Raw genomic sequence first — 57,451 nt, 5'->3', positions numbered from 1 at the left:
GTCGTTGCCGTCGAGGACCCACAGCTCGAACGCGTCGTGGCCGCGCGCCCGGAGCGCGTCGAGGGCGGCGGCCATCAGGAGCCGGGCGACGCCGGTGCCGTGCGCGGGCGGGACGACGTGGATCGCGCACAGCAGGCCGCGGCCGTCCCCGCCGGGGCCGACGTAACAGAAGCCGACCGGGGCGCCGTCGCGTTCGGCGAGCAGCAGCTGATGGGTACCGGCCTCGCGGGGCAGGCGCTCGGCCCAGTAGGCGCGCATCGCGTCGGGGTCCATCGCGGCGAGCGCCTCGGGGGACAGGATGCGGGCGTAGCCGGCCCGGCGCGCGGCGGAGTGCACCGCGCCGACGGCGGGCACGTCGTCGGGCCCACCGGGCCGAATGATCACCGACATCCGTCGAGCCTACGACGGCCCGGGCGGGGGACCGGGCCGGGTTCGCGCGCCGGGGCCGGCTGGTGGTGTGCCCGGGGCTCGGGCGGCTCGCGGGGGTACCCGAAAAGAAGTGGGGCGAATCAGGTCGTTCTGGCAGGGTGGCTCGCATGATCGAGAACTTGCGGGCCACGGTGCAGAGCCGGATCGACGTCCTCGTCGCCTCGGGCCGGGAGGTCGGCGTGCAGGTCGCGGCGTACCTGCACGGGGAGTTGATCGTCGACGCCTGCGCGGGGACCGCCGACCTGTCCACCGGCCGGCCCGTCACCCCCGACACCCCGTTCTTCAGCTACTCCACGGGCAAGGGGCTCGCCGCGACGGCCGTGCACGTCCTCGCCGAGCACGGCCACCTCGACTACGACCTGCGGATCGCCGACGTGTGGCCGGAGTACGCCCGGCACGGCAAGGGGGCCACCACGCTGCGGCACGCGCTCGCCCACACGGCCGGCGTCCCGGCGCTGCCCGCCGACACCACCCCGGAGGACTTCGCCGACTGGGAGCGGATGTGCGCGGTGCTGGCCGACAGCGTGCCCGAATGGCCGCCCGGCGAGGGGTACGGCTACCACGCCTGGACGTTCGGCTGGCTCGTCGGCGAGGTGGTGCGCCGCGCGACGGGGCGGACGCTCGCCGAGGTGCTCGCCGAGGACGTGGCCGCGCCGCTGGGGGTGGCGGGGGAGCTGTTCTTCGGCGTACCCGACCAGGATCTCGACCGGCTCGCCATCCTGGAGGAACGCGACTGGGCGGCGACCCTGGACCACCTGAGCGCGCACGTCCCGCGCTTCGACCGGCTCGTGCCACCCGGAGTGCGGATGGACGCGGCCCTCGGCAACCGGCGCGATCTGCTGCGCGCCGACCTGCCCGCGACCGGCACGGTGACCGCCCGCGCGGTCGCCCGGATGTACGCCGCCCTGCTCGGCGAGGTCGACGGCGTCCGCCTGATCTCCCCGGACCGGCTGCGCGCGGCGCTGACGGTGACCCACCACGGGCCGGACTGGGCGTTCGGCCAGGAGTCCCCGATGGGCCTCGGCTACGCCCTGCTGGAGGACGGCACCGTGTTCGGCACGAGCGGCCTCGGCGGCAGCCTGGCCTACGCGGTTCCCGGCTCGGGGCTGACCGTGGCGGCGACGAAGAACATGCTGGCCTACGGCGACGGCGACCCCATGGAGGAGCTGCGGGTGCTCATCCAGGAGGCCGTCGGGTGAGGAGCCGCGCGGTCCGGCCGGGCCGCCGGACCGCGCGAAGATCACAACCCTTCGTCGGGTACGAGGAACCCGTCGCTCCCGTCCAGTACCACCTGCACCGGCAGGAACCCCCACCCCCAGCCGACCGCCCGCTCCGACAGCGCCCCGCCCCGGACCTGCGGCTCGAACAGCCCCCCGCCGCCGGCCGGCTCGAACAGCGACCTGCCCGGCTCCGGCGCCCCGCCCGGGGCCGCGGGCTCGAACGGGGTCTCACCCCGGGGCTCGAAGTCGCCCGGGCCGTGCCCGGCCAGCGCCTCGACCAGCTCGCCGCGCACGGTGTCCACGAACCCGGGATCGGGCCCGTCGTACCGGTCGAGTCGTTCCACGATCCGGGCCAGCGAGCCGAGCATCCGCAGCTCCTCCAGCCGGGCCAGCACCTCGGCGGGCGCGGTCACCGCACCCCCAGGTGGGCGAGCGCGGCCTCGCTGGCGGCCAGCCGGTCGCCGTCCAGGTTGGCCGGCCGGTCGAGGGCGACGGCACCCAGCGGCCGGTCGTGGGTGGCGTCGATGGTCTCGACGTGCGCCACGCCGTCCACGTCGTAGGACATCACCACCCGGATCGGGGCCTCGTCGGGCAGCCCGGGCGGCAGGGCGAGCACGCTGCGGTGCAGGACGGCGACGTGCTCCGGGTCGGAGTCCTCGCCCTCGGTCACGGAGGCGTGCAGTCTGCTCTGCCGGGGCTGCACCGTCACGAAGGTCTCCTCGTACCGGCACGGGACCGGGCTGTTCCGGGGGATGATGACGAAGTTGGTGAGCTGGCCGGTGTCCGCGTCCAGGGCGATCGTGCCCAGCGCCTGCGAGGTGACGTCGGTGACCGTCACGGTCGGCCGGGGCGCCGTCAACGAACCGGCGATCACGGCCGCCCCCAACGCCACCGCCTCGTCGGGGTGCACGCCGGGCTCCGGTACCCGGTGGGTCAGCCGGCCGATCAGCTCGCGGACCATGGGCATCCGGGTGCAGCCGCCGACCAGGAGCACCCGGTCGACGTCGCGCCAGGACAGCTGGGCCTCGTCCATGACGGACTCCAGGAGCAGTTCCGTCCGGTACAGCAGGCCGGCCGACAGGTCCTCGAACTCGCTCCGGGACACCTGGAACGAGTACGTCCGCTCCCGCACGGTCAGCCGGACCGAGGCGGTGTCCGCAGTGGACAGCCGGATCTTCGCGGTCTCGCAGCGCTCGCGGAGTTCGGCGGACAGCACCGGGTCGCGGGTGACGTCGGGGCCGCCCTGCTCGATGATCCGGGTCGCCAGGTACCCGATCAGCAGGTTGTCGAAGTCGCACCCGCCGAGGTGCCGGTCCCCGTCGGTGGCGATCACCTCGTAGTCGCCGTCGACCACGCGCAGCACGGTGGCGTCGAACGTGCCGCCGCCCAGGTCGTAGACGAAGAACACGCCGTCCTGGCCGGAGTGCGTCCCGTAGCCGACGGCCGCGGCGGTGGGCTCGTTGACCAGGCGGTGCACGGTGAGTCCGGCGAGCCGGCCGGCGTCGCGGGTGGCCGTGCGCCGGGCGTCGTCGAAGTACGCGGGGACCGTGATCACCACGTCGCGCACCGGCCGGCCGAGCGCGGCGGCGGCGTCCTCGGCGAGCCGGCGGAGCAGGAGCGCGGAGACCTCCTCGGCCCGGTACCCCCGGCCGACCGCGTCGACGTGCACCGCCGCCGCCTCGCCCATCCGGCGCTTGACGAACTGCACGCAGTCGCCGGGCCGGCTCGCGGCGGACCGGCGGGCCAGGGTGCCGACCAGCACCCCGGTGGGACTCTCGAACAGCACGACCGACGGGGTCAGCCGCTCGCCGTCCCGGTTGACCAGGAGCTCGGGCCGGCCGTCGGCGTCGAGCGCGGCGACCGCGGAGTACGTGGTGCCGAGATCGATCCCGATCACCTCCACCGGGCGCCTCCCCGCAGCCGGGCGAGTTCCCCGGTGGACGTGACGACTTCCTCGGTGAATAACGGCGGAGATACCGGAAAAGACAATGTTTTGTTATCGGTGAGTAAACATCGGAGGCCGTGAGGAAAATTCATTTCAGCTTGTGCCAACCAATTTCCCCGTTTCTCCGAGTGGCGCTTCGCAGTCCGACGTTTTGCCTGGTCAGGGGCGCTCGCAATGCGTGAGGTGCCAATGATCTCGTCATGGTCGATCATGATTGGAGAGTCCAATGCTTTCGGCGCACGGATAACTGTGCCGGATCATATCCACGGACGTCGGGATCGAGGAGTCGGCCGAGTGGATGAGGTCAACCAATTCCCCATGACGAAAACGGAACGACTGGGCGGGTGCGGAGAAAGCCCGACCGTGATAGGTGTCAGCCCACTGTGGACGCGCACACCCCTGGCACGTGGCCCCGCCGAGCTCCGCCCGTCCCGGGCCGGACCTGGCCCCCCGGAGGGCCCGACCGGGAAGGGCCGCTCCACCGGCCGGGACTCGGGTAGTTTCTGAGGGATCGCGGAGGAGGCGTTCAGGTGGCTACTGGTGGCTTGTCGACGAAACGGCTGGCCCGGGTGCGGGCACTGCTCGACCGGCACGTCGACTCCGGCTTCGCCCCGGGCATGCTGGCCGTCCTCGCCCGGCACGGCGACGTGCACGTCGAGGCGGCGGGCACCCTCGCGTTCGAGGGCCCGGGCTCGCGGACGCCGGTCGCCCCCGACACCGTCTTCCGCGTGAAATCGATGTCGAAGCCGATCGTCGCCGCGTGCGCGATGACGCTCGTCGAGGACTGCACCCTCCGCCTGGACGACCCGGTCGACGACCTCCTCCCGGAACTGGCCGGCATGACCGTGCTCGCCGACCCGCACGGTCCGCTGGAGAACACCGTGCCGGCGAACCGCCCGATCACGCTGCGGGACCTGCTCGCCAGCACCCTCGGCACCGGCATGGTCCCCGCCGAGCCGGGAACGGTCCCCATCGCCGACGCGCTGGGCGCCCTCGGCGGGGCGCCGCCGGACGAGTGGCTGCGCCGGCTCGGCGCGCTGCCGCTCGTCCACCAGCCGGGTGAGCGGTGGATGTACGACACCGCCTTCGACGTGACGGGCGTCCTCATCGCCCGGGCCACCGGCGGGTCCCTCGGGGACGCCCTGCGGGAGCGGGTCTGCGGACCGCTGGGGATGAAGGACACCGGCTTCACGGTGGGCGGCGACGGCCCGGGGCGGTTGGCGACGGCGTACGAACGCGACAACGCCGCCACCGGTGAGCCGGTCGTCGAGGACGGCCCCGACGGGCGGTGGACCCGGCCGCACGTGTTCGAGAGCGGTGCCGGGGGGCTCGTCTCGACCGGCGACGACTTCCTCGCCTTCGCGTCGGCGCTGCTGGCCGGCGGCACCCACCACGGCGGGCGGGTCCTCTCTCGGCCGTCGGTGACCCTGATGACCGGCGACCACCTGACCCCCGCCCAGAAGGAGGTCTCCGGGTTCTGGCCGGGGTACTTCGACACCACGGGCTGGGGTTTCGGGCTGTCGGTCCGCACCCGGCGGACGCACCTGGGCCCGTCGGTCGGCAGCTACGGCTGGACCGGCTACTACGGCACGTCCTGGTACAACGATCCCGCCGAGGACCTGACGGTGATCGTCATGATGCAGAGGGCGCACGCGGGCGACCCGCGGCTGCCGATGTGGAACGACCTCTGGACCGCCGTCTACCAGGCGATCGACGACTGACCCGGGACACTCAGCCGGAGCCCTGGGGGGTGATCAGGCCGCTCTCGTAGGCGACCACCACCGCCTGCGCCCGGTCCCGCAGCCCCAGCTTCCCCAGGATCCGCCCCACGTGCGTCTTGATGGTCTGCTCCGCGATCACCAGCTCGGCGGCGATCTCCCCATTGGACAGTCCCCGGGCGATCAGCACGAGCACCTCGGTCTCCCGGGTGGTCAGCGCGCCCAGCGCGGCGGGCGGCGGACCGCTCGGCCGGCGGGCGAACTCCGCGATCAGCCGGCCGGTCACCCTCGGGGCGAGCAGCCCGTCCCCGGCGGCGACGACCCTGACCGCCTGGATCAGCTCGGCGGCCGGCGCGTCCTTGAGGAGGAAGCCGCTGGCGCCGGCGCGCAGGGCCTCGTACACGTAGTCGTCCAGGTCGAACGTCGTCAGGATCAGCACCCGGACCCGGTGCGGCTCCGGGTGCTCGATGCCCCGGCGCTGGTCGGAGGCGGGTGACCTGCCGCTGCCGGGGTTGAGGGCGCCGACGGTGGTGCCCGCGCCCGCCGTGGTCCGCGCGCCGTCGGTCTGGTCCAGGATGATCCGGGTCGCCTCGATGCCGTCCATCACGGGCATCCGGACGTCCATGAGGACCACGTCGGGCAGGGTCCGCTTCGCCACGGCGACCGCCGCCGCGCCGTTCTCGGCGTCCCCGACGACCTCGATGTCGGGCTGCGCGGCGAGGAGCGCCCCGAAACCCTGCCGCACCATGGCCTGGTCGTCGACGATCATGACCCTAATCATCGGTATACGGTAGCCGGGCGCTGACCCGCCAACCGCCGTCGGTGGTGGGGCCGGCGGCCAGGTCGCCGCCGAGCATGCCGACCCGTTCGCGCATCCCGACGAGGCCGTGGCCCGGGCCGGTGTGCGCCGTGGGCCCGTGCGGGGACGCCGCGTTGCGCACGAGGAGCCCGAGCCCGGCCGGTTCCCGGCGCACCTCGACCGTGACCGCCGCCCCCGGTGCGTGCCGGCTGGCGTTGGACAGGGCCTCCTGCACGATCCGGTACCCCGTGAGGCTGACGCCGGCCGGCAGCACCGCCTCCCCGGTGACGGTCGCCTCGACCCGCACCCCGGCGGCCCGCGCGGTCTCCAGCAGGCCGCCCAGCGCGTCGAGGCCGGGCTGCGGGGCGCGCTCGGCGGCGGCGTCCTCGCTGCGCAGCACCCCGAGGAGCCGGCGCATCTCCGTCAGCGCCTCGCGGGCGGCGTCGCCGAGTTCGGCGAGCTCGGTGGTCGCCGACTCGGGCAGGTCCGGGATCCGGTACGGCGCGGTCTGGGCGCGCACCGTGATCATCGACAGGTGGTGTGCGACGACGTCGTGCAGTTCGCGGGCGATCCTGGTCCGCTCCTCCAGGACGGCGCGCCGGGCGTGCTCGACCTCGGTGCGTTTCTCCTCGACCTCGAGCCGGCTCTGGGCCTGGCGGCGGCGGCCGATCTGGTAGCCGAGCAGCAGGAGCACGGCGACGGGCACCATGCACGCGGCGACGTTGTCCCGGTTCACGAACAGGGTGATCGGGACGATCGTTATCAGACCCACCCAGGTCACCACGCCGGCCGGGTTGCGCAGGGCCACCACGAACAGCACGACCAGGCCGATCAGGATCTGGGCGGGGTTCCACGGCCAGGGCTGGTTGTCCAGATACGCCCGGGCCAGGCCGCCGAGGAGCATGCCGGCCACCGTGACCCGCCACGCCCACAGCGGCCAGCGGACCACCAGCGCGAGCGGCAGGCAGCTGAGCACGGCGAGCACCGGGTCGCGGAGCGAGTCGGGGTTCTTCTGGGAGTTCAGGAGCGACCAGGTGGACCAGGCCAGCAGCGCCGCCGCCACGACGAACAGCACCCGCACGTTCCGCCACCTCGGCGTCGGCGGGCCGGTGTCGCGCCCGGTCCACAGCGCGGAGAGCAGCGCGCCGCCGACCCCCCGGAAGAACTCCCTCATGTCTCCGCAGCCTACGGGCCCCGCACGCCCCCGACATCGGACCACGGAGCTACCACCCAGGTACCACCCGCGGCCGGCGGGCCGGGCCACGACAGCCCCCGCCGCCTACGCCAGCCCCCGCACCCGGCAGGTCACGCCACGGCGCGCAGCCGCGGAATGGTCTCGTCCGGCAGCCGGATCAGCCCCTCCCGGATCGCGAGCACCGCCGCCTCGGTCCGCGACCCGCACCCCAACTTGGCGAGGACGTGCTCCACGTGCTTGGCGGCCGTCTTCGGCGCGACCGTGAGCGCCCCGGCGATCTGCGGATTGCTGTACCCGGCGACCATCAGGTTCAGCACGTCCAGCTCCCGGGCGGTCAGCTCGTACGGCAGCCGCGCCGGCGTCTCGACCACGACCGCGCCGCCCGCGACCGGGTACATCCGCACCTGGTGCCAGCCGCCCTCGGGATCCGGCCACCAGAACCGGGGCGGCACGTGCCCGCCGGCCAGGTGCCGCGCGACATCGGCCACCAGCCCGTCGCCCCGGGCCAGCTGCGGTCCGAGGTCGCAGCCCGGCACGGCCACGGCCCGGCCCTCCCGGCTCACCACGGCCGCGCGGTCCCCGGGGCCCAGCAGGGTCAGCGGGTCGGTGGCGGCGCGCATCCCGTCGGCGACCCCGGACAGCATCGTCTGGAGCACGACCAGCGCGGGGACCACGTCGTCGGCGGGGTGCGCGGTGCTGTCCGTGGACAGGTGCAGGCTGCCGGTGTAGCGGCCGGCCCGGGTGTACAGGCACACGGTCACGCCCTCGACGAAACCGTTGGGCAGGAACGTCTCCAGGGCCGAGCGGGTCTCCCGGTACGGCACCTCGCCGGGCACGTCCTGCCAGCGCAGCGGGGTGGTGGTGCTGCCGCGCATCGTCCGGTAGCCGATGTCGTCGTCCACGAACGTGGTGTCCAGGTAGCGCAGCACGTCGTCGGGGTAGCCGTCGTTGGCGAGGGTGCGGTGCTCACCGGTCAGCGGGTCGTACCGGCTGAGGGACGCCGCCGCGAACGGGACGATCCGGTGGATGACGCGCAGCGCCTCGGAGGCGGCCTGCGCCGGGTCGGCCGTACCACCCGCCACGCAGCCGACCTCGACCAGCACGTCCTGCCACACGGGCGCCTCCCCCCTGTGCTGTGCGGCAAGAGTGCCCAGGTCACGGCACTGGTGTCAAGGAGATCGATCGAGCGAAGTTCTTACAAGAAATGGGGAGGTTGACGTATTCACAACCAGCGTTGACATCGTTAGCGTCGATCTCCTACGGCGCTCCCGAGGGGGGTCTGAGGGCGGCGCCGGCGGGGAAGGGGCCACGGGTAGCGCCAGGGGGTGGCGCGCCCGGCCCCGGCCCCGACGCCAGTAAGGGGGCCAGGCATGACGATCGACATGGAATGGACGCTGCGGGCGAGCTGCCGGGGAAGCAACCCGGAGGCCCTGTACGTCGACGGGGCCGCCCAGCACGAGGCCAAACGGATCTGTGAGCACTGCCCGGTCCGGTACCGCTGCCTCGCCGAGGCGCTCGACGCGGGCGACGAGCACGGCGTGTGGGGCGGGATGACCGACCGGGAGCGCCGCGCCCTGCGCAAGCAGCACCCGAGGGTCACCAGCTGGCGCGACCTGTTCGCCGAGGCGCTCGGCCCGAGGGCGCAGGTCTGGGCGCTGGGCGAGAAGCGCACGATCCCGGTCTGACGACGCCCTCCCCGCTCGGGCGCCCCGACGTCGCACCTGCTCGGAGCGACGGGGGCCGCCCGGCGCCCGAACCCGCCCCGTCTGGCGGAACTGACGGGCGTTGCCCCGACTGGACGTGAGGGGCTAGTTTCGTGGGGTGATGTCGAGCGAGGTGGACGAACGCTACGAACACCTCCGGGCACTGCTCACCGGCGACGAGAGAGCCACCGGCCTGCGGTACCGCCACGAGACCCGCTTCCCCCGCCTCCTGAGCTACTGGGCCTACGAGGGCCGCGGCAGCAACGTGTCCTGGTGGTGCGTGTGGTGGGTGCTGCCGAGGCCGGGCCTGCTGCTCCGCCGGGCGGCCCTGGTCGGCTGGACGACGTCCGACCTGGGCGTCGACGAGGACAGTGGCCGGCACCGGGTGGTCTACGACGACTGCGACGACTGGCTCTACACCGGACCGGCGGCGCGCCGGATCTACAAGCACGCCCTAGGCGAGGCCCAGCTCCTCTACGTGGACACCTGGCCCAAACCACTCTGGCCGGACGTCGACGGCAACATCAGCTGACGGGTACGCCCCAGCCGCCCCGGGTCAGGCGCCGCCAGGCACGCGCCCCGAGCCGACCAGCCCGCCGGGCGCACCCGCCCGACGGGACACCCGGGAGCCCGCCGCCGTCCTCGTACCGGACAGCGGCGGCCTCCCGGAAGTGCCGACCGGCACCGGGCCGGGTGTCGCCGTAACCATCGAAGCTCGTCGCTCTTGATCTGCTCTCAGTGCAGGCGCGGGGCCTCGTCACCCCGGGAGCGCTTCAGTTCGAAGAATCCGGGGGTACCGGCGACGAGCAGCACCCCGTCCCACAGCTTCCCGGCGGCCTCGTCCCGGGGCACCGGGGTCACGACCGGCCCGAAGAAGGCGATGGTCTCCCCGTCGGCCCCGGGCACGTGGATGACGGGGGTGCCGACGTCCTGGCCGACGAGGTCCATGCCCGCGTGGTGGCTGGCGCGCAGCTCGGCGTCCAGGGCGTCGGAGTGCGCGGCCTCCGCCAGGTCGGCGGGCAGGCCCACCTCGGCGAGCGCGCCCAGGATGATCTCCTCGGGGGTGCCCCGGTCGGGGGTGTGGATCCGGTTGCCGAGGGCGGTGTAGAGCGGCAGCAGGATCTTGTTGCCGAACCGCTGCTCGGCCGCGATGCACACCCGCACCGGGCCCCAGGCGGTGACCAGGAAGTCGAGGTAGCTCTGCGGCAGGTCGCGGCCGTCGTTCAGCACGGACAGGCTCATGACGTGGAACCGGAAGTCGACGGGACGGACCTTCTCGACCTCCAGCAGCCAGCGGGAGGTGACCCAGGCCCAGGGGCAGGAGGGGTCGAACCACATGTCAGCGGTGAGACGTTCGGTAGTCATTACCGAACTCTAGCCACGACCTGGGCCTGTAACGTTGGTGTTATGCGCCACCAGGCAGGGTAGGGACCATGCGCGTACTGATTGCCGAGGACGAACCGACGCTCGCCGAGCACATCGCCGACGGGCTGCGCGACGCCGGCATGGCCGTCGACGTCGCCCCGGACGGCGCGGACGCGCTCGCCAAGGTCGGCGTGAACGCCTACGACGTCCTGGTCCTCGACCGCGACCTGCCCGTCCTGCACGGCGACGACGTGTGCCGGGCGCTCGCGGGCCGGGCCGACGCGCCCCTGATCATCATGCTCACGGCGTTCGTGGAGCTGGCCGACCGGCTCGACGGGCTGGCGATGGGCGCCGACGACTACCTGGGCAAGCCGTTCGCGTTCGACGAGCTGGTGCTGCGGGTCCGGGCCCTGGGCCGGCGGGGCCGCAGCCAGTCCGCGCTGCTCCGGCGGGACTCCATCGAGATGGACACCCTGCGCCGGACGGTCTGGCGGGACGGCCAGCAGATCCGGCTCACCGCCAAGGAGTTCGCCGTCCTGGAGGCGCTGATGGTCTCCGACGGCGCCGTGGTCAGCACCGAGACCCTGCTCGAACGGGTCTGGGACGAGAACACCGACCCGTTCACCAACACGGTGCGGGTCACGATGAACCGGCTGCGCCGCAAGCTCGGCGACCCGGCGGTCATCGAGACCCTGGTCGGCTCCGGGTACCGGCTGCCGTGAGCAGACGGCTCACGATCCGGGCCCGGCTGACCCTCCTCTACGGCACGGTGTTCCTGCTCGGCGGGCTGCTGCTCATCGCGATCATGGTGTTCTCGGTCCGGTCCGACATCCTGAACCAGCCGACCACGGCGGAACTGCACGACCGGGCCAGCTCCCAGGCCGGCCAGCCGCCGACCACGGACTCCGAGGCCGTGGCCGCCGAGGAGCGGATCCGCCAGAAGCTGCGCGAGGACGCCCTCAAGCGGCTCGCCGCGAACTCGGTGGCCGTCCTCGGCGTGCTCGTCCTGCTGTCCGGCGGGGCCGGCTGGCTGATCGCGGGCCGGACCCTGGGCCGGTTGCGCCAGCTCACCGACGCGGCCCGGCGCGCGGGGGAGAACACGCTGCACGAGCGCCTCGACCTGCCCGGGCCGCACGACGAGATCAAGGAGCTCGGGGACACGTTCGACGCGATGCTCGCCCGGTTGGACGCCTCCTTCGAGGGGCAGCGCCGGTTCGTCGCCAACGCGTCGCACGAGCTGCGTACCCCGCTGGCCGTGACCCGGACCGCCGTGGAGGTCACCCTGGCCAAGCCGGCGGCCTCCGAGAGCCAGCTGCGGGCGATGGGGGAGGACGTGCGCTCGGCCACCCTGCGCGCCGAGCGGCTGATCGACAGCCTGCTGACCCTGGCCCGCAGCGAGCAGGAGGTCCGGGGCGGCGAGGTGGACGACCTGGCGGACCTGGCGGCGGAGGCGGTGGACGCGGTCCGGCGCGAGGCGGGCCTGCACGGCGTGACGGTCACCGCGGACCTGGAGTCCGTACCGGTCCGCGGCGACGTGGCGCTGCTGTCCCGGGCGGTGGAGAACCTGGTGGAGAACGCGGTCCGGCACAACGTCCGGGGCGGTTCGGTGCGGGTCACGACCGGCGCGGGTGTCCTGCGGGTGGTCAACGACGGCGAGGTGATCGGGCCGGAGCTGCTCGGTCAGCTGTTCGAGCCGTTCCACCGGGGCAGCCGCAGCCGGTTGGGGGGTGGCGGGGTCGGCCTCGGCCTGTCGATCGTGCGGTCGGTGGCCCGGGCGCACGGCGGGACCGTGGAGGCGGAGGCGCAGGTCGGGGGCGGCCTGGTGGTCACGCTGGCGCTCCCCGTCGCGGATTGATCACCTGATCGTTACCCGCTGGTACATAAATCGATAAGGATAGTTAACATAACACGTGATTTAAGTAACTTTTATTTTAACCTTGGGTTCCCCTTGAACCGTTGATCTTAATACTCCGAGCTACCGCTACAGCGGTTTACCCACCCCTCCGGAGGATTGACAATGGTCCCCTTCGATCCAAAGCGCGCTGTGAAGGCTGGTGCCGGGCTCGCGCTCGTCGCCGGTCTGCTCGGTCTCCCGGCCGCAGCGACCGCCGCCCCGAACGCCCCCACCCCGCTCGCGTCGGCCTCTGTCGCCGTCGCGGACGCCAAGGCCAGCCTCCGCACGCACGGCGCGGCCCTCCGGGCGAGCGGCTCCGACGCGTTCACCGCCAAGGGCAGCACGGTCGACCCCAACGGCACCCGGCACGTGCGCTTCGACCGCAGCTACAAGGGCCTGGCGGTCCTCGGCGGCGACGTGATCGTGCACAGCGCGGCGAACGGCCAGTTCAAGGAGGCCAGCGTCGGCCTCGAGGCCCCGCTGAACCTGTCGACCAGCCCGGCGGTCACGGCGCAGCGCGCCGCGGCCCTCGCGGTCGGCGGCTACGCGGGCAAGCCGGCCAGCTCGACCCCGCAGCTCGTCGTGGACGCCACCGCCGGCTCCCCGGCGCTGGCCTACCGGGTCGTCGTCGACGGCAAGGCCGCCGACGGCGGCGCCAGCCGGATGAACGTCCTGATCGACGCGCAGTCCGGCCTGATCCGCAACGCGTGGGACGACGTGCAGACGTTCGCCACCCGCAACCGCCCGGCCAAGGCCGGCGCGGCCACGGCGATCGCGGCCGGCCCGGCGACGGGCAACGGCAAGGGCTACCAGGTCGGCAACGTCTCCCTCGGCGTGAACCAGAAGGCCGACGGCAACTACGAGCTGCTCGACCCGAGCCGGGGCAACGGCGAGACCCGCGACGCCAACAACAAGGGCGACGCGCAGGGCAACACCGACCCGACGGTCGCCAACTCGCTGTCCTTCACCAGCGCGAACGGCACGTTCGGCGACAACACGCTGAACAACCGGGCGACGGTGGCCGTGGACGCGCACTACGGCGTCCAGTGGACCTGGGACTACTTCAAGAACGTCCACGGCCGCAACGGCATCAAGGGCGACGGCGTCGGCGCGCGTTCCTACGTGCACTACTACGTCAACTACGACAACGCCGGCTGGTCGGACTCGTGCTTCTGCATGATCTACGGTGACGGGGCCGCCGGCTCCAAGCCGTTCACCGAGCTGGACGTCGCCGGCCACGAGATGGGGCACGGCGTCACCGCCTCCGTCGCGGGCCTGATCTACTCGGGTGAGTCCGGCGGCCTGAACGAGGCCACCTCGGACATCTTCGGCACGCTGGTCGAGTTCTACGCCAACGCCGCCGCGGACACCCCCGACTACCTGATCGGCGAGAAGATCGACATCCGGGGCAACGGCACGCCGCTGCGCTGGATGGACGAGCCGAACAAGGACGGGTCCTCGCACAGCTGCTGGTCGACCAGCACCAAGAACGTCGACGTGCACTACTCGTCCGGCGTCGGCAACAAGTTCTTCTACCAGCTGGCCGTCGGCTCCGGTTCGACCTCGTGGGGCAACAGCCCGACCTGCGCGAGCGCCCCGGCCGTCACCGGCATCGGCAACGACAAGGCCGGCAAGATCTGGTACAAGGCCCTCGACGCGTACATGACGACGTCGGAGACCTACGCCAAGGCCCGGATCTCCACGATCAAGGCCGCGAACGACCTGTACGGCGCCACCGAGTGCAACGCCGTCAAGGCCGCGTGGAAGGCCGTCAACGTCGCGGTCCAGACCGGCGAGCCGGCCTGCGCCTCCACCCCGTCGGGCAGCCCGACCGTCACCAACCCGGGCAACCTGACCGGCAAGGTCGGCGTCGCGTTCTCCCAGCAGGTCAGCGCCACCGACCCGCAGGGTGACGCGGTCACCTTCTCCGCCACCGGCCTGCCGGCCGGCCTCGCGATCAGCACCTCCGGTCTGATCTCGGGCACCCCGACCACGGCGGGTACCGCCAACGTGGTCGTCACGGCGAAGGACCCGGCGAACAACGCGGGTACCGCCTCGTTCACCATCACCGTCAGCCCGGCCTCGGGTGGCTGCACCGCCGCCCAGGTCGTCGCGAACGGTGGCTTCGAGTCCGGTGCCGCCTCGTGGACCGCGTCGTCCGGCGTGATCGACAACGGCACCTCGCAGCCGGCGCGCAGCGGCTCGTACAAGGCGTGGCTGAACGGCTACGGCAAGGCGCACACCGACACCCTGACCCAGTCGGTGACCGTCCCGTCGGGCTGCTCGACGTACACGCTGAGCTTCTACGTGCACATCGACACGGCCGAGTCGGGCTCCACCGCCTACGACAAGCTGACCGTGAAGGCCGGCAGCACCACCCTGGCGACCTACAGCAACGCGAACGCCGCCAGCGGGTACGTCCTGAAGAGCTTCAACCTGTCGGCCTTCGCCGGTCAGACCGTGACGCTCTCCTTCACCGGTGTTGAGGACTCGAGCCTCAAGACCAACTTCGTGATCGACGACGTGAACCTCAACGTCTCCTGATCACACTGGTCGGCACCGGCGCGCTCAGCTCGCGCGCCGGTGCCGACCGCCTTCGCACCCCCCGGTACTTCTGTGAAGGAGCCCCTCATGCGCAGCACCCCCACGAGACGCGCGGCGATCCTCGCCGGCATCGGCACGGTCGTGACCGCGGCGGTGCTCGCAGCCGCCCACCCCACGATGGCCACGACGACGGCGGCCCCGCCGGACATCAGCGTCACCAACGTCAAGGCCCACCTGCAGAAGTTCTCCGACATCGCCGCGGCCAACGGCGGCAACCGCGCGCACGGCACGCCCGGCTACGAGGCGTCGATCGACTACGTCAAGGGCAAGCTGGACGCCGCCGGGTTCACCACGTCGAAGCAGAGCTTCACGCACAACAGCAGGACCGGCTACAACCTGATCGCCGACTTCCCCGGTCGCGGCGACGCGAACCAGGTCGTCATGCTCGGCGCGCACCTCGACTCCGTCACCAGCGGCGCGGGCATCAACGACAACGGCTCCGGCTCGGCGATGATCCTGGAGATCGCGCTGCGCTACGCGGCCGGGACCGACGCGGGCGCGAAGTCGATGCGGTTCGGCTGGTGGGGCGCCGAGGAGCTCAACCTGATCGGCTCCAAGTACTACGTGAACAACCTGCCCGCCGCCGAGCGTACGAAGATCAAGTCGTACCTGAACTTCGACATGACCGGCTCCCCCAACGGCGGCTACTTCGTCTACAGCGAGGACCCGACCCGGGGCGCGGCCATCAAGACGGCCATCGAGTCGGCCTTCACGGGCAAGGGCATCGACCCCGACGACGCGAACCTCAACAGCCGCTCCGACCACGCCGCGTTCATCAGCGCGTCCATCCCGAGCGGCGGCATCGCCTCCCTGAGCCTCGACCCGACCAAGAGCGCGGCCCAGGCCGCCAAGTGGGGCGGCACGGCCGGCGCGGCCTACGACCCGTGCTACCACCAGTCGTGCGACACGATGTCGAACCTCAACGACACGGTCCTCGACAACATCGGCGACGTCGCCGCGGTCGCCGCCTGGAACCTCGCGGGCATCGGCGGCGGCACCCCGACGCCGGGCCCGACCGCGACGGCCACGCCGACCGCGTCGCCGTCCCCGGGCGGGAACACGTACACCAACGCCAACGACGTCGCGATCACCGACAACGCCACGGCCGAGTCGCCGATCACCGTGTCGCGGACCGGGACGGCGGGCACCGTGCAGGTCGCCGTCGACATCAAGCACACCTACCGGGGCGACCTGGTCCTGTCGCTGGTGGCCCCGGACGGCTCGGTGTACCCGCTGGAGGACTTCGCGAACAACGACAGTGCCGCGAACGTGCTCAAGACGTACACGGTGAACGTGTCCGCCGAGGCTGCCAGCGGTACCTGGAAGCTGCGGGTGGTCGACGGCGCGAGCAACGACGTCGGCAAGATCGACTCCTGGGGTCTGACCTTCGCGGGCGGGACGACGGGCCCGTCGCCCACCGCGAGCCCCACGGCCACGACGAGCCCGTCCCCGAACGTGTTCACCAACGCCGCCGACGTGGCGATCGGCGACAACACCACGGTGGAGTCCCCGATCGCGGTGACCCGCGCGGGCAACGCCCCCTCGACCCTCAAGGTCGCCGTGGAGGTCAAGCACACCTACCGGGGTGACCTGGTCGTGTCGCTGGTGGCCCCGGACGGCACGGTGTACCTGCTGGAGGACTTCGCGAACAACGACAGCGCGGCCGACGTCAACAGGACGTACACCGTGAACGCCTCCTCCGAGGTCGCCAACGGCACCTGGAAGCTGCGGGTGGCCGACGTGGCCGGCGGCGACACCGGCAGGATCGACTCCTGGACGCTGACCTTCTAGAGCCTCCCTCCACAGTGGCCCGCCCCAGGACAGGGGGCGGGCCACTGGCATGTCCACCCGAGGGCATCCCGGGCCACCGGCCGGGCCGGCGACGCGCCGACGCACCCGCCGATCCGGGCCACTGGCAAGGCCATCCGCGTGCCGACGCACCCGCCGTTCCGGGCCTCCGGCCGGGCCCGCGACGCGCCGACGCACCCGCCGTTCCGGGCCACCGGCCGGGCCAGCCGCGCGCCGACGCACTGCCATGTTCACCCGGGATTCATTCCCCTGTGGGCCGAACGGACGTTAAAGTCAGCCCGCGTCCCACCCGCCCCGCCTTTTGGGAGTGAGTCATGAGATATCGGATCGCAGGCGCGCTGACCCTCGGACTGACCCTGGCCCTCGCCGCCCCCGCACAGGCGTCCTCGCCCAACGTCGTGCTGGGCGAGGTGTACGGCGGCGGCGGCAACAGCGGCGCCCCCTACGCCAACGACTTCGTCGAGCTGTACAACCGGAGCGCGGCCGCGGTCTCCGTCGCCGGCTGGAGCGTGCAGTACGCGTCGGCCGCCGGCACCACCTGGCTCGTCACCCCGCTGACCGGCAGCATCGCGCCCGGCGGCTCCTACCTGGTCAGGCTCGCGGCGGGCGGCGGTGGCGGGGCGGCACTGCCCACCCCGGACGCGACGGGTACGACGAACCTGTCCGCCACCTCCGGCAAGGTCGCCCTGGTCACCTCGACGGCCGCGCTGGCCTGCGGGTCCAACTGCGACACCGCCACGGGTGTCCGCGACTTCCTCGGCTACGGCACGGCGAACGACTACGAGACCTCCCCTGCCGGGGCGGCCGGCAACACCCAGTCGGAGACCCGGACCAACCCGGCGGCCGACGCTGACGACAACGGCACCGAGTTCGCCCGGCTCGCCCCGACCCCGCAGAACTCCAGCTCGGGCGACACCTGCGGGTACCCGTCGCCCCGGATCCGCGACATCCAGGGCGCGTCGCACGTGTCCCCGAAGAACACCCAGACCGTGTCCGGGGTCCGGGGTGTCGTGACCGCCGTGGGCGCGAAGGGCTTCTGGATCCAGGACCCGTGCCCGGACGCGAACCCGGCCACCTCGGAGGGCGTGTACGTGTTCACCAACACCGCCGGCGCGGCCGTCGTGGGCCAGGACGTGGCGGTGGGCGGCACGGTGACCGAGTACCGGTCCGGCGGCGCGACCAGCACCAACCTGTCCGTGACGGAGATCGCGACCCCGACGGTGAGCGTGGTGGCCTCCGGTAGGCCGGTGCCCGCCCCGACCGTGATCGGCACCGGTGGCCGGGTGCCGCCGGCCACCGTGATCGACGACGACGCGACCGGGGACGTGGAAACCTCCGGCACGTTCGACGCGACCACCGACGGGATCGACTTCTACGAGTCCCTGGAGGGCATGCGCGTGCAGGTCACGGCACCGAAGGCCGTCGGCCCGTCCAACAGCTTCGGCGAGATCCCGGTGATCGGCGACACCGGCACGGTCCGCACGAACCGGGGCGGCATCATGGTCCGCCAGAACGACTTCAACCCGGAGCGGGTGATCCTGGACGACTTCCTGCTCGCCGGCTCGACCCCGACCGGGGTGAACGTCGGCGACACGTTCTCCGGCCCGGCCGTCGGGATCCTCGACTACGCGGCCGGCAACTACAAGCTGGACCTGACCGGCGCGCTGACCAGGGTGTCCGGCGGGCTGGCGAAGGAGACGACGGCGGCGACCCCGGCGGGCCAGCTGTCGGTGGCCACGTTCAACGTGGAGAACCTCGCGCCGTCCGACCCGCAGTCCAAGTTCGACGGCCTGGCCGGGGTGATCGTGAACAACCTGGCCAAGCCCGGGATCCTGGTCGTGGAGGAGGTCCAGGACAACGACGGCGCGACGAACAGCGCGACCGTGGACGCGTCGCAGACCTGGACGAAACTGATCGCCGCGATCACCGCCGCGGGCGGGCCCAGCTACGACTACCGCCAGATCAACCCGACCGACGACCAGGACGGGGGCGCCCCGGGCGGCAACATCCGGGTCGGCTTCCTGTTCCGCACCGACATCGGCCTGACGTTCGTGCCCGGCACGGCGGGCGACGCGACCACCCCGGTCGGCGTCGTCAACGTGGGCGGCACCGACAAGGTCGGCCTGACCCGCAACCCCGGCCGGATCGACCCCGGCAACGCGGCGTGGGCGGCGACCCGCAAGCCCCTGGTAGGCGAGTTCCGGTACGCCGGGGCCCCGCTGTTCGTCATCGCCAACCACTGGAGCTCCAAGGGCGGCGACGACCCGCTGTTCGGCCGCAAGCAGCCCCCGGTCCGGTCCAGCGAGGTGAAGCGCGACCAGCAGGGCGCGTCGGTGGCGGCGTTCGTGTCCCAGGTGCTGGCGATCGACGCCCAGGCCCGGATCGTGGTGGCCGGCGACCTGAACGACTTCGAGTTCTCGGTGGCCGTCGGGAAGCTGGTCACGGCCGGGATGAAGGATCTGCCGGCGACCCTGCCCGACGCCGAGCGCTACTCCTACGTCTACGAGGGCAACTCGCAGTTCCTCGACCACATCCTGGTGTCGCCCTACCTGGCCGCGAAGCCCTACGGGTACGACGTCGTGCACGTGAACTCGGAGTTCGCCGCCCAGACCAGTGACCACGATCCGCAGCTCGTCCGGCTGCCGCTGCCGTAGCGGGGGAGAGCGGTCCGCGCCCGAGTCGCCTCGCGCGCGGACCGCCACCGTCAGGCCCGACCCGGCCGCCACCCCGGGCCCAGCCGGTCGGGCCACGGACCCGCTAGGCCCGGGCCCCCGCCGAGGCCGTCCCCAGCCAGGTGTGCGGATTCCCCGCCCAGCACCAGCCCAGCTTCGGCGCGTTCTCACTGATCCACAGCGCCGGTACCCGCCGGTCCCCGCACCGCGAGCCGCCCAGCATGAAGCACTTGTTCTTCTCCAGGGTGGCCGGGAAGTGCGTGACGACCGCGATCCCCTCCTCGATGGTCAGCGGCGTGCGCCCCCGGCCGGCGAGGGTCTCCATGGCCTCCTGCGGCTTCACGTCGCAGAACTCCTCGCCGCGTTCGACGTCGAAGACCACATAGGCGGCCCGGTCCGGGACACCCACCTCCTTGACGGGTACGAACCGGGAGACCTCCCCCTCCGCGTAGTTGCGGTCCACCACGCCCGGCTTCTTCTTCCCGGCCAGGGTGAGCAGCGGCACCGTCTGGTAGGGGTCCACCGCCACGACCAGCACGAACGGCACCCGGTCGGGCGTCGCCGGCACCATGTCCCCCCGGGCGAGCACGTCGGCGCGCACCGGGGCGACCAGCGCGGTGAACTCCTCGGCGGACAGGCCGGCCAGCGCCGGGTAACCCAGATCGAGAAGGTTCCTGACCTGGCGGTCGAATTCGGTGTTCGGGTCGAGGGTCATCGGCTCAGCCTCCGGTAGCGCCAGACGGACAAGGGAAGGAAGATCGCGACGAGGAGTACCGGCCAGGCCAGCGCGAGGGCCAGCGCGTGCTCCTGGCCGCCCATCCCGGGGTTGCCGAACAGGTCCCGGGTCGCGGTCACGGTCGCCGACAACGGGTTCCACTCCGCGACCGTACCCAGCCAGGCCGGCATCGTCGCCGGATCGGCGAACGTGTTCGTGATCATGGTGAGCGGGAACAGCAGGGTCTGCACGGCCGCCGTCGCCTCCGCGCCCCGGACGACCAGCCCGAGGAAGACCCCCACCCAGACCAGCGAGAACCGCAGCAGGAACAGCAGCCCCACGGCGCCCATGGCGGAGGCGAACCCCTCGTGGGCCCGCCAGCCGACCAGCAGCCCGAAGGCGAGCATGACGGCGAGCAGCACCGCCGAGTACGCCATGTCGGCGAGGCTCCGGCCCAGCACCACGGCCGCGCCGGACAACGGCATGGACCGGAACCGGTCCGTCACGCCCTTCTCCTTGTCCGCGCTGACCGAGACCATCGTCTCGCCGATCCCGAAGGCCATGGTCATCACGAACATGCCGGGCATCAGGAACTCGATGTAGTCCCCGCCGCCGGGCACGGACATCGCCCCGCCGAACAGGAACCCGAACAGCACGGCCAGCATGATCGGGAACAGCAGGCCGAACACGATCGCGAACGGCTGGCGGACCCAGTGCGCGAAGCTCCGGCCCGTGATGGTCCAGGCGTCGCCGAGTACTGCCGTCATCGGCCCTCCTTCGTGAGCTGCGGCTCGGAACTCCCGGCCCGTGGCCGACCGGCGCCTGGTTGACCAGCGCCTGGTTGATCGGCGCCTGATTGTCCGGCCCGGCCCGGTCGGCCGCGTCCCGGCTGGTCGGCCCGGTCCGGTCGGGCATCGTCCGGCAGGTCCTGGGCCCGCCCGCCGGTCAGGTGGAGGAACACCTCGTCCAGGGTCGGGCGGCGCACCGCGATGTCCTCCGCGACGATCCCCGCCTCCGTCAGCCCGGCCATCACCCCGGTCAACGCGGCCATCCGGTCGGTCACCGGCGCGCCGACCAGCCGGCGGTCCGGATCGGTCGTCGTGCGGCCCCCGGTCGCCGCGGCCACCACGACGGCCGCCCGGTCCAGGTCGGCGGCCCGGTGGGTGACCACGTCGATCCGGTCTGAGCCGAGGGTCGCCTTCAACTCCTCGGGGGTGCCGCCGGCGATCACCCGACCGGCGTCGATCACCGAGATCCGGTGCGCGAGCTGGTCGGCCTCCTCCAGGTACTGCGTGGTCAGCAGCACCGTCGTCCCGGAGTCCACCAGGGCGCGCACCGCGTCCCACACCTCGGTCCGGCCGCGCGGGTCGAGCCCCGTCGTCGGCTCGTCGAGGAACAGCACCGGCGGGGCGAGGATCAGGCTGGCGGCCAGGTCGAGCCGCCGACGCATCCCGCCCGAGTAGTCCTTGACGGCCTTGGTGCCGGTGTCCGGGAGCCGGAACCGCTCCAGCAGCTCGTCGGCCCGGCGCGCCGCCGCCCGGCGGTCCAGGTGGAACAGCCGGCCGAACATGACCAGGTTCTGCCGGCCGCTGAGGATCTCGTCCACCGCCGCGTACTGCCCCGACAGGCCGATGTGCCGTCGGACCTGGTCGGGCTGCCGGCGCACGTCGTACCCGGCGACCTCGGCCCGGCCCGCGTCGAACCGGGTCAGGGTGGCCAGGATCCGCACCGCCGTCGTCTTGCCCGCCCCGTTGGGCCCCAGCAGCCCGTGCACCGTGCCCGTCGGCACCGCGAGATCGAACCCGTCCAGCGCCGGACTGGCCCCGTAGCGCTTGGTCAGCCCCTCGGCGACCACTGCGAGTGTCACGCTCGCTCCTCTCGTTCGGAGCCCCATTTTAATGTACGTCGTAAATAGTTTACAACGTAATTGATTGTGATCCCGGTCGCGGGGACCCGACGTGCACAATGACGGGGTGAGCATCGAGTACAGCGGCACCGGCGACCCGACCCGGAGCATGGAGCTGCTCTGGGGCGTCGGCGAGGACCGGCCCCGCCGGGGGCCGAAGCCCAAGCTCACCGTCGCGGGGATCACCGCCGCCGCGATCGCGGTCGCCGACGCGGAGGGCCTCGACGTGCTCACCATGCGCCGGGTCGGCGAACAGCTCGGGGTGACGGCGATGTCGCTGTACAACTACGTGCCCGGCAAGGGCGAACTCCTCGACCTGATGCTCGACGCGGTGTACTCGGAGGTCGGCCCGCCCGGGGTCGGAGGCGACCGGGCCACGGAGGGCGACGGAGGCCGTGCCGGGGAAGGTGACGGAGGCCGGGCCGCGGAGGGCGACGGCGACCCGGAGCCCGTGGGCTGGCGGGCGCGCCTGGAACGGATCGCCCGGGACAACTGGGCCCTCTACCTGCGCCACCCCTGGCTGCTCCGGGTCGCGTCCAGCCGCCCGGTGCTCGGCCCGCACACCATCGCCAAGTACGACCGCGACCTGCGGGCCGTCGACGGGCTCGGGCTCACCGACATCGACATGGACCTGCTCGTCCAGCTCGTCAACGACTACGTGCACGGGGCTGTCCGGGGCGCGGTCGAGGACGCCCAGGCGGTCCGGAGCACGGGCGTCACCGACCTGGAATGGTGGGAGGCGCACGGGCCGCTGCTGGCGCGGGTGTTCGACGTGGAACGGTTCCCGGTGGCGGCGCGGGTGGGTTCGGCGGCCGGCGAGGAGTACCAGGCGGCCCACGCCCCGTCCCGCGCGTTCGAGTTCGGCCTGAAGGTGCTCCTGGACGGCGTCGAGGCGAACCTGCCGTCACCCCACCTGTAGCGACACCGCCACCGCCCGGTGGTCCGACGCCCGGCTCTCCGGCGTCACCACCCCGTGGGCCACCAGCCCGGACGTGATCAGCACGTGGTCGATCTGCTGGGTCGGCACGTCGGCCGGGAACGTCGGCACCGGCCGGCTCGGCGCGAGCGCGTCCGTCAGCCCCACGGCGGCCAGCGGCGCGAACGCCGGCGCGCCCGGCTCGATGTTCAGGTCCCCGGCCAGCACCACGGGCCGGCCCCCGGCGGACAGCTCACGGACCAGCCCGGCCGCCGCCGTGGCCTGGCTGACGGCGGGGGAGTCCCCGGCGGGCTGGAAGTGGGTGGACACCACGGCGAGTTCGCGCCCGCCGGCCACCCGGAGTACGACGCCGAGCGCCTGCGCCCCGGTCGGCCCCTCCTCCGGCAGCGCGACGGACCGCGTGGACACGATGGTGGCCCGGGTCAGCACCGCGTCGCCCCAGACCTGGTCGGCGGCGGGGGCGAACACGTGGCGCATGCCGAGGCGCTTGGCGAGCAGGCCCAGGGTGTCGTGGCCGCCGTTGAGGAACCAGCCCCGGTCGACCTCGCTGAGGAGTACCACATCGGGATTCTGGCTCTGGATCGTCGCCGCGAGGGCGTCCACGGAGAACCGGCCGTCCAGATCGAAACCCATCCTGATGTTGTACGAGACCAGGCGCAGCATCCCCGGCGGTTCCGCCGACGTGACGGCCGGCAGCGCCCAGAACCCGAAGAGCAGCGCCAGCCCGCCGGCCAGCACCGCGTCGAAGTTCAGGGCCCGCAGCCACACCCGCTCGGCCCGCGCCCCGGCTGGCTCCCCGGCCCGCGCCCCGACGGGCGCCCGCGCGCCGAGCAGGGCGGGGACGGCCACGGCCAGCGCGGCGAGGAGCACGGCGACGAGCGTGGCGGAACCGAAGCCGAGGTCGAGGTCGTAGGAGGCGTAGTACCCGAAGAGGAGGATCACGCAGACGAGCAGCCCACCGGCGGCCGCGAAGCCCCGGCGCGCCCCGGATCCGGTGCCGGCGCCGCCCCCGCCAGCGGCGCCGATCGGGTCGTCCTCGGCACGGCCGGCACCACCGACGCCCGGCGCGCGTGCCGCCCGGGCCGCCGCGCCCAGACACAGCCCGAGCCCGACCGCCACCCCGGCCGACCCGGCCACCAGGAGCCACCCACCGGCCTCGTTGGCCACGGCGACGGAACCGAGCAGCAGGAGCGCGGACAGCCCCACCAGGGGCACCCGGAGCCGCTCCCGGGCCGTCCCGGACAGCCGGTTCCCCAGCACGCAGGCCCCGACCAGCACGGCGACCGCCCACACCCCGGCCGCCGCACCCACCCGGGTCGTCGCACCACCGAGGATCCCGAACAGCAGCACCGCGGGCCCGACGGCGAACCAGAAGCGGGCCGGGACGGCGACTCCCGGGAACGTCCTGCGCGGAGTGGTCGCCACCGCGTCCAGACCGGCCACGATCAGGACCAGCCACACCCACCAGCCGGTCCGCCACATCAGGTCCACGCCGCCGAGCACCGCGTGGCCGAGGGCGCTGACCGCGAAACCGCCGAGGACCGCGTTGGTGGCGGCCCGGCCGTCGAGGCCGCCGACCGCGAGGCCGACGAGCCACCACAGGCCGCCGACCAGGGCGGCGGTGGCGAGGTAGAGCTGGGGGCGGCCGCCGTGGGTGGCCTGGAGGAGAATCCGGGCCACGGCGAGGCCGGCCACCGACGCGGTCGCGAACCGTCCGGGGCCGACCCACCGGGCCAGCGGCACGCCGAGCAGCGCGACCGCGAAGCAGGCGAGGGCGAACAGGCCGATCTGCTCGGCCGGGGTGCTGCCGGCGGCGCCGTACACCGTGATCAGGGAGGGTAGCCAGACCCTGAGGACATCGATGAGCAGCGCTAGACCGAGAGCCATGGTGATCACCGTAGCGATCACCATGGCCCTACGGAAGTGGCGTCAGGACACGTTCAGCGCCGTGTCGTCGATGACGAACGACGTCTGGAGCGAGACGTCCTCGGTGCCGGTGAAGTTCAGCACCACGGTCTGGCCGGCGAAGGCGCCGACGTTGAACGACTTGAGGGAGTAGCCCTGCGGGTTGAGGTTGGAGTACGTGGCCAGCACGGTCGAGCCCACCTTCACGGTCAGCTTGTCGTACTGCACCGTCGTGGTCGTCTCCGCCGTGGTGATCTTCAGGTAGAAGCTCAGCACGTAGCTGGAGCAGCCGGCCGGGATGGTGACCGTCTGCGACAGGGTGTCGGTGTGCGTGGTGCCGTAGCCGTCCAGCCACGCGCTGCGGGTGCCGGTGCGCGGGGCCCCGGTGCCGGCCCACGCGCCGATCACGCCGGTGCTGGCCGTCCACGGCGCGCTTGCCGTCTCGAAGCCGGGGTTACCCAGCTTCTGGCCCGGGCTGGAACAGCCGCCCGTGCCGTTGACGGTGAGCGCGTAGGACGTCGTCCGGGTGACGGCCGTGCCGGTGCCGGTGATCGTGATCGTGTACGTCCCCGGTGCCGCCCCCGTCGTCGTGGCGATGGTCGCCGTCGAGGAGAAGCCGGAGCTCCCGGAGGCCGGGCTGAACGACACGGTCACGCCGGCCGGCTGGCCGGAGGCACTCAGGTTCACGGTCTGCGGGGCGCCGGCCGTGGTCGTGGTCGTCACCGTCGCCGTCAGCGAACCGCCGGGGTTGGTGTTGCCCGAGGCCGGGCTGGCCGCGATGGAGAAGTCCTGGCTGGCGTTGCAGGGCGCGTCGTTGCCGGCCACGTTGACCGAGGTCCAGGACGACTGGACCGCCTTGTACTCGGCGCTGCACAGGCCGTAGAGGTCCGTGGCGGCCGTCAGGGTCTGGGCGCGGGACGTGTTCGCCGGGGTGGTCGTGTTGACGTACTTCGTCGTGGTCGTGAAGTACAGGTCGAGCGCCCGGTACCAGATCTTCTCCGCCTTCGCCCGGCCGATGCCGACCGTGCCCGGGTTGGAGCCGCACAACGGGGAGGTGCCGTACGGCGTCGAGCCGGTGCCCTCGGCCAGGTTGAAGTAGAAGTGGTTGCCGACGCCGGAGGAGTAGTGCACGTCCACGCTGTTGGTGCTGGTCGACCAGCAGGTGTGCGAGGAGCCGTCGAGGCCCGGGTTGTACATGTACCGCAGCGGGGTGCCGTTGCCGTTGATGTTGATCTTCTCGCCGACCTGGTAGTCGCCCGGGTCGGAGGAGGTGTTGGCGTAGAACTCGACCATGTTGCCGAAGATGTCGGATGTGGCCTCGTTCAGCCCGCCGGACTCGCCGGAGTACTGCAGCCCCGACAGCGCCTCGGTGACGCCGTGCGACATCTCGTGCCCGGCCACGTCGAGCGAGACCAGCGGGCGCTGGTTGCTCGCCCCGTCGCCGTAGGTCATCTGCGCGCCGTCCCAGAACGCGTTGATGTACGCGTTGCCGTAGTGCACCCGGCTCGGTACGCCGGCCCCGTTGCCGAAGATGCCGTTGCGGCCGTGCACGTTCTTGAAGTAGTCGAACGTGACCGCCGCGCCGAAGTGCGCGTCCACGCCGGCCGAGGCCCGGTCGGACTGGGTGCCGTTGCCCCACGTGTTGTCCGCGTCCGTGAACGTGGTGCACGTGCCGGAGCCCTGGTTCATGTCGCAGGTCCGGCCGTTGCCGTGCGACGGGTCGACCATGCTGTAGGTGCTACCCGACAGCGTGGTGTCGATCGTGACCGCGCCGGAGTAGACGCTGTTGCCCGTCCCCGCGACCAGCGCGCCACCACTCGCGCCGGACCCGGAACCGAAGCTCTTCACCTCGTCGTACCTGTTGAGGACGGCACCGCTGTGCGCGTCGGTGAGGACGTGCAGCACGCTCGGGGTCTGCCCGTTCGTGCCGCTGACGACGGTCTCCCACGCCAGCCTGCCGGTCCCGGAGGTGGCGTCGACGACCAGGGCCGGGTCCCGCACCCCCGCCACCGTTCCGGTGAACTGGCCGCGCGCCTTCGCGGCCGCGGACGCCCTGCCGACGCCGGGGTTCGTGGCGAGGGTGAGCGGGGCGGACAGCCCGTTGGACGCCGTGAAGGCGCCGCCGGGGGCGGTGTGCGTGACGAAGTCGCCGCCGATGACGGGCAGTCCCTGGTAGGTCCGCTGGTAGCGGACGTGTGACGTGCCGTCGGGATCCACGACGGTCCGGGTGGCCCGGTAGGCGTCGCCCGCGCCGCCGGCGAAGGCCGCCCGGTGCGTGGTGAGTGCCTGGTCCTGTCCGGACAGTGTCGGTGAGGCCGTCGCTGTGGTGGACACGCCGGCCAGCAGGCCGACCACCAGAACGGCTATCCCACTTGCGGCGATGGATTTTCTCATCGGTGAGTCTCCCTTGCCGAAGGGCCGCGTTATGCGGTTGTTACATCTCTAGCAGTCGATCTTTTGTCCAGTAAAGAGCTCGATTGTTATCGATGTGTTAGCCGCCGTCACTTAACGGTGGACCGCCGGGTACTCTGCGCGATGTGCGTAAAAGGTTGAATTGGGGCATGGCAATCGTGGCAGTGGCGGCGCTGGCGGGCTGCGCCCAGGCGGACCCGAAGCCGGCCGCGAAGCCCCAACCCGTACCCGCCCCCACCGCGACCAGCGCGTCGCCGACCCCCGCCATGGACGTCCTGCCCGGCATGCCGCCGCCGCTCACCACGGCCGACGTGTACGCCGCCTCCGGGTCCAACAAGCTCGGTCCCGCCGTGGCCGGCGCGCGCGAACTCGTGTACGTGCCGCACAACGGCAGCCACGACGTGTGGGTGATCGACCCCAGGACGTACCAGGTGATCGACAAGTTCGACGCCGGCCGCGAACCCCAGCACGTGGTCCCCGGCTACGACATGAAGACCCTGTACGCGACCGCCGACGAGATCCCCGGCGGCACCCTCACGCCGATCGACCCGAAGACGGGACGGCCGGGCGAGGTGATCCACGTGCAGGACCCGTACAACCTGTACTTCACCCCCGACGGGAAGTACGCGATCGTGGTCGCGGAGGCCTACAAGCGACTCGACTTCTACGAGTACCCGTCGTGGCGGCCGCACAAGAAGCTCTCCGTGCCCGAGTGCGCCGGGGTGAACCACATGGACTTCACCGCCGACGGCAAGAAGGCCCTGGTGACCTGCGAGTTCGCCAACCGGATGATCGTGCTCGACGTGGCCACGATGGAGCAGGTCGCCAGCTTCGCCCTCGACCAGGTGCCCAACGGGATGCCGCAGGACTCCCGGCTGTCCCCGGACGGCAAACGGTTCTACGTCGCCGACATGCACGCCAACGGGGTGTACGTCTTCGACGGCGACGCCACGAAGCAGATCGGCTTCATCCCGACCGGCCAGGGCGCGCACGCCGTCTACTTCTCCCGCGACTCGAAGCGGATGTTCGTCACCAACCGGGGCGAGGGCACGATCGTCGTCATGGACCCGGTGACCGGCGACAAGCTCGGCAAGTGGACGATCCCCGGCGGCGGCAGCCCCGACATGGGCGCGCTGTCCGCCGACGGCACCCAGTTCTGGCTGTCCGGCAGATACCACAACGAGGTGTACGTGTTCGACACCACCAGCGGCGAGCTGGTCAGGCGGATCCCGGTCGGCTCGGGCCCGCACGGCCTCACGTACTGGCCGCAGCCCGGGCGCTACTCACTCGGGCACACCAGCAACATCCGGTGACGGGCCGCCGGCCGGCTTCCCTCCGGCCGGGGGTCCGGCGGTGCGCGCCGGGGCGCCGGACGGCACTTCCCCGCCGTCCGGCCCGGCCGCGTCGTCCGGGTCCGGAGCCGGGTCCGCGATCGGCGGGCCATCCGGGGCCGGCCCGCCCGACCTCCGACGGCGCACCGACAGCCACGACAGCACGAACAACGGCCCCACGACCAGCACCGACACCAGCTGCCACGGCCACCGCCAGTTCCGCTCCGGCCGTTCCTCCACGGCCGCGCCCCCGGACACCCACCCGGTCGTGGTCGTCGACCACACCATGAACGAGTCCCCGATCGGCACCAGCCCGCCCAGGTACCGGTCGCCCACCCGGAACCCGGTCGCCTCCGCCAGCCCGGTCAGCTCGGCGGCCGTCCGCTGGTCCCCGAACAGCACCGCCGTGCCCAGCCCCACCGCGCTCGCCGACGCCGACAGCCCGAACACCAGCGGCCCCGAGTCCACGTCGCCGCCGCCGGAACTCCCGCGCGGGTACTCCCGGATCCCCGGCGCGCCCGGCACCGTCGAGGCGAACCTCTCCCGGAACACCGTCCAGTCCTTCCGGGCCCGGGCCGGGTCCAGCTCCGCCAGGAACCGCAGCGCCACCACCTGCGACGTCGCCCGCGCGCCCTCCAGCGGCCGGCCGCTCACCGGATCGGTGGTGTGCGGCAGCAGCCCGGTCGCCGGGTCGCGGCGCTCGTCGGACGCCGCCAGCCACCGGCCGATGACGTTCGCGTGGTCGCCCTCGCCCACCTCGTCGGCCAGCGCCAGGGACGCCACCGCCACCACGGAGTCCACCGGCCACGCCTGCCCCGGGTAGGACGGCAGGAACGGCGTCGGGCTGGCCAGCAGCACCTCGGCCAGCACCTTCGTCTCGGCGGCCAGCTGCGGGCGCTCCGGCGCGGCCGGGTCCGCGGAGAGCTTCACGATCCCGCCGCGCAGCCAGTTCGACCAGCCGACGTAGAACGCGCCGTAGGCGGGGGACAGGTTCGGGGAGAACGGGGCCCGGCCGGCGTCGGAGTCCACGTGCGCCAGCGCCCACCGGGCCTCGGAAAGAGCCCTCTTCTGGTGTACCGGCGAGCGCAGTCCCACGTTGACCCAGCTCAGCCCGTACAGCTCGTAGGAGAAGAAGTACCCCTCCGGGAAGAGTCCCTGGGCGTCCTCGGCGGCCCCGTCCTCCAGCGTGCCCCGCAGGTACTCCAGCCGGGACACCGCCTCGGCCACCACGTCGGACGTGCGGCGTTCCAACGGGCTCGGCGCGTACAGCCGCATGTTGACCAGCCCGGCGAGCAACGTCACCAGCACGGTGACGGACAGAAGGAGGACCCGGCGCATCGGCCGATCATGCCAGTACCCTGACGTCATGACCAAGGATCGATCCGCGTTGGCACTCGCCGGCCTGCTCGCCGGCATGGGCGCGCTGCACTTCCTGAAGCCGCGGCCGTTCGACCGGATCGTGCCCCGCGCGCTGCCCGGCTCCCCCCGGTTCTGGACCTACGCCAGCGGGGTCGCCGAGCTCGCCGTCGCCGCGAGCGTCGCGCTGCCCGCCACCCGGCGCGCCGGGGGCTACGCCGCGGCGGGGCTGTTCGCGGCCGTGTTCCCGGCCAACGTGCAGATGGCGGTGGACGCCCGGGGCGGGTCCCCGAAGGCGAAGGCGATCGCCTACGGCCGGCTGCCGCTCCAGATCCCGCTGATCGGCTGGGCCCTCAAGGTCGCCCGCCGCGCCTGACCCCGGGCCGCACCGGGCCGCACCGGGCCGCACCGGGCCGCGCCCGCGTCGTGCCGGCCGCCCCTGGCCCGTGTCCGTCAGGGACCATTCCTGTTATACCAGTCATGATCGCCCGTATCGTCACCTTCCTGGCCGCCCTGCTCGTCGTCGGCGCCGCGACCCCCGCCCCCGCCGCCCCGGGCCTGCCCGTGTTCCGCACCTCGGGGGCCTACCAGATCGCCGTCCGCCAGACCGGCGGCTTCGCCGGGGTCGACCGCACCGTCACGCTCAGCCGGTGGACCGCGCACGCCGACGCCCCCCGGGCACTGGACCTGGCCGGCGGCCCCGAGTTCCGCGCGCTCGCGCCCACCTACAGCCGCCCCGACCTGTGCTGCGACCGGTTCAACTACGAGGTGACCGTCTCCTACCTCGACGGCGCGGCCAAGACCGTCACGCTGCTCGCCGAGGCCCCGGCCCCGAAGGTGCTCCGCGACGTGATCGACACGACCCTGCGGATCGGCACCCCGACGGCCCGCCGGGTCGCGATGCGCTAGCCGGTCACCGCGGACCGCGCCGGGGCCGCCCGCGCGCCGGAGAACGCGTCGGGGGACCCGTACCCGTCGGCTATCTGCCCTTGCCCTTCCACTTGAAGTGCACGAACAGCCGGCCGAAGTTGTCGGAGTCCTTCTCCACCCGGTGGTAGAGCGCCTTGATGTCCTTGCGCTCCAGGAACCGCAGCACGGTCTTCTTCAGCGCGCCGGAACCCTTCCCCGGGATGATCTCGACGCTGGTGGCCTTCTTCTCGACGGCCTGGTTGATGATGTCCTGCAACGACCGCTCGATGTCGCGGCCCTTGTTGAAGATGTCGTGCAGATCCAGCTTCAGCTTCACAGTCTTCCCGCCTCGATGATCCGTCGCACGAACTGCTGGGTCCGCTCCTCGGTCGGCGACCCCAGCACCTGCGACGGCGGGCCGGACTCCAGGACGCTGCCCCGGTGCAGGAAGCACACCCGGTCGGCGACCTGCCGGGCGAAGCCCATCTCGTGGGTGGCGATCACCATGGTCATGCCGTCGTTCTTCAGGTCCCTGATCATGGTCAGCACCTCGCCGACCAGCTCCGGGTCCAGCGCCGAGGTGACCTCGTCGAGCAGGAGCAGCCGGGGCGCGTTGACCAGGGCGCGGACGATCGCGACCCGCTGCTGCTGCCCGCCGGACAGCCGGTCGGGGTACTCGCCCGCCCGGTCCGCGAGCCCCACCCGGTCGAGCAGCTCCCGGGCCCTGTCCTCGGCCTCGCGCCGGGGCAGCCTGTGCACCCGGACCGGGGCCAGGGTGATGTTGTCCAGCACGCTCATGTGCGGGAACAGGTTGAACGACTGGAACACGATCCCGATCCGCTGCCGGACCACGTCCGGGTTCACCCGCGGGTCGGTGATGTGCTCGCCGTCCAGCCGGATCGCGCCGTCGTCGATGTCCTCCAGCAGGTTCACGCACCGCAGCAGGGTCGACTTGCCGGAGCCGGAGGCGCCGATGAGTACGACGACCTCGTGCTCGCCGACGTCGAGGGACAGCCCGTCGAGTACCACATTCGGCCCGAAGGTCTTGCGGACGTCCACGCAGCTCAGCACAGGGTTCACGAGGTGCCTCCCGCCGACTGCCGCCGGGCCGCCCGCAGCGTGACCCAGTCGGTCACGGCGATCAGCGGGATGGCCAGCAGCACGAAGATCAGACCCGCCACGATGTACGGCGTGAAGTTGTAACTCGTCGCGACCTCGATCTGGGCCGCGCGCACCGCGTCGATCACCCCGGCGATGGACACCAGTCCCACGTCCTTCTGCAACGCCACCAGGTCGTTGAGCAGCGCGGGCCCCACCCGGCGCACCGCCTGGGGGAGCACGATGTGCCGCATGGTCTGCCAGTAGGTCAGGCCCAGGGAGCGCGCGGCGGCCCGCTGGCTCGGGTGCACCGACTCGATGCCGGCCCGGAACACCTCGGCGATGTACGCCGCGTACGTGATGACGATCGCGAACCCGCCGAGCACCACCACGGGCGGGGTCCACTCGAACCGCAGGCCCGGTACGCCGTAGCAGAGCACGTACAGCACGATGATCAGCGGCATGCCCCGGAACCCGTACGTGTACAGGGTCGCCAACGCCCGGACCGGGAAGAACACCGCGCCGCGCAGGGTCTTCACGACCGCGACCAGCAGGCCGAGGGCGAGTGCGCCGATCGCGCAGAACAGCAGCAGCCACAGGTTCAGCACCAGGCCGTCGAGCACGGCCGGCAGCGCGGACCGGGCGGTGTCCAGGTCGAGGAACGTCTCCTTGACCTTCTGCCACCCGGGGGAACCGGTCACGGCCACGACCAGCCCGGTGCCGAGCACGACCGTGGACGCCGCCGCGATCAGCACCGACCGGACCGCCCGGGACCGCTTGTAGGCGACCCGTTCGAGCTGGAGCCCGCTGGGCTGGTACGTCACGAGAGTTCGCGGGCGCCGTCCGCGCCGGCGAGCCACTGCTTGGCCAGCTCGGCGAGCTTGCCGTTGCTGCGCAGCTGGTCGACGGCCTGGCTCACGCAGCTCGTGAGCTTCGAACCCTTGTCGAGCACCAGGCCGAACTGCTCCTGCTGCACGCCCGGCAGCGGCGGGAGCTGGCCGACGATGAGGGAGTCCTTGATCTCGGCCCCGGTCATGTAGAACGCGGTCGGCAGGTCCACGACCAGGCCGTCGAGGGTGCCGTTGGCCAGCGCGGCCTTCGCGTCGTCGTTGTTGTTGTACACGCCCGGCTTGTCCGTCGGCTTGATCACGTCGGTGATGGCCTTGTAGCTGGTCGTGCCGACCTGCGCGCCGAGCTTGGCGCCCCTGAGGTCCGCGATCGACCTCGCGCCCGCGATCTTGGAGCTCTTCAGGGCGATGACGGTCTGCTTCACGTCGTAGTACCCGGTGGAGAAGTCGACGGCCTTCCTGCGGTCCTCGGTGATCGAGAACTCGTTGATGTCGAAGTCGTACGCCTTCGGGCCGGGCGCGATCGCCGCGTTGAAGGTGACCCGGGTCCACACGACCGCGTCCTTCGGGTACCCGAGCTTGTCCGCCACCGCGTACGCCACGGCCGACTCGAAGCCCTGGCCGTTCTCCGGCTTGTTGTCCACGAACCACGGGCCGTAGACCGGGTTGTCCGTGCCGATCGTCAGCTTGCCCTTCGCGAGGGTGGGCAGCTTGTCCGCCGTACACCCGAACGCGTCCGGCTTGGTGTCGGACTTCTTGTCGGCGGCGGTACCGCAACCGGCGAGGGCGAGCAGGGCGGCGGAGCCCACAGCGAGGGCGAGACGGGCACGAGGCATGGGAATCATCCTAGGCCCGTGCCCGTCCGCCGTTCACTGAATCAGGGTGTTGCTGGTCACGCCGTGTTCCACACAGGAAGCGGACCAGCCCGCGGGCAGGACCTGCACCTTCATCCGGCGCCGGCACTCCGGGCAGAACCGGGGCGGTTCCATCTCCCGGGCCCGCGAGCACGCCTCGTGGCCGCCCTCGGCGGCGGCCAGCCCGCAGTGGTCACACCACTTCAGCACCGCGACTCCTCCCGACCCCGTCACAGGGTCGTGTTCAGGGCCTTGATCGGCATGTTGAGGTCCACGAGCAGGCTCAGGTCCTCGTCGGCGGGGCGGCCGAGCGTCGTCAGGTAGTTGCCGACGATCACGGCGTTGATGCCGCCGAGCAGGCCGTCGCGGGTACCCAGGTCGCCGAGGGTCAGTTCACGCCCGCCGGCGTACCGCAGAATGGTCTTCGGCAGTGCCAGCCGGAACGCGGCGATGGCCCGCAGCGCGTCGGAGGTCTCGACCAGCGGCAGCTCCTCGAGCGGGGTGCCGGGGCGCGGGTTGATGAAGTTCAGCGGGACCTCGTGCGGCTGGAGCTCCGCGAGCTGCACCGCGAACTCGGCCCGCTGCGCCAGGGACTCGCCGAGGCCGAGGATGCCGCCGCAGCAGACCTCCATGCCCGACTCGCGGACCATGCGCAGCGTCTCCCAGCGCTCCTCCCACGAGTGGGTGGTGACGACCTTGGGGAAGTGCGACTTGCAGGTCTCCAGGTTGTGGTTGTACCGGTGCACGCCCATGTCCACCAGGTCGTCGACCTGCTCCTGGTTGAGCATGCCCAGCGACGCGGCGACCTGGATGTCCACGGCCTCCTTGATCGCCTTGACGCCGTCGCGCATCTGCTTCATCAGCTTGGCGTCCGGGCCGCGCACGGCGGCGACGATGCAGAACTCGCTGGCCCCGCTCGCGGCGGTCTGCTGCGCGGCCTTGACCAGCTCGGGGATGTCGAGCCACACGCTGCGCACGGGCGACTGGAACAGCCCCGACTGGGAGCAGAAGTGGCAGTCCTCGGGACAGCCGCCGGTCTTGAGGGACACGATGCCCTCGACCTCGACCTCCGGGCCGCACCAGGCCATCCGCACCTCGTGCGCGAGCTGGAGGGCGTCGGGGAGCTGGTCGTCGGGCAGCTCGAGGACCTCGAGGACACCGGCCTCGTCCAGGCCGACGCCGGTGGGCAGTACTTCGCGGCGGGCCCGCGCGAGGACATCAGACATGGCGTTACCCTACAAGCGATCCTGTGGGGAGCACACAAGTGGGGGCACACGTGTCTGATTGGCTCCGTCGCGATGCCGCAAGCGTCTGGCATCCCTTCACCCAGCACGGAATGTGGCTGGAAGATGAGCCGACCGTAGTCGACAGGGCCGAGGGGCCGTGGTTGTTCGACACGGATGGCAACAAATACCTCGACGGGGTCTCCTCGCTGTGGGTGACGACCTTCGGGCACCGCACCCCCGAGATCGACGCCGCGATCATCGCCCAGCTGGGCAAACTCGACCATTCGACCTTCCTGGGCGCCACGCACACCCCCGGCATCGAACTCGCCGAGAAGCTGCTCGCCCTCACCCCCGGCCTGGACAAGGTCTTCTACGCCGGCGACGGTTCGAGCGCCGTCGAGGCGGGGCTGAAGATCGCCTACCAGTACTCGGTGCAGAGCGGGCAGGCCCGGCCGCTGTTCGTGCACCTGTCGGAGGCGTACCACGGGGACACCCTCGGGGCCGTGTCCGTCGGCGGGATGAAGCTGTTCCACGCCACGTACCGGCCGCTGTTGCTGAAGACGGCCACCGTCGGCTCCCCGGGGCTGCGGGCCCCCGGCCAGACGCCCGTCGAACGTGCTGCCGAGGTCATCAAGGAGCTGGAGGCCGTGATGGCCGCCCAGGGTGACCAGGTGTGCGCCATCGTGCTCGAACCCATGGTCCAGGCCGCCGCCGGGATGCTCACCTACGACGCGTCCTTCCTGCGCGCGGCACGGGAGCTCGCGACGAGGTACGGCGCCCTGCTCATGGTCGACGAGGTCGCCACCGGCGTCGCCCGGACCGGCCCGATGTGGGCGCACCAGCACGCCGGGATCACTCCCGACCTGCTGACGTGCGGAAAGGGCATTACCGCCGGGTACCTGCCGCTGTCGGCCGTCCTCGCCACCGACGAGGTGTACTCGGCCTTCCTCGGCGCCCCCGAGAAGACGTTCTTCCACGGCCACACCTACACGGCCAACCCGCTGGCCTGCGCCGCCGCGAACGCCAACCTGACCCTCGCCGTCGAGCGCGACCTCCCCGGCCAGGTGGCGGTCCTCGGCGCCCGGCTCGCGGACCTGCTCAAGCCCGTCGGCGACCGCGACAGCGTCGTGGAGATCCGCCAGCTCGGCGCGATGATCGGCGTGGAGGTCGCCAACGTGCGGCACCGGACCGGCTTCGAGGTGTGCCGGGCGGCCCGCCGCCGGGGGGTGTGGCTGCGTCCCCTCGGCGACACCGTGATCCTGATGCCGACGCTGACCCTGGGCGAGGCGGAACAGGACCTGATGGTCGGGGCCCTCGCCGAGGCGATCGACGAGGTCGTCCGTTGAGCGCCGCCGGACACGCCTTCCCGCCCCGGCACTCGTCGGCAGGGTCCGCCGTGCCACAGCCCGCGCAGACCGGGTCCGCCGTGCCCCGGCCCGCGTCGACTGGTTCCGCCGTGCCCCGGCCCCGCGTCGCGCCGGAGCACGTGACCCCGCTCGCGGAGATCCCGGTGGCCCTGCGCGGTGCCTCCGCCCGCCCGGCCGACCGGCCCCGGCCCGGCAGGACGCGGACCGCACCCGTCGGCGCGGCCCGGACCACCTCGTCCGCTCCGGACCAGCTGGCCCGGACCGCTCCCACCGCCGCGCGGGTAGCCCCGTCCGCTGGCCCCGCCGCGCCCGGCCACACCCCGCAGGCCCCCGCCGCGCCCGGCCACGCCCCCGCCGCGGCCGACACCGTCCTCGCGGAACGGGAGACCCCCGCGCCCCGCAGCCTCACCCACAGCGGAGCCCGCGGCACCGCCCACCCCGCCCCCACCCTCGCCGGCCGCCGCGTCCGGGCCGACGGCGTCCGCCGCGGCCCGACGGGAGACCCCCGGTGACCTGGGCCCGCCTCGTGCGCAAGGCAGAACTCCGCGCCAAGGCAGGCCTGAGCCGCACCGTCACCGCGCGCGACGCCGCAGCCGTCGACCTGGCCGGCAACGACTACCTCGGCCTGTCCCGGCACCCCGTGGTGATCGCGGCGGCGGCCCGGGCCCTGGCCGAGTACGGCCTGGGCGCGACCGGTTCCCGGCTGGTCCGGGGCGGCACGCCGGAGCACGAGCTGCTGGAGTCCGAACTGGCCGCGTGGACCGGCGCGGAGACGGCGCTCGTCTACTCCTCCGGCTACCTCGCCAACCTGGGCGTGATCAAGGGCCTGGCCCGGCGGGACACCCAGCTCGTCATCGACGCGCACGCGCACGCGTCCCTGATCGACGGCGTCCGGGCCACCGGCCTGACCCCGCTGGTCGCCCCGCACAACGACGTCGCGTACGTCGCCGCGAACCTGCGCCCCGGCGCCCTCGTCATCGTGGAGTCCATCTACTCCGTGGACGGCGACCTGGCCCCCCTCGCCGACCTGCACCGCGCGTGCCGGGACGCGGGCGCGGTCCTGATCGTGGACGACGCGCACGGCCTCGGCGTGATCGGCCCGCGCGGCGCGGGCGGCCCGGCCGACTCCGGGCTGGCCGGCGAACCCGACGTGATCGTCACCGCGACGCTGTCCAAGTCGCTCGGCGCGGCCGGCGGGGTCGTCCTCGCCCCGGCCGCGGTCCGCCGGCACCTGGTCGACACGGGGCGCACGTTCATCTACGACACCGCCCCGCCGCCGGCCGTGATGGCCGGGGCCCGGGCCGCGGTGGGCCTCGCGCGGGGCTTCGACATCGCGCGCGACGAGCTGCGGTCCCGGGCGGCCACCGCGTCGGAGGCGCTGGACCTGCCCGGCGTACCGGCCGGCGGGGTGCTGTCCGTGCCCGCCGCGTCCCCGCAGGCCGCCGTCGACTGGGCCGCCGCGTGCCGGGACAAGGGCGTCGCGGTCGGCTGCTTCCGGCCACCGTCCACCCCGGACGGCACGGCGCGGCTGAGACTGACCATCAACGCGGGCGTACCCCGCCACGACTTCGACCGTGCTCTGGAGGTGGTGACCGCGTGCGCACCCTGATCGTGACCGGCACCGACACCGGCGTCGGCAAGACCGTCGTCACCGCCGCCCTGGCCGCGAGGGCCGCCGCCGAGGGCCAGCGGGTCGTCATGGTCAAGCCGGCGCAGACCGGCCTGGCCCCGGGCGAGGAGTCCGACGCGGAGACCGTGGCCCGCCTGGCCGGGGTGCGCGTCCTGGAACTCGCCCGCTACCCCGACCCGCTCGCCCCGCGCACCGCCGCCCGCACCTCGGGGCTGCCGGAACTGCCGATGAGGACGGTCGTCGAGGCCGTCGCCGCGCTCGACGAGGACCTGGTCCTGATCGAGGGCGCGGGCGGCCTGCTCGTGCAGCTCGGCGAGGACGGCTGGACCGTCGCGGACCTGGCCACGGCCCTGGACTCCCGGCTCGTGGTCGTGGCGCGCGCCGGCCTGGGCACCCTCAACCACACGGCCCTGACCCTGGAGGCCCTCGCCCGCCGGGGCCTGTCCGCCGACGTGGTGATCGGCTCCTGGCCGCGCGAACCCGGGCTGGCCGACCACACCAACCGCGAGGACCTGCCCCCGGTGACGGGCGTCGTCCCCGAGGGCGCCGGTGCCCTGCCCCCGACCGAGTTCCGCTCGGCGGCCCCGACCTGGTTCACCCCCTGACACCCTTCACCGGGGTACCGGGACCCTGCGGCCGGCCCGCTGTCCCGGCCGGCTCCGCGCCGGGCGCCGGTGGACGCGCCATTCCGGGGCTCGGGCGGGCGCCGCAGTTCGGGTGGGTGCGTGTCGCACCGGGCGGCTCGCCCATCGGGGTCGAGACGCGTCGTCCGTGTCGGTTCCCCGTCGGTGGCGGAGTCCCTAGTGGAGGGCCGGGCGGGCGCATAATGCTCTCGTGGCGAGCCTGAAGAGTCTGCCGTCCTGGGTCGTCGCGCTCGGCGCGGGCGCGGCGTCGGTCCCGGTGGTCGGCCCGTGGATCTCCGGCGCGGTCACCCACCGCTATCTGGGCCCGACCGTCGTCGCCGTCGTGGCCCTGGTCATCGGCGGCCTGGGCAAACTCGCCACCGACCTGCTCGGCCACGTCCGCCCCCGGCTCGTCGCCTGGCTGGAGCTGCTCCTCGTCCGCTGGTTCTCCCGCTTCGGCCCCTGGTACCGCCGCGTCGTCCTCACCGACTCCCGCACGATGGGCCGGGAGGGCTTCGGCGGCCTGGTGGCCCGGGGCCTGGACCTCGACGCGGTGTACGTCGACGTCAGCCTCGTCTCCCGCGCCCCGCGCAGCGCCTCCCCGCACCTGGTCCGCGACGGCCGGAACGAGAGCGACCGCCGCCAGGACCTCACCAGCTACCTGGGCGACGCCGACCAGGCCGTCCTCGTGGTCCTCGGCGGCCCGGGCAGCGGCAAGAGCACCCTGCTGCGCCGGATCGCCCGCCAGACCTACCGGAACCCGAAACCGCACGGCCACCGGATCCCGATCTTCCTGGCACTCCGCGAACATGTCGCCGCGATCGTCGCCGACCCGGCGATCCGGCTGTCCACCCTCGTCGGCCGCGCCAAGGCCCCGCTGCTGACCGGCGGTACCGTGCCCGGGCTCCTCGCCCCGGAGCCGCGCCGGACCGACGCGCTGGTCGCCTGGTTCGAGAACCTGCTGGTCGCCGGGCGGTGCGTGGTCCTGCTCGACGGCCTCGACGAGGTGGCCACGGAGGGGGAGCGCTCGGCGATCGTCGCGTGGGCCAACACCCAGATTCTCCGGTACGCCCAGCACGGCAACCACTACGTCCTGTCCTCCCGCCCCGACGGGTACCGGGCGGGCGGACTCGACGACGCCGCCGTCCTGGAGGTCGAACCGTTCACGGCCGCGCAGGTTGACGCGTTCGTGGTGGACGCCTATGACGCGGTCGGTTCGCGGGAGTCCGCCCGCCGGGCCGCCGACCTGTCCCGGCAGCTCGGCGAGGCCTCCCGGCTCCGACCGCTGACCCGCAACCCGCTCCTGCTGACCATGCTGTACTTCGTGCACCGCGACCGGGGCTCGCTGCCGTCGAGCCGCCTGGAGCTGTACCGGCAGATCTGCCGCACCGTCCTGGAGGACCGCCAGAAGGACAAGCGGATCGCGGTGCCCCTCCCCGTCGAGCAGGCGGAACTCCTGCTCAGCGGCCTGGCGCTGGCCATGACCAGGGAGGGCCGGGCGACCACGTGGACCCGGGCCCAGGTGCTCGACGCGCTCGGGCCGCACATGCGGGCGCTCCCGGTCACCGCCGAGGCGTTCCTGGACCTCGCCGGGCTGCACGGCCTGTTCGTGGAGACCAGCCTCGGCCGGTACGCGTTCACGCACCGCACCTTCCAGGAGTACCTCGCGGCCGTGGCGCTGGCCGCGTCGCCCCCGGACACGCTGCCGGTGGAGGACCCCTGGTGGCACGAGACCCTGCTGTTCTACGCCATGCTCACCGGCCCGGACGCCGTGGTCCGCGAGTGCCTGGGGAGCGACACGGTCACCGCCTGGGCACTGGCCTTCGACTGCGCCGAACACGCCACCGACGCCCAGCCCCTCGACCCCGGGCTCGCCCAGCGGCTGGAACGGCTCCTGGTCACGTCGACCGGGTCCGGCACCAGTGCCGAGCAACGCCGGCTGTTCGCCGGGGTGTTGGCCACCCGGCACCTGCGCGACGTGGTGCACACCGCCTGGGACCAGGCGATCTGCGCGCGCGTCGTACCCGCCAAGCTCTATCTGCTGTTCCAGCACGACAACTCGGAGAACCTGCCGCTGGACCCGGCACTGGCGCCCGGCGGACCGGACGCCACGGACACAGCCGTCCTGGGGGTTCTCGGGGGGAACGCGGCCGGGTTCGTGGACTGGATCAACGAGGCCAGTGGTGGGCCGCAATGCCGGCTGCCCACCACGGCCGAGGCCGCTGCCAGTGAGGTTTCCGAACCCGCCACCCGGTACGGGCTCAGTCTGTGGACCGTGGACCCGCCCGCGGCCGCGCCGCGCCTGTGGACCCGGCCACGCCGCCCGCATCCGTGGACCGTCCCCTTCGAGGAGTTCCAGCGGGTGTGCGACGCCGACCTGGGTGACTTGGCGGCCACCGTGGCACAGCTGTTGCTGGCCCGGACGCTGTCGGACTGGCGCGTGCTATCCAGTGTCCGGGGGGATCCGTCGCACCACGAGGATCCAGCGATGGATCCGCCGTTCGTCCAGGCCCGGCTGATCGACTCCGCACTGGACCTCGACATGGTCGTGCGGGTGGTCAGGGCCATCGACGGGGGGCTGATTCCGCCGGAGCTCTCCCCTGATCTCCGGGATGCGGGCCAGACCTGGTTGGAACTCGCCTACCCCGGCCACCAGAACAGTGGGACCGGAACGCGGCTGCTGCTGACGGTATACGAGAACCTGGCTGCGCGGAATCACTCGGACGCCGAGGTTCTCGCCCCCGCTCTCGCGGCATTGACCGGTTTCCTGGATCAGGGGACGACGGAGGGGGAACTGGCCGCGATCCGCGCCGGGGAGATCGACGCGGTGCTCGACCAGTCCCGGGTGGCCCTGTTGGGCCACCGCACGGCGGCCGCGCTGGAGTCCGCCGTGCGGCAGGCGAACGTCACGAGATTCGCCGAGGAGCAGAGGCTCGAAGTGGTCACGCCGGCGTTCACACGCGCCATGTGCCAGCTTGGCAGGCCCCAGAACTGGGCCCGGGCCGTATCGCCCGACAATCTGGCCGAGATCACCCGACAGGCCTGCGCGGAGTTTCCGGTACTCGTGCCCTCTGGCCACCTGCGGTCCTGGGCGGATGCGGCGTGTCAACGGCTCAGGGCGTCGGCTCTGCCGGTGTTCACCTGGAGACAGGCCGCCAGCGGGACGCTCGGCACCCGGATCCGCGTGACGGCACTGTGCCTGGTGGAAGAGGCTGAGAATGCGATTCCTGACGTGCGCCACGAGGCCCGCGCCGCCCTCGTCGGGCGGTTCCGGGACATCGCCGTTGGCGCCACCCTCCTCGAACTGCGCGAACGCGGAACCCTCCACCCCACCGAGGCGATCCTGCTCGCCGTCGACTGATCATGCGGTACACATGGCGGATGGACGCGAGGGTGGAGTTCACGGCCGGGGCGACCCCGGTACAACGGGCGGACCGGTTGGCCGCCGCGATCGGGATGCGCCCCGGCGCCCTGTTCATCAAACGCGACGACCTGACCGGCCTGGTCGGGGGCGGCAACAAGGCCCGCAAGCTGGAGTACCTGTGCGCGGCGGCCCGGGCGGCCGGCCACACCCTGCTGGTCACGGGCGGCGGCGCGCAGAGCAACCACGCGCGGGCGACGGCGGCCGCGGCGGCGTACCTCGGCATGGGGTGCCATCTCGTGCTCGCCGGTTCCCCGCCGGCCCAGCCCAGCGGCAACCTGATCCTCGACCGGCTGCTCGGCGCGACCGTGGAGTGGACCACGGGCCCGCTGGAGGAGGCGATCGCGGCGGCGACGACGGCCCGGGGCGGCTACCTGGTCCCGTTCGGCGGCAGCTCCCCGACGGGCGCCCTCGGGTACGTCCGGGCGGCCGACGAGCTGCGCGCCCAGGTCCCCGACCTGCGGTTGGTCGTCACGGCGACCGGCTCGGCGGGGACCCACGCGGGCCTCGCCGCCGGGCTCGGCGACTGGGGTGCGGTGCACGGCGTGCGGGTGACGGAGTTCGGAGACCTGCGCGAACGGCTGGTCCGGCTCGCGGAGGGCTCGGCGGCGCTGGCCGGCCGACCGGCCCCGACCGGCGCCCCGACCCTGGACGGCTCCCAGCTGGGCGGCGGCTACGGCGCCCCGACCCGCGCGGCGCTCGCGGCCATCGAACTGACGGCCCGGACCACGGGCCTGGTCCTCGACCCGGTGTACACGGGCAAGGCGATGGCCGGGCTGATCAACGGGCTCCGGCACGGCGCACTCGACCCGGCGGCGACCACGGTCTTCCTGCACACCGGCGGCCTCCCGGGCGTCTTCGCCGAGCGCTATGCCCCACTCTGGTAGCCGACGCAGATATTGGGGGTTTTCGGCCTCACCGTCCGGGTGTCGTCACCGGCGGGAGAAAAGGGTGATCCCCGGGGTGCTTCCACGCCTTGCGGCGTGGGCCGGGAGGACAAGCTCCGGCACCCCGGGGATCAGATGACTGTCTCTGTCGCCGCACCGCGTCCGGCCAGCGACCATCGAGAGTCCAGAAGGACAGCGGCTAGGAGACAGCCACCTCATGTGTCCGATGCTTACTCAACTCTGGACCACCTCCTCTCAACGTCTCGATGGCTACGTTATGCCGCCGCCCAGCCGCTTGCCAACTGTTTTTCCCGAGTAATCTCGGCGGCATGAATCCGCAGGTGCCGGCCCCGTGACCGACCTCAGGCTGCGGGTGGGTACGGCCGCCGCCGTGATCGCCGTCGGCGCACTGCTCGCGCTGCCCACGACGGAGTCGCCGAAGCGCCCGACGGGCGGTCCGGAGACCGTGGCCTCCGTGTGGCCGCGGGCGGTGACCGGGACGCTGCCGGCGGTGGGGGCGGACGGGCAGTCGTACACCCCGATGCTGTTTCTGGATCCCGGGTTCTCGGTCGGGAGCCTGGCCGTGGAGGCGGCGGCGCCGTCGTTCGTGCTCCGTTCCCCGGGCGGCTACCGGGAACTGGCCCCCGCCGACCGCACGAAGTCCGTGGACGCGGTGGCGGCCACCCCCGAGGCGCTGTTCTGGCTGCGCAGCGCGTCGGGCGCCGACGGCCGGGTCGGGTACACGGTGTGGACGGCGGCGCGGGCGGGCGGCCCGGCCCGGCAGCTCACCGCCGACACGGGCAGCCCGCTGATCTACGGCACCGGCTACGACCTGCAGGTCGCCGAGGGCCAGGTGCGCTGGGCGGCGGCGGTCGGCGAGGCGGACACGGAGATCCGGTCGGTGCCGGTCGACGGCGGCCCGGTGACGATCCGGGCGGTGCCCGGCAACGTGGTGCTGTCCGCGTGGCCGTGGGTGGTGTCCGCGCCGGGGCGGCCCATGGAGGTGACCAACCTGGTCACCGGCGAGCGGCGCCCGCAGCAGGGCACCCCGGGGCAGCAGCTGACCTGCTCACCGGTGTGGTGCCGGTCGGTGACGACCCGGGCGGACGGCGGCGGGGAGTTCGAGCTGCGCCGGACGGACGGCACGGAAGCGCGCCGGATCGGGGGATCCGACGCGTCTCCGTTGGGTTTCGGTCCGGCCCCGTTGGACCGCTACGAGGTGTACTCGACCCCGGGCGTGTCCAACGCGACCGGCTCGGCTCTCACGGTGTGGTTGTACGACATCGCGCGCCGCAGGGCCGTGCGCGTGGAGTCCACGGCCTACGGAGTGCTGGTCCGTGACGGCGTCCTGTGCTGGTCGACAGGGGACCACGAATCCCTCGTCTGGCACTTCCTCGACCTGCGGTCACTCTGACGCCCGTCCCACAACGAGCTCGCCCACTCCCAGGGCGAGCTCTCGGCTCAACTCGCAGTACTCCTCGCGGCACAGCACGAGAAAGGCCAGCGACAGTACGTCCTCTGTCGACAGACATGCCGGTACGGAGACCAGGACGTCGTCCCGGTCGGCGATCCGCACCAGCACGGGCAATGTCGAACAGCGCACGACCCGCATCGGCTCCCCCTAACGGAGATCGGCGCTCACACCGACTACCGTAAGCCCATAACCGGTTGTTACGTAAGGGTTACCCGGATGAAATCGACGTCAGGAAAGATCGTTGCGACGGCGTTCATCGTCCAGAAGCGACTCCACCAGCGCCTGGACGTGTCTGCGGTCCTGGGGACTCAGTTGTGTGAGTCCCGCCACTAGGACGTCGATCTCGGGGTCGGTCACCGTTTGGTGCCAGGTGCTGAGCCCTGCGGCGTCGGCGGCGGCGGCGCGCACGGTGTCGAGGGGCACCTCGAGGCCGATGGCCAGGCGTTCCAGGGTGGTCGGATTCGGAGGACGGGTGAGTCGGTCAGTGGTCGCGATGTGGTGCACGGTGGAGCGAGGCAGTCCGCCGCGTTGGGCGACATCGCCGTACGACCATCGGCGATCCTCCATCCTTGAGCGGATGAGCTGCTGCAATGCGTTCAACGGGGCCTCGGGATGCCGACTCGATTAGCAGATAACAAAGGTTACTCCTGTAGACCCCTTGCGGGCGGCCGACATGTCGCAGTAGTGTCCAATCTCGTTGGACAGATCGTCCAATAAGATCGGATTGGAGGCGGAACAAGGATGCGACCCCGTTCCGCACCGACCGATCGGGGTCCGGTGCCGACGTTTCTCCCAGTCGCCCGCACCGTGCCCCTGTGGCCCGCCATGGCCCAGGTGGCCAGGCTGTTGCCGTTCTTCACCGCGATCACCGCACCACCGCCGGTCCCGGTGGCACCGATCGCGGAGATGAGCCCGGCGTTGCGTGTCGCCGGGTCGGTCACCGAGCGCGCTTCCACTGAGGGGTAGGGGTGTAGCTCGGTTGCCAAAGGGAAGGGTTGGGCGGGGATTCCGGAGTCCCCGCCCAGCTCGCCGCGTGCCGCACCCGCTCCCTCGGGTGCGGCACGCGCCCTTCTTCGCCACATCCCCGTCCCGGCGGAGCGCTCTCACGGCCACACCCCGGTTCCCGTTCACCGTCTTGTAGTTACGCGACTCTATCTTTCCGCGCGCCGCACCACATCCGTGTGTCGGGCCACATCCGTCTGGTGGGCCAAATCCGACCGTCAGGCCGCGTCCGCGGGCCGGGCCGGATCCGCGCGCCGCACCACGAGCGTGTCCGGCATCCGGAACGACAGGTTCGCCGGGAAGCTCGGCGCCGTGACGACCGTCGACCGCCGCAGCAGCGGCGCGACCTCGTCCAGGACGACGGCGGCCTCCATCCGGGCCAGTTGCGCGCCCACGCACCGGTGCGCGCCCGCCCCGAAGGCCAGGTGCCGGCGCGAGCCCCGCTGGCCGGGGACCATCGCGTGCGGGTCGGCGGCCACCGCCCGGCCGGCCGCGCCCAGCCACAGGAGGACCGACGTGCCGGCGGGTACGTCGACACCGGCCAGCGTGGACGGTACGGCCGCGAGGCGCCGCCAGGTCGGGATCGGCGGGTCGAGCCGCAGGCCCTCCTCGACGACGGCCGCCGTGTCGTACCCGTCGGGCAGGCCCTCCTCGGCGAGCCGGTGCAGCAGCAGGGTCAGGAACTGCGAGGTGGTCTCCTGGCCGGCGACGAGCAGGAAGAACAGCGCGGCGGTGACCTCGTTCTCGGTGAGGCCGGCCCCGCGCAGGTCGCGGGCGAGCCCCGGGCCGGTCCGGGCGATCTCCCGCAGCTCGCGGTGGTACTGGCCGACCTTGTCGGCGAGCAGCAGCTGGCGGTCGAGGGGGAGCGGGGCCCAGAAGAGTTCGAGGGCGGCGGCGGAGAAGTCCTTGACCCGGCGGACGTCGGCCACCGGCAGGTCGATCAGCCGGGCGAGGACCAGCAGCGGGAGGTCGGTGGTGAGCGAGGCGTGCAGGTCGACGGACTCCCCGGCGCGCAGCCGGCGCATCAGCGGGGCGACCCGGCGGCGGACGATGCCGGTCAGCCACGGCCGGAGCGCCTCGACCCGGGCCGGGTGCATCGCGTCGAACACGGCGCCCCGGATCATGGGGTGCGAGTCGGTGCCGTTGTTGGCGAGGGTGGCCGGCAGCTTGAACCGGTACTTCGCCAGGACCCGCATCACGGCCACCGACATCGGGGTGACGGCGTCGAGCGCGTTGTCCGGCCGGTACGTGTCGGGGTCGGCGAGAACCTGTCTCACCTCCGCGGGCCCGGCCACGACGAGGTGACCGTCGCGCCAGAACACCGGCTCGACGGTCTCGTGGACCTGTTCCCAGCTACGCCACATGTGCCCAATCTATTCAATGCCGGGCTGCCGTCTTTCCGACAGGTCTTTGCGATGCTTATGTCTGGTTCGGGAGTTGCCTGGCGACGCTGTGAGTGTGACTGTGGTCGCGGTTAGTTAACGCCCTCCAGGGATGTGACATGCGCCGTTGCCTCGCCCTCCTGCTCGTCCTGAGCGTCGCCGGCTGCACCTCCACCGCCGGCGGCACGCCCCGGGCGACCCCGACGGCGGTCGACCCGCCCGCCTCCGGTGCCAACCCCTCCGACCAGGGGAATCTGCACACGACGAGCCCGGGCGCGAGCCCCCGTCCGAAGCCGGCCACCCCGAAGATCAGCTCCTGGGTGTACCAGTTGCAGAACTACCCGGGCGGCACCCTGGAGGACGTCACCAAGGCCCCCGGTCAGCTCGCCGTGATCGACCTGGCCCGCGACGCGAAGACCGACTACTTCCGCGCCGAGGAGGTCGCCGCGCTGAAGAGGAGCGGGAAGACCGTCCTGGCGTACTTCGAGATCGGCTCCATCGAGAACTTCCGGCCGGAGTACCCGGGAGTCAAGGACCTCGTCCTGAACCGGTGGGACGACTGGCCCGAGGAGTTCTTCGTCCGCTACTGGGAGGCCGCGTGGTGGGACAAGGTCGTCCGCCCGCGCCTCGACCAGGCGGCCCGCGCCGGCTTCGACGGGGTCTACCTGGACACGCCGCTGGCCTACGAGGAGATCGACCTCAAGCTGGTCAAGGGGGAGACCCGCGAGACGCTCGGCCGGAAGATGGCGGACCTGATCGTGCGGATCGCCAAGTACTCCCCCCAGTTGTTGATCTTCCCGCAGAACTCCCCTGAGCTGCGCAAATACTCCGGCTACACCGAGGCCATCGACGGCATCGGCATGGAGGAGCTGTTCTTCCTCGCCACCGACAAGCCGTGCGACGAGGACTTCTGCCCCGAGAACCTGGCGGAGACCCGTGAACTGCGCAAGGCCGGCAAGCTCGTCCTCGCCGTCGACTACGCCACCCGCCCCGAGAACATCCGGAAGGCGTGCGCGAGCTACGCGGCCGAGGGCTTCGCCGGCTACGTGACCACCCGAGCACTCGACACCATCACCAGGAGCTGCGAATGAAACGGATCGGCGTCATCGGCATGGGCTACGTGGGGCTCACCCTCACCGCCGCGCTGGCCCGCAAGGGCTTCACCGTGTTCGGCGTGGACACCCAGCCGGCCGTGCTGGAGTCCCTGGCCGCCGGCAAGCCGCACATCTTCGAGCCGGGCTGCGAGGAGGTCTTCGCCGAGTTCGTCGGGAAGACCATCCACGTGGGCTCCGAGCTGCCGGCAGACGGGGTCGACGCGGCCATCATCTGCGTGTCCACCCCCGTGGACGAGACGACCCACGAGCCGTACCTGCTCAACCTCGCCGCCGCCGCGAAGCACATCGCCGCCGTCTGCGGGCCCGAGACGCTCGTCGTCGTGCGCAGCACCGTGCCGGTCGGCACCAGCCGGCGGGTCGTGCTCCCCGAGCTGTGGGAGGGCGCGAAGGTCGTGATGGCCCCCGAGCGCACCATCCAGGGCCAGGCGCTCCGCGAGCTGGTCGAACTGCCCCAGGTCGTCGGCGGCCTCGACCAGCGGTCCCTCGACGCCGGCCTGGAGCTGTTCGGCGGGCTCGCCAACCAGCTCGTGCCCGTCTCCTCCATGGAGGCCGCCGAGATGGTCAAGCTCACCAACAACTGCCACACCGACGTGATCTACGCGTTCGGCAACGAGGTCGCGCTGCTCGCCGAGCGGTTCGGGCTCGACCCGCTGGAGGTCATCCGGGCCACGAACCTCGACTACCCGCGGCCCGACATCGCCAAGCCCGGGTACGTGGGCGGCGGGTGCCTGTCCAAGGACCCGTACATCCTGATCTCCGCCGCCGAGCGCGAGGGGCACACCCCCTACCTGATCGGCCGGGCCCGGGCCCTCAACGAGGAGCTGCCCGTGCACGTCGCGCACCGGCTGCTCTCGCTGGTGCAGGACCTCAAGTCGGTGCTGGTGCTCGGCTGGGCGTACAAGGGCTGGCCGCCCACCGACGACATGCGGGGCACGCCGATCGCGGCCATGCAGCCGGTGTTCAAGGCCGCCGGTGTCGAGGTGCTCGGCCACGACCCGCTGGTCACCCCCGAGGTCATCACGGCCTACGGCGGCCGGCCCGTGACCCTGCAGGAGGGGTTCGCCGCCGCCGACGCGGTGCTCGTGATCACCGACCACCCGATGTACCGGGCCCTGGACCTGCCGGCCCTGTTCGCCGAGGGCACCCCGAAGCTGGTCTACGACTCGTGGCGGATCCTCGACGAGGCGGTCGTCGAGTCCTTCGGCGTGTCCTACGTCGGGCTGGGTTACGAGGTCGGCGGCACCGCGGGTGTGTCCGGCGCGGCCGCGGCCTCTTCGGCGGTGGCGCGATGAGGATCCTCGTGCTCGGCGGCGCCGGGTTCATCGGCGCGCACCTGACCCGGCGGCTGGTCGCCGACGGCCACGACGTGACCGTGGTGGACGACTTCTCCCGGGGCCGCGACGACCTCGGCTACGAGATCATCCAGGCGGACCTGACCGACCCGGCCGCGTGGCAGCGGATCCCGCACGGCTGGGACCACATCTACCACCTGGCGGCGGTCGTCGGGGTGCGCAACGTGGAGCGGGACCCGGCGCGGGTGCTGCGGATCAACACCCTCGCGCTGTCCCACCTGCTGGACTGGCTGGGCGAGCCCGGCGCGCGGTCGCACGACGCCGCGCCGGCCGTGGACGGCTCGCCGTCGCGCGGCCCGAAACTCTTCTTCGCGTCCACCAGCGAGGCGTACGCCGGTGGGGTCACGGCCGGCGTCGTCGCCGTCCCGACCGATGAGACGGTCCCGCTGCACATCCAGGACGTCACCGCCCCCCGGTTCACCTACGCCATCTCCAAGCTCTGGGGCGAGGCGGCCGTCGCGCACTCGGGGGTGCCGGCCGTGATCGGCCGCTTCCACAACGTCTACGGCCCCCGGATGGGCGCGGACCACGTCGTCCCCGAGCTCGCGCTGCGCTCCCTCAAGGGCGAGGACCCCTTCATCGTGTACGGGTCCGAGCAGCACCGCGCGTTCTGCTACATCGACGACGCGGTCGAGGCCATGGTGCTCCTGATGGCGTCCCCGGAGGCGGTCGGCCAGATCGTGCACATCGGCGACGACACCCAGGAGACCAACATCGGCGACCTGGTCGGCCTGGTGCACGGGATCGCCGGCGTCAAGCCCGAGCTGGAGATCGCGCCCGCGCCGGCCGGTTCGGTGGCCCGCCGCTGCCCGGACCTGACCAAACTGCGCGACCTCACCGGGTACGCGCCGAAGGTGTCCCTGGAGGACGGCGTGCGCCGCACGTTCGACTGGTACCGGGACAACCGGTGAGTACCGGCCTCCCGGGCCCGGCCACGAGCCCGGGAACGTTTCCGGGACCGGGCTTCCCGGACGGTTCCCCGGGGATCGCCCGGGGCCCGGGGGTGCCCGGCTCGGTCGGCCAGGACATCGTCTTCTACTACGGCGACGGCGAACTCGACAAGCTCGCCACGTACCGGTGCGCCGTCCTGCAGCCCGACTTCTACCGCCCGACCGAACTGGCCCGGCTCGCGGCGGACGGGGTCCGGCTGCTCGGCTACCTCAGCGTCACCGAGGACGTCGACCCCGACCCCGCGCCCTGGCACCGGCCGTCCCGCAACCCCGACTGGGGCGGGCACTTCGTGCACGTCGGGCACCCGGGCTGGGTCGCGCACGTCCTCGGCCAGGCGACGGCGGCCCTCGACGCGGGCTTCCACGGGCTGTTCCTCGACTGCCTGAACGTGGAGTTCACCTACCCGGAGGACCTGCCGCACACCCTGGCGCTGATCGGGGCGCTGCGGGCGGCGGCGCCGGACGCGTACCTGCTCGCCAACCGGGGCTTCGAGCTGTTGCCGCAGCTCGGGGAGCTGGTCGACGGGGTGCTGTTCGAGTCGTTCTCCGCCCGGTGGACCGACGGGGGGTACGCGCCCTGGCCGCCGGAGACCCTGGAGGTGCACGCCCAGTACGCCGAGCGCCTGCTGCACCTCGACATCGACCTGTTCGCCCTGGACTACGCGGACACCCCGGCGCTGACGGAGTTCGCGCGGCGGCGGGCCGAACGGTTCGGGATGGTGTGCTCGATCAGCGACAAGGCCCTGAGCAGGGTCTGAACCCGGATCCGGCGCCCCGGCCAGCCATGGTCGCGGGCGCCGTCCGTCCGCGCCCGGCCGTGGTCTCCGGGGTGCGGGCCGTCGTCAGTCGCCCAGGCCGAGGGTGAACTCGTCCGGGGACTCCTTCTTCCTGCTCCGGCGGCCCGGCCGGGCAGGTTCCGGGGCCGACCCGGCACCGGGGGCCGCCGGTGCCGGGTCGCCCACAATCACCGGGACCTCGTGCCGGGGAGCGGTGGCCACCCGGGCCGTGGCGGCGTCGTCGGCCGGCCGGCCGGCGGGAGCACCGCCCGTCGCCGGCGCGGAACCGGCCGCCGGGAGGTCAGCCGTCGGCGACCCGCCCGGCGACGGGTCGGCGGTCGGCGGTTCCGACTCCACAGCGGATGTCGTCTCCGTCGTGGTCAGGGCGCGGACCGTGAGGCCGGCGAGGACCACCGCGAAGGCGCCCGCGCCGATGGCCCACCACCAGTACCCCTGGTAGACGGAGGCCAGGACGAGCCCGAGGCCCAGGCCGGCCGCGAAACCGAGACCCAGCAGGGTACGCGGGCCGAGCCGGAGCCGGGGCAGCCGGACGACGATCAGGATCTCCAGCCACGTACCGCCGACGGCGAGCGGCACCGCGCCCACCAGGTCCAGCGGGGACACGGCGTGCCCGGTGCCGAGGTCGACCAGCGGAGGCCCCTCGAAACCGGCCGGCATGGCGAGGACGGCCCCGCCGAACGCGACGAGCAGCAGGGCGAGGGTGAACTGCACGCGGACGGGCATGCCCCGCAGTATGCCCCGGGGGGCCGGCCGGCGGAAGCTTTCGAGCCATGGTGAAACCTCGATGCGTGCTGGGGACTTGTCGTCTATAAAGGTCTAAAAAGGAAGAGGTACCGCGATGACGGCAACCTTCGCGCAACAGTCCTCCCATCCCGCCGATCTGCTCGACTGGTTCCACCACATGCGCGGCTCCGAGCCCGTGAGCTGGGACGGGCCGTTCGGTGCCTGGCACGTGTTCGGCTACCCCGAGGTGTCGGCCGTGCTCGCCGACCCCGGCACGTTCTCGTCCGACCTCAGCGCGCTCATCCCGCCCCAGGAGGACCTGGAGCTGTTCGCCAAGGGCAGCTTCGTCGGGATGGACCCGCCCCGGCACCTCAAGCTCCGCCGGCTCGTCAGCCGCGCGTTCACGCCCCGGATCGTCGCCGAGCTGGCGCCCCGGATCACCCAGGTCACCCGGGAGCTCCTCGACACCGTGCGGGGCGCGTCCGCGTTCGACCTGGTCGCCGACCTGGCGTACCCGCTGCCGGTGATCGTCATCGCCGAGCTCCTGGGCGTGCCCGCCGACGACCGGGCCGCCTTCCGGCGCTGGGCGGACGGGCTGCTCAGCGACGCCAGGCCGGAGCAGCTGGTGCCCGACGAGGCCACCCTGAACGCGGTGGGCGCGTCGGTCCGCGAGATGAACGCGTACCTGCTCGACCACATCCGGGCCCGGCGCGCCGCGCCCACCGCCGACCTGACCAGCACCCTGATCGCGGCCGAGGTGGACGGCGAGCGGCTCGACGACGAGGAGATCGTGGGCTTCGTCGGCCTGCTGCTCATCGCCGGGCACATCACGACCACCCTGCTGCTCGGGAACACGGTGATGGCCCTCGACACCCACCAGGACGCCACGGCGGCGCTGCGGGCCGACCCGACGGGCCTGGCGACGGCCCTGGAGGAGGTGCTCCGGGTCCGGACGCCGTTCCCGCGCCTGGTCCGGGTCGCCAAGACCGACGTGACGCTCGCCGGGCGGGACATCAGGGCCGGTCAGGTGCTCAACCTGTGGCTGGCGTCGGCCAACCGGGACGAGCGGCAGTTCGCGGGGGCCGACCTGTTCGACGCCGGGCGCAACCCCAACCCGCACCTGAGCTTCGGGCACGGTATCCACTTCTGCATCGGCGCGCCGCTGGCCCGGCTGGAGGCCCGGCTGGCGACGGCGATGCTGCTGGAGGAGTGCCCGGAGTTCGCGGTCGGCCCCGACCCCGACCTGTACGACGCGCGGGTGATGACCGGGGCGCGCAGGCTGCCGGTCGCGGTCACCTGGCGCTAGGTCCCCGGCCGGCCAGCCGGGAGCCTGGCCGGAGAGGGACGGGCGCGTGGGACCGCCCCGGTGGCGTGGACGGCCACCGGGGCGGTCAGCGGCGCCGACAGCGGGGAGTTGGCGGGGCGCGGTGGCGGGTCAGCGGCGGCGCAGGGTCGGTATCGAGGCCAGGGCGAGCAGTACCCCGAAAAGGATCGTCGCCAGGGCCGAGACCAGCATCGTCTGCCGGCCGCCGATCGCACCCACCAGGGGGCCGCCGACCGCCGTGCCCAGCGCCGCGGCCGGCGAGATCAGCGCCCCCCGGAACGCGAGCACCTGGCTCAGGTGCTCCGCCGGGGCGCTCTTCTGGAACAGGGCCGTGCAGATCGCGGTGAACGGGCCGTAGACGAACCCGCCGATCCCGAAGCCGATCATGCCGGGGGCCACCGCGTCGGTGAGCCCGTTGGGCAGCAGGCACAGCCCCCAGCCGACCACGATCGCCGCGATCACCGGCCACAGCGGCAGCCGGCGCAGCAGCCCGGCGCACAGCGAGCCGAGGACGGTCCCGACGCCGTACGCGGCGACGTAGCCGCCCAGCAGGCCCGCCGACCCGTGCAGCTCGTCGGCGATGTGCACGGGCATGGCGACCTCGACGGGGCCGTACAGGAAGAAGAACGCGCAGGTCACGCCGATCAGGGCCAGCAGCTGCGGATGGGCGCGCAGGGTCCGCCACGCGCCGCCCCGCTCCGGCGGCGGCAGCATCCGGGGCGGCCGGGAGCGGACGATGCCCACGCAGGTCACGGCCAGGACCGCGAACGTCACCGCGTCGACCCCGATCACCCAGCCGGGACCCGCGACCGCCGTCGCGAGACCGGCGAGGGCCGGGCCGATCACGAACGACGCCTGCTGCACCGAGGAGACCAGCGCGTTGCCGGTCACCCGGTCCTCGTCGTCCAGCTCTTCCGCGACCAGGGTGTACACGCCCGCGTTGCCCCAGGCGTGCAGGAGCGAGGACACGGCGAGGAGGGCGACGTACAGGCCCGGGTCGAGCAGGTCCGCGATGGCCAGTACCGCGATGGTGCCCAGCATGCCGGCCCGCAGGGTCGCGTCCACGGCCACCAGCCGCGCCCCGTCGAACCGGCGCACCAGCGGGCCGAGCAGGGCCGCGCCGAGGGTGGCCGGCAGGGCGTACGCGGCGACGGCCAGGCCCGTCCACACCCCGCGCTGGTCGGCCGGGGCGAGCTGCACGGCCAGCCAGGCGACCGCGACGAAGCTCATGCCGTCCCCGAACGCGGACAGCAGGACGGCGGGCAGGAACCGGCGGAGGACCGGGTGGCGCAGGACGCGCAGGTAGGGCCGCCGGGAGGGCGCGACAACGGTCATGTCGGGGACCCTGCCATCTCCACCGGGATCGAGGTCAAGCCGGGGTCGGCGGGCGCCGCACATCGCGGGAGTGAGGCCGGTCCGGTCCGGGCCGGGGCGGGCCGGTGCGGTGCGGTGCGGGGCCGGTGGCGGCCGGCCCGCGCGGGCGCACCCTAGAGCAGCAGCTCCTTCACCGCCGCCTCCAGGTCGTACGCCGGCCGCCACCCCAGCGTCCGGGTGATCAGCGTCAGGTCCGCCGCGATCCACTCGACCCCGGCCGACCGCCCGGGCGCCTGCTCGCCCTCGATCAGCTCCCCGGTGAACCCGGCCGCCGCGCACAGCATCCGCACGGCCTCCCGGGTGGCGACGGCGACCCCGCTGCCGACGTTCAGCACGGTCTCGGGCAGCTCCGGCGCGAGGGTCGCGGCGGCGATCGCCGAGCCCACGTCCCGGCCGTCGACGAAGTCCCGGTGCGCGCCGAGCGGCCCGAGCCGGACGACCCCGGAGTGCAGCTGCCGCAGCGCCCGGCCGAGGACGTTGTCGGCGGGCAGACCGGGGCCGAGCGGGTTGAACACCCGGAGCACCGCGCCGTCGAGCCGGTTGTCGGCCACGGCCAGCCGGACGAGTTCGGTGGCGGCGAGCCGGGTGACGCCGTACCCGCCGACGGGGCGGCAGGGGGCGTCCTCGGCGACGGGCACGCCGTGCGGCACGACGCCGTACTCCGCGGCCGAGCCGAGCGTGACGAGCCGGGTACCCAGGAAGGAGCACGCGTCGACGAGCCGGGCCACGGCCGTGACATTGGCCTCGACCAGCTCGGCCGTACTGCCGCTGAGCAGGCCGGCGCAGTTGACGACCGCGTCGGGCCGGTGCGCGGCCAGCAGCGAGGCGAGCCGCGCCGGGCCGTCGACCACCAGGTCGTGGGTGATCGGGCCGCGCCGGCCGGCGGGCAGCACCTCGGCCCCGGCCGCGGTCAGCGCCGCGTGGACGTTCTTGCCGATGAAACCGGACGCTCCGAACAGGAGAACTCGCATGGACTACCGCCAGGTGGATACGGGTGGACTGGGCACGGGGGTGGCGGTGCTGTCGTGACCGGCGGACGGCGTGTCGTCCTCCGGCTGTCGGGGGCCCGGCAGCAACAGTGGCTTGATCTGGTCGAACGTCCGGTTCGCCTCGTCGTAGTCGTCCGGCCGGCCGATGTCGAGCCAGTAGCCGGTGAACAGGTGCGAGGCGGGCGGCTCCTTCCGGTCGAGGAGGTCGAGGACGAGGTCGTCGAAACCGAAGGCGACGCCCTTGGGGTACGGGGCGAGGGTCTTGCGGGACATGCCGTAGATGCCCATGCTCACCGAGTAGTCGAGGGTGGGCTTCTCGGAGAAGCTGACGATCGTGCCGTCCACGGCCTCCAGGCAGCCGAAGTCGATCTTCACCTGGCGGTTGTAGGTGGCCACGGTCAGCGGTCCCTCGGAGGCGATGTGCTCGCGGAGCAGTTGGCCGTAGTCGAGGTCGGTGAGCACGTCGCCGTTCATGACGAGGAAGTGCTCGGGCAGCTGGTCGAGGATGTTGAACATGGGGCCGATCGTCGACAGCGGCCGGTCCTCCTCGGCGTAGTCGACGGACAGGTCCCACTGGGAGCCGTCGCCGACGAACGCGCGGATCAGGGAGCCGAGGTGCCCGATCGCGAGGGTCACGGAGGTGAACCCGTACGAGCGGAGCTGCCGCAGGATGATGTCGAGGATCGCGTACTCGTCGCCGATGGGCACGAGGGGTTTCGGCAGGGCGGTCGTGTACGGACGGAGCCGGACACCGCGGCCGCCGGCGAGGATGACTACGTGCATGACCAGTTCCTCTCTAGTAGCTGGCGTAACGCCAGACCTGTCCGAGATCGGGGAGCAGCCCGATGACCAGGCCGAACACGAGCAGTGCGCTGCAGATGCCGAACACCAGCACCTGACGGTCGGGGCCCAGGTAGGCCACGGCGCCCAGGTAGCCGGCCACGACGCAGCCGAGCACCCCGAGCAGCCGGCCGAACCGGGCCTGGTTGATGAGCAGGAAACCCGTGAAGTACGCGCCGCCGAGCAGCACGTGCCCGGCGAACGACGCCACGCCCAGCCGGGACAGCTGGCCGTTGGCGTACAGGAACGCCGCGAGCACCCCGGCCAGGCAGGCCAGCGTCCCCACGGCGACGAGGAGGTCGACGGCGAACGCCCGGAGCACCCTGGTCCGGAACTCGGCCGGGTACCGGGTCCGGCGCAACAGCCCGAGGCTGCGCTCCCCGAACCGGCGGGCCCGCCACTCCAGGACGCCCATGCCGAGCACGATCGGCGTCACGGCCAGCGCCAGGTCGAGCCGGGGCTGGTCGAAGCGCGCGTCGGCGGACAGCAGGTAGAGGGCCGACAGGGCGGCGTAGGCGATGACGGGCAGCGCGCGGGGGATCTCCGACCGGATCGGCACCGCCGGCTCCTTGACCGGGGCGATCCGCACCACCTCGCGCACGGCGAACACGCACACCAGCAGCACGCAGGCCCCGGCGGCGGCCACGGCGGCCACGGCCAGGGCGCGGGTGCCGTCGCCGAACAGGAAGCCGAGGCCGACCCCGACGGCGGGGGCGGACAGCGCGAACAGCACCGGTTCGCGGCGGTGGAACAACAGGATGCCGCCCGCGAGCTGGAACGCGAGCTGCGCGACGGTCAGGGCCAGGGTCGGGGGCGGCAGGAACAGCGCGCCGATCGCGGTGGGGACGAGCACCCCGAGGACGAGGCTGCGGCGGAGCACCGTCGCGGCCAGGTCCGTGCGGCCGTGCCCGAGCATCCGGTACGCCACGGAGGTCCAGCCCATGGTCCACACCCAGCCGAAGGCGGTCGCGTACACCATGCCGGTGATCGTGTCCTTCGCCCCGAGCAGGAACGCCACTGCCGGGAAGACGGCGCTGGGCAGGGTGTAGAGCAGGCCGTGGGACAGTTCGCGCAGGGCCTGGATCCGGTCGGGGCGCGGGTGCGGCTCGCCGGGGCCCCGGTGCGGGATCCGCCGGTAGATGTCCTCGGCGAGGGCGAACACGTCCTTGTAGCCGTAGTCCTGGAGAGCCATCCGGTCGGTCATGCCGTCGCTCTCGAGCATCGCGGCGATCTGCAGCGGGTCGATGGCCAGGCCGCAGCGGTCCGACACCTTGGTGGCGAGCGCGTCCACGGGGTCGACCTGGCGGAGCTGGAGCGTGTCGGTCACGCCAGGACCTCTTCGTAGACCGAC

General features: G+C 72.6%; 52 protein-coding genes (1 of these 52 cut by a window edge). 25 read left to right on the top strand and 27 right to left on the bottom strand.

All coding sequences use genetic code 11. The features are described 5' to 3' along the window. A protein-coding gene (locus PT931_RS34575; protein ID WP_456249931.1) for an N-acetyltransferase family protein crosses the window boundary here: on the bottom strand, positions 1–390 show its 5' portion. It extends 108 nt beyond the left edge of the window; only the first 390 of its 498 coding nucleotides appear in the window; the start codon lies at positions 388–390; its stop codon lies off the left edge, out of view. 146 nt (positions 391–536) lie between these two features. Between PT931_RS34575 and PT931_RS34570 the strand changes: the two genes are divergently transcribed. Next, on the top strand, positions 537–1,628 hold the full coding sequence (locus PT931_RS34570) for a serine hydrolase domain-containing protein (RefSeq protein ID WP_456249930.1): 1,092 nt from the start codon (positions 537–539) through the stop codon (positions 1,626–1,628). 41 nt (positions 1,629–1,669) lie between these two features. Here the strand turns inward: PT931_RS34570 and PT931_RS34565 are convergent, their stop codons facing one another. Both PT931_RS34565 and PT931_RS34560 read right to left on the bottom strand, forming a co-directional pair. Next, positions 1,670–2,062 (bottom strand): hypothetical protein, encoded by a 393-nt coding sequence (locus PT931_RS34565; protein WP_456249929.1) that lies wholly within the window; start codon positions 2,060–2,062, stop codon positions 1,670–1,672. Then, positions 2,059–3,552: an Hsp70 family protein gene (locus PT931_RS34560; protein WP_456249928.1), complete on the bottom strand. Its 1,494-nt coding sequence runs from the start codon at positions 3,550–3,552 to the stop codon at positions 2,059–2,061. Before PT931_RS34560 ends, PT931_RS34565 begins: the two co-directional genes overlap by 4 nt. Positions 3,553–4,124: 572 nt before the next feature. Between PT931_RS34560 and PT931_RS34555 the strand changes: the two genes are divergently transcribed. Next, complete coding sequence (locus PT931_RS34555) at positions 4,125–5,315, top strand: serine hydrolase domain-containing protein (RefSeq protein ID WP_456249927.1); 1,191 nt, start codon at positions 4,125–4,127, stop codon at positions 5,313–5,315. A gap of 10 nt (positions 5,316–5,325) precedes the next feature. Here the strand turns inward: PT931_RS34555 and PT931_RS34550 are convergent, their stop codons facing one another. From PT931_RS34550 to PT931_RS34540, 3 genes are all read right to left on the bottom strand, one after another. Continuing rightward, positions 5,326–6,093 carry a response regulator gene (locus PT931_RS34550; protein ID WP_456249926.1) on the bottom strand — a complete coding sequence of 256 codons (768 nt, stop codon included), beginning with the start codon at positions 6,091–6,093 and terminating at the stop codon, positions 5,326–5,328. After that, positions 6,086–7,285, bottom strand: coding sequence for a sensor histidine kinase (locus tag PT931_RS34545; RefSeq protein WP_456249925.1), 1,200 nt, complete (start codon positions 7,283–7,285; stop codon positions 6,086–6,088). The genes PT931_RS34550 and PT931_RS34545 overlap by 8 nt, the downstream gene beginning before the upstream one ends. 131 nt (positions 7,286–7,416) lie before the next feature. Continuing rightward, positions 7,417–8,421: a response regulator transcription factor gene (locus PT931_RS34540; protein WP_456249924.1), complete on the bottom strand. Its 1,005-nt coding sequence runs from the start codon at positions 8,419–8,421 to the stop codon at positions 7,417–7,419. A gap of 255 nt (positions 8,422–8,676) precedes the next feature. Here PT931_RS34540 and PT931_RS34535 point away from each other — a divergent pair, with 255 nt between their 5' ends. Beyond that, a complete protein-coding gene (locus tag PT931_RS34535) occupies positions 8,677–8,991 on the top strand; it encodes a WhiB family transcriptional regulator (protein ID WP_363726125.1) in 315 nt (104 codons plus the stop codon). A gap of 139 nt (positions 8,992–9,130) precedes the next feature. Continuing rightward, positions 9,131–9,541 (top strand): hypothetical protein, encoded by a 411-nt coding sequence (locus PT931_RS34530; RefSeq protein ID WP_363726123.1) that lies wholly within the window; start codon positions 9,131–9,133, stop codon positions 9,539–9,541. Positions 9,542–9,744: 203 nt separating this feature from the next. Here PT931_RS34530 and PT931_RS34525 read toward each other — a convergent pair whose 3' ends face one another. After that, on the bottom strand, positions 9,745–10,374 hold the full coding sequence (locus tag PT931_RS34525) for a mycothiol-dependent nitroreductase Rv2466c family protein (RefSeq protein WP_456249923.1): 630 nt from the start codon (positions 10,372–10,374) through the stop codon (positions 9,745–9,747). Between the two features lie 68 nt (positions 10,375–10,442). On the opposite strand from PT931_RS34525, the gene PT931_RS34520 reads away from it, so the two are divergent. The 5 genes from PT931_RS34520 to PT931_RS34500 all read left to right on the top strand — a co-directional run bounded on the left by PT931_RS34520 (position 10,443) and on the right by PT931_RS34500 (position 19,335). Next, a complete protein-coding gene (locus PT931_RS34520) occupies positions 10,443–11,096 on the top strand; it encodes a response regulator transcription factor (RefSeq protein WP_456249922.1) in 654 nt (217 codons plus the stop codon). Next, entirely contained in the window at positions 11,093–12,229 is a 1,137-nt protein-coding gene (locus PT931_RS34515; protein WP_456249921.1) for a sensor histidine kinase, read from the top strand. Before PT931_RS34520 ends, PT931_RS34515 begins: the two co-directional genes overlap by 4 nt. Positions 12,230–12,418: 189 nt before the next feature. Then, entirely contained in the window at positions 12,419–14,812 is a 2,394-nt protein-coding gene (locus tag PT931_RS34510; RefSeq protein ID WP_456249920.1) for a M4 family metallopeptidase, read from the top strand. An 87-nt stretch (positions 14,813–14,899) separates the two neighbouring features. Further along, entirely contained in the window at positions 14,900–16,663 is a 1,764-nt protein-coding gene (locus tag PT931_RS34505) for a M28 family peptidase (protein WP_456249919.1), read from the top strand. A gap of 332 nt (positions 16,664–16,995) precedes the next feature. Continuing rightward, positions 16,996–19,335: a lamin tail domain-containing protein gene (locus PT931_RS34500; protein WP_456249918.1), complete on the top strand. Its 2,340-nt coding sequence runs from the start codon at positions 16,996–16,998 to the stop codon at positions 19,333–19,335. Between the two features lie 103 nt (positions 19,336–19,438). Here PT931_RS34500 and PT931_RS34495 read toward each other — a convergent pair whose 3' ends face one another. The 3 genes from PT931_RS34495 to PT931_RS34485 are packed head-to-tail and all read right to left on the bottom strand — an operon-like array spanning position 19,439 to position 21,935. After that, on the bottom strand, positions 19,439–20,068 hold the full coding sequence (locus PT931_RS34495) for a DUF5701 family protein (RefSeq protein ID WP_456249917.1): 630 nt from the start codon (positions 20,066–20,068) through the stop codon (positions 19,439–19,441). Then, positions 20,065–20,835 (bottom strand): ABC transporter permease, encoded by a 771-nt coding sequence (locus PT931_RS34490; RefSeq protein WP_456249916.1) that lies wholly within the window; start codon positions 20,833–20,835, stop codon positions 20,065–20,067. The genes PT931_RS34495 and PT931_RS34490 overlap by 4 nt, the downstream gene beginning before the upstream one ends. Then, complete coding sequence (locus PT931_RS34485) at positions 20,832–21,935, bottom strand: ATP-binding cassette domain-containing protein (RefSeq protein WP_456249915.1); 1,104 nt, start codon at positions 21,933–21,935, stop codon at positions 20,832–20,834. Before PT931_RS34485 ends, PT931_RS34490 begins: the two co-directional genes overlap by 4 nt. A 106-nt stretch (positions 21,936–22,041) precedes the next feature. Here PT931_RS34485 and PT931_RS34480 point away from each other — a divergent pair, with 106 nt between their 5' ends. Further along, positions 22,042–22,893 carry a TetR/AcrR family transcriptional regulator gene (locus tag PT931_RS34480; RefSeq protein ID WP_456249914.1) on the top strand — a complete coding sequence of 284 codons (852 nt, stop codon included), beginning with the start codon at positions 22,042–22,044 and terminating at the stop codon, positions 22,891–22,893. Here PT931_RS34480 and PT931_RS34475 read toward each other — a convergent pair. Beyond that, on the bottom strand, positions 22,879–24,798 hold the full coding sequence (locus PT931_RS34475; protein WP_456249913.1) for an endonuclease/exonuclease/phosphatase family protein: 1,920 nt from the start codon (positions 24,796–24,798) through the stop codon (positions 22,879–22,881). The two genes, PT931_RS34480 and PT931_RS34475, sit on opposite strands and share 15 nt — an antisense overlap. Before the next feature lie 42 nt (positions 24,799–24,840). After that, a complete protein-coding gene (locus PT931_RS34470) occupies positions 24,841–27,210 on the bottom strand; it encodes a M4 family metallopeptidase (protein WP_456249912.1) in 2,370 nt (789 codons plus the stop codon). A 167-nt stretch (positions 27,211–27,377) separates the two neighbouring features. Here PT931_RS34470 and PT931_RS34465 point away from each other — a divergent pair, with 167 nt between their 5' ends. Next, positions 27,378–28,541, top strand: a complete 1,164-nt coding sequence (locus PT931_RS34465; RefSeq protein WP_456249911.1) for a YVTN family beta-propeller repeat protein — start codon at positions 27,378–27,380, stop codon at positions 28,539–28,541. On the opposite strand, the gene PT931_RS34460 is transcribed toward PT931_RS34465, so the two are convergent. After that, on the bottom strand, positions 28,512–29,897 hold the full coding sequence (locus PT931_RS34460; protein WP_456249910.1) for a hypothetical protein: 1,386 nt from the start codon (positions 29,895–29,897) through the stop codon (positions 28,512–28,514). The genes PT931_RS34465 and PT931_RS34460 overlap by 30 nt on opposite strands. Before the next feature lie 28 nt (positions 29,898–29,925). Here PT931_RS34460 and PT931_RS34455 point away from each other — a divergent pair, with 28 nt between their 5' ends. Both PT931_RS34455 and PT931_RS34450 read left to right on the top strand, forming a co-directional pair. Beyond that, the gene (locus PT931_RS34455) at positions 29,926–30,291 is read left to right on the top strand and encodes a DoxX family protein (protein WP_456249909.1); all 366 of its coding nucleotides are present in this window, start codon (positions 29,926–29,928) and stop codon (positions 30,289–30,291) included. 104 nt (positions 30,292–30,395) lie between these two features. Next, positions 30,396–30,824, top strand: a complete 429-nt coding sequence (locus tag PT931_RS34450; RefSeq protein ID WP_456249908.1) for a protealysin inhibitor emfourin — start codon at positions 30,396–30,398, stop codon at positions 30,822–30,824. A 70-nt stretch (positions 30,825–30,894) separates the two neighbouring features. Here PT931_RS34450 and PT931_RS34445 read toward each other — a convergent pair whose 3' ends face one another. From PT931_RS34445 to bioB, 6 genes are read right to left on the bottom strand one after another with little or no spacing between them, the layout of a single operon-like run. Then, positions 30,895–31,161, bottom strand: a complete 267-nt coding sequence (locus PT931_RS34445) for a Smr/MutS family protein (protein WP_456249907.1) — start codon at positions 31,159–31,161, stop codon at positions 30,895–30,897. Next, complete coding sequence (locus PT931_RS34440; RefSeq protein ID WP_456249906.1) at positions 31,158–31,904, bottom strand: amino acid ABC transporter ATP-binding protein; 747 nt, start codon at positions 31,902–31,904, stop codon at positions 31,158–31,160. Before PT931_RS34440 ends, PT931_RS34445 begins: the two co-directional genes overlap by 4 nt. Next, positions 31,901–32,746 carry an amino acid ABC transporter permease gene (locus PT931_RS34435; RefSeq protein ID WP_456249905.1) on the bottom strand — a complete coding sequence of 282 codons (846 nt, stop codon included), beginning with the start codon at positions 32,744–32,746 and terminating at the stop codon, positions 31,901–31,903. The genes PT931_RS34440 and PT931_RS34435 overlap by 4 nt, the downstream gene beginning before the upstream one ends. Beyond that, a complete protein-coding gene (locus PT931_RS34430; protein WP_456249904.1) occupies positions 32,743–33,606 on the bottom strand; it encodes an ABC transporter substrate-binding protein in 864 nt (287 codons plus the stop codon). The genes PT931_RS34435 and PT931_RS34430 overlap by 4 nt, the downstream gene beginning before the upstream one ends. A 33-nt stretch (positions 33,607–33,639) precedes the next feature. Then, complete coding sequence (gene bsaP / locus PT931_RS34425; protein WP_456249903.1) at positions 33,640–33,858, bottom strand: biotin synthase auxiliary protein BsaP; 219 nt, start codon at positions 33,856–33,858, stop codon at positions 33,640–33,642. Beyond that, on the bottom strand, positions 33,855–34,850 hold the full coding sequence (bioB, locus tag PT931_RS34420; protein WP_456249902.1) for a biotin synthase BioB: 996 nt from the start codon (positions 34,848–34,850) through the stop codon (positions 33,855–33,857). Before bioB ends, bsaP begins: the two co-directional genes overlap by 4 nt. A 23-nt stretch (positions 34,851–34,873) precedes the next feature. On the opposite strand from bioB, the gene bioA reads away from it, so the two are divergent. From bioA to PT931_RS34385, 7 genes are all read left to right on the top strand, one after another. After that, positions 34,874–36,196, top strand: a complete 1,323-nt coding sequence (gene bioA / locus PT931_RS34415; protein ID WP_456249901.1) for an adenosylmethionine--8-amino-7-oxononanoate transaminase — start codon at positions 34,874–34,876, stop codon at positions 36,194–36,196. 110 nt (positions 36,197–36,306) lie between these two features. Next, the gene (locus PT931_RS34410; protein ID WP_456249900.1) at positions 36,307–36,729 is read left to right on the top strand and encodes a hypothetical protein; all 423 of its coding nucleotides are present in this window, start codon (positions 36,307–36,309) and stop codon (positions 36,727–36,729) included. Further along, positions 36,726–37,826 carry an 8-amino-7-oxononanoate synthase gene (locus PT931_RS34405; protein ID WP_456249899.1) on the top strand — a complete coding sequence of 367 codons (1,101 nt, stop codon included), beginning with the start codon at positions 36,726–36,728 and terminating at the stop codon, positions 37,824–37,826. The genes PT931_RS34410 and PT931_RS34405 overlap by 4 nt, the downstream gene beginning before the upstream one ends. After that, complete coding sequence (gene bioD, locus PT931_RS34400; protein ID WP_456249977.1) at positions 37,823–38,452, top strand: dethiobiotin synthase; 630 nt, start codon at positions 37,823–37,825, stop codon at positions 38,450–38,452. Before PT931_RS34405 ends, bioD begins: the two co-directional genes overlap by 4 nt. 229 nt (positions 38,453–38,681) lie before the next feature. Then, positions 38,682–41,831, top strand: coding sequence for an NACHT domain-containing protein (locus PT931_RS34395; RefSeq protein WP_456249898.1), 3,150 nt, complete (start codon positions 38,682–38,684; stop codon positions 41,829–41,831). Positions 41,832–41,851: 20 nt separating this feature from the next. Next, on the top strand, positions 41,852–42,778 hold the full coding sequence (locus PT931_RS34390; RefSeq protein WP_456249897.1) for a 1-aminocyclopropane-1-carboxylate deaminase/D-cysteine desulfhydrase: 927 nt from the start codon (positions 41,852–41,854) through the stop codon (positions 42,776–42,778). Positions 42,779–43,130: 352 nt separating this feature from the next. Further along, complete coding sequence (locus PT931_RS34385) at positions 43,131–44,192, top strand: hypothetical protein (protein ID WP_456249896.1); 1,062 nt, start codon at positions 43,131–43,133, stop codon at positions 44,190–44,192. Here the strand turns inward: PT931_RS34385 and PT931_RS34380 are convergent. The 3 genes from PT931_RS34380 to PT931_RS34370 all read right to left on the bottom strand — a co-directional run bounded on the left by PT931_RS34380 (position 44,184) and on the right by PT931_RS34370 (position 46,618). Next, positions 44,184–44,390: a hypothetical protein gene (locus PT931_RS34380; protein WP_363726067.1), complete on the bottom strand. Its 207-nt coding sequence runs from the start codon at positions 44,388–44,390 to the stop codon at positions 44,184–44,186. The genes PT931_RS34385 and PT931_RS34380 overlap by 9 nt on opposite strands. Before the next feature lie 90 nt (positions 44,391–44,480). Further along, positions 44,481–44,852 carry a helix-turn-helix domain-containing protein gene (locus PT931_RS34375; RefSeq protein WP_363726065.1) on the bottom strand — a complete coding sequence of 124 codons (372 nt, stop codon included), beginning with the start codon at positions 44,850–44,852 and terminating at the stop codon, positions 44,481–44,483. A 620-nt stretch (positions 44,853–45,472) separates the two neighbouring features. Then, positions 45,473–46,618 carry a cytochrome P450 gene (locus PT931_RS34370; protein ID WP_456249895.1) on the bottom strand — a complete coding sequence of 382 codons (1,146 nt, stop codon included), beginning with the start codon at positions 46,616–46,618 and terminating at the stop codon, positions 45,473–45,475. Between the two features lie 137 nt (positions 46,619–46,755). Between PT931_RS34370 and PT931_RS34365 the strand changes: the two genes are divergently transcribed. The 4 genes from PT931_RS34365 to PT931_RS34350 are packed head-to-tail and all read left to right on the top strand — an operon-like array spanning position 46,756 to position 50,811. After that, complete coding sequence (locus PT931_RS34365) at positions 46,756–47,727, top strand: endo alpha-1,4 polygalactosaminidase (protein ID WP_456249894.1); 972 nt, start codon at positions 46,756–46,758, stop codon at positions 47,725–47,727. Beyond that, entirely contained in the window at positions 47,724–49,043 is a 1,320-nt protein-coding gene (locus tag PT931_RS34360; protein WP_456249893.1) for a nucleotide sugar dehydrogenase, read from the top strand. The genes PT931_RS34365 and PT931_RS34360 overlap by 4 nt, the downstream gene beginning before the upstream one ends. Further along, positions 49,040–50,014 carry an NAD-dependent epimerase/dehydratase family protein gene (locus PT931_RS34355; protein ID WP_456249892.1) on the top strand — a complete coding sequence of 325 codons (975 nt, stop codon included), beginning with the start codon at positions 49,040–49,042 and terminating at the stop codon, positions 50,012–50,014. Before PT931_RS34360 ends, PT931_RS34355 begins: the two co-directional genes overlap by 4 nt. Then, on the top strand, positions 50,011–50,811 hold the full coding sequence (locus tag PT931_RS34350) for a hypothetical protein (RefSeq protein ID WP_456249891.1): 801 nt from the start codon (positions 50,011–50,013) through the stop codon (positions 50,809–50,811). The genes PT931_RS34355 and PT931_RS34350 overlap by 4 nt, the downstream gene beginning before the upstream one ends. Positions 50,812–50,895: 84 nt before the next feature. Here the strand turns inward: PT931_RS34350 and PT931_RS34345 are convergent, their stop codons facing one another. Next, positions 50,896–51,573, bottom strand: coding sequence for a hypothetical protein (locus tag PT931_RS34345; protein ID WP_456249890.1), 678 nt, complete (start codon positions 51,571–51,573; stop codon positions 50,896–50,898). Between the two features lie 115 nt (positions 51,574–51,688). Between PT931_RS34345 and PT931_RS34340 the strand changes: the two genes are divergently transcribed. Continuing rightward, on the top strand, positions 51,689–52,879 hold the full coding sequence (locus tag PT931_RS34340; protein ID WP_456249889.1) for a cytochrome P450: 1,191 nt from the start codon (positions 51,689–51,691) through the stop codon (positions 52,877–52,879). Between the two features lie 129 nt (positions 52,880–53,008). Here the strand turns inward: PT931_RS34340 and PT931_RS34335 are convergent, their stop codons facing one another. The 4 genes from PT931_RS34335 to PT931_RS34320 all read right to left on the bottom strand — a co-directional run bounded on the left by PT931_RS34335 (position 53,009) and on the right by PT931_RS34320 (position 57,427). Continuing rightward, a complete protein-coding gene (locus tag PT931_RS34335; protein WP_456249888.1) occupies positions 53,009–54,232 on the bottom strand; it encodes an MFS transporter in 1,224 nt (407 codons plus the stop codon). A 152-nt stretch (positions 54,233–54,384) separates the two neighbouring features. Then, positions 54,385–55,242 carry an NAD-dependent epimerase/dehydratase family protein gene (locus tag PT931_RS34330; protein WP_456249887.1) on the bottom strand — a complete coding sequence of 286 codons (858 nt, stop codon included), beginning with the start codon at positions 55,240–55,242 and terminating at the stop codon, positions 54,385–54,387. Between the two features lie 3 nt (positions 55,243–55,245). Continuing rightward, positions 55,246–56,043 carry a nucleotidyltransferase family protein gene (locus PT931_RS34325; protein WP_456249886.1) on the bottom strand — a complete coding sequence of 266 codons (798 nt, stop codon included), beginning with the start codon at positions 56,041–56,043 and terminating at the stop codon, positions 55,246–55,248. A gap of 13 nt (positions 56,044–56,056) precedes the next feature. Next, positions 56,057–57,427, bottom strand: coding sequence for a hypothetical protein (locus PT931_RS34320; protein WP_456249885.1), 1,371 nt, complete (start codon positions 57,425–57,427; stop codon positions 56,057–56,059). Between the last annotated feature and the right edge of the window lie 24 nt (positions 57,428–57,451).

The organism is Longispora urticae (assembly GCF_053902585.1).
Note: the sequence above shows the minus strand (reverse complement) of the source record. Positions and strands in the feature narration are given on the sequence as shown.

Coding starts and splice junctions, on each gene's coding strand:
- PT931_RS34570 (WP_456249930.1), top strand. CDS start 537: ATGATCGAGAACTTGCGGGCCACGGTGCAGAGCCGGATCGACGTCCTC.
- PT931_RS34550 (WP_456249926.1), bottom strand. CDS start 6,093: ATGATTAGGGTCATGATCGTCGACGACCAGGCCATGGTGCGGCAGGGT.
- PT931_RS34545 (WP_456249925.1), bottom strand. CDS start 7,285: ATGAGGGAGTTCTTCCGGGGGGTCGGCGGCGCGCTGCTCTCCGCGCTG.
- PT931_RS34535 (WP_363726125.1), top strand. CDS start 8,677: ATGACGATCGACATGGAATGGACGCTGCGGGCGAGCTGCCGGGGAAGC.
- PT931_RS34530 (WP_363726123.1), top strand. CDS start 9,131: ATGTCGAGCGAGGTGGACGAACGCTACGAACACCTCCGGGCACTGCTC.
- PT931_RS34525 (WP_456249923.1), bottom strand. CDS start 10,374: ATGACTACCGAACGTCTCACCGCTGACATGTGGTTCGACCCCTCCTGC.
- PT931_RS34520 (WP_456249922.1), top strand. CDS start 10,443: ATGCGCGTACTGATTGCCGAGGACGAACCGACGCTCGCCGAGCACATC.
- PT931_RS34505 (WP_456249919.1), top strand. CDS start 14,900: ATGCGCAGCACCCCCACGAGACGCGCGGCGATCCTCGCCGGCATCGGC.
- PT931_RS34500 (WP_456249918.1), top strand. CDS start 16,996: ATGAGATATCGGATCGCAGGCGCGCTGACCCTCGGACTGACCCTGGCC.
- PT931_RS34495 (WP_456249917.1), bottom strand. CDS start 20,068: ATGACCCTCGACCCGAACACCGAATTCGACCGCCAGGTCAGGAACCTT.
- PT931_RS34490 (WP_456249916.1), bottom strand. CDS start 20,835: ATGACGGCAGTACTCGGCGACGCCTGGACCATCACGGGCCGGAGCTTC.
- PT931_RS34475 (WP_456249913.1), bottom strand. CDS start 24,798: ATGGCTCTCGGTCTAGCGCTGCTCATCGATGTCCTCAGGGTCTGGCTA.
- PT931_RS34470 (WP_456249912.1), bottom strand. CDS start 27,210: ATGAGAAAATCCATCGCCGCAAGTGGGATAGCCGTTCTGGTGGTCGGC.
- PT931_RS34465 (WP_456249911.1), top strand. CDS start 27,378: ATGGCAATCGTGGCAGTGGCGGCGCTGGCGGGCTGCGCCCAGGCGGAC.
- PT931_RS34460 (WP_456249910.1), bottom strand. CDS start 29,897: ATGCGCCGGGTCCTCCTTCTGTCCGTCACCGTGCTGGTGACGTTGCTC.
- PT931_RS34455 (WP_456249909.1), top strand. CDS start 29,926: ATGACCAAGGATCGATCCGCGTTGGCACTCGCCGGCCTGCTCGCCGGC.
- PT931_RS34450 (WP_456249908.1), top strand. CDS start 30,396: ATGATCGCCCGTATCGTCACCTTCCTGGCCGCCCTGCTCGTCGTCGGC.
- PT931_RS34430 (WP_456249904.1), bottom strand. CDS start 33,606: ATGCCTCGTGCCCGTCTCGCCCTCGCTGTGGGCTCCGCCGCCCTGCTC.
- bioB (WP_456249902.1), bottom strand. CDS start 34,850: ATGTCTGATGTCCTCGCGCGGGCCCGCCGCGAAGTACTGCCCACCGGC.
- PT931_RS34390 (WP_456249897.1), top strand. CDS start 41,852: ATGGACGCGAGGGTGGAGTTCACGGCCGGGGCGACCCCGGTACAACGG.
- PT931_RS34380 (WP_363726067.1), bottom strand. CDS start 44,390: ATGCGGGTCGTGCGCTGTTCGACATTGCCCGTGCTGGTGCGGATCGCC.
- PT931_RS34370 (WP_456249895.1), bottom strand. CDS start 46,618: ATGTGGCGTAGCTGGGAACAGGTCCACGAGACCGTCGAGCCGGTGTTC.
- PT931_RS34365 (WP_456249894.1), top strand. CDS start 46,756: ATGCGCCGTTGCCTCGCCCTCCTGCTCGTCCTGAGCGTCGCCGGCTGC.
- PT931_RS34360 (WP_456249893.1), top strand. CDS start 47,724: ATGAAACGGATCGGCGTCATCGGCATGGGCTACGTGGGGCTCACCCTC.
- PT931_RS34355 (WP_456249892.1), top strand. CDS start 49,040: ATGAGGATCCTCGTGCTCGGCGGCGCCGGGTTCATCGGCGCGCACCTG.
- PT931_RS34345 (WP_456249890.1), bottom strand. CDS start 51,573: ATGCCCGTCCGCGTGCAGTTCACCCTCGCCCTGCTGCTCGTCGCGTTC.
- PT931_RS34340 (WP_456249889.1), top strand. CDS start 51,689: ATGACGGCAACCTTCGCGCAACAGTCCTCCCATCCCGCCGATCTGCTC.
- PT931_RS34335 (WP_456249888.1), bottom strand. CDS start 54,232: ATGACCGTTGTCGCGCCCTCCCGGCGGCCCTACCTGCGCGTCCTGCGC.
- PT931_RS34330 (WP_456249887.1), bottom strand. CDS start 55,242: ATGCGAGTTCTCCTGTTCGGAGCGTCCGGTTTCATCGGCAAGAACGTC.
- PT931_RS34325 (WP_456249886.1), bottom strand. CDS start 56,043: ATGCACGTAGTCATCCTCGCCGGCGGCCGCGGTGTCCGGCTCCGTCCG.